Source organism: Citrobacter sp. Cpo109 (assembly GCF_030332565.1).
Lineage (GTDB): Bacteria > Pseudomonadota > Gammaproteobacteria > Enterobacterales > Enterobacteriaceae > Citrobacter > Citrobacter portucalensis.
In genome coordinates this window covers 115343-171849 of the sequence record NZ_JAOWHQ010000051.1, presented here as the reverse complement: position 1 = coordinate 171849, position 56507 = coordinate 115343, and the positions used below count along the sequence as shown (strand labels likewise).

Genomic DNA, 56507 nt, shown 5'->3' with positions numbered 1-56507 from the left:
TAAGCACAGCGCCACCGGATGATAACTATACGAATTAACCTATCAGGCGCTTTGCGCCAGGGCAAGTTCCTCTTCCCGCGTTTCAATACGCTGGTCGCCGTTATACAGACGCGCATTTTGCAGCCCGACAAACAAACGTTCGCCGCGGCTTGGGGAATCATCGCCCTGCATGATGACCGTCAGCGGCTCGTTGTACCACCCCAGGGGTTGCACAACTAATTGGGTGTAGTGTCCTTTCGGGCTGGCTTCCAGCACCTGTACCGGCAACGGCGAATCCAGGCTGGTACGACGGCTCACGTCCACTTCCCACGGACGCAGGAACAAATCCACCGGTCCCTGATAGCCTGGCGTATAACCCAGCGGCCAGCGGTGTGCGCCCACGTGGAATTGCCCACCGCGAATCGTCCCCTGCAGGCGGTTAACCTCACCCATAAATTCCAGAACAAAACGGGTAGCCGGTTCGCGCCATACCTGATCTGGCGCATCAGCCTGTTCGATATGCCCCTGGCTCATCACCACCACGCGGTCTGCGACTTCCGTTGCTTCTTCCTGGTCGTGGGTCACAAACACGCTGGTAAACTTCAGCTCTTCATGCAGCTGGCGCAGCCAGCGACGCAGTTCTTTACGCACCTGCGCATCAAGCGCGCCAAACGGCTCGTCGAGCAGCAGGATCTGCGGCTCTACCGCCAGCGCACGCGCCAACGCCACGCGCTGTTTTTGGCCGCCGGAGAGCTGTGCCGGAAAACGGTCCGCCAGATGAGCCAGTTGAACCATTTCCAGCAGTTTGGTCACTTTTGCTTTGATGGCCGCCGCATTCGGGCGCTCACGCCGTGGCAGGACCGTCAGACCAAACGCGATATTGTCGAAAACGGTCATATGACGAAACAGCGCATAGTGCTGGAACACGAACCCCACCTTACGGTCGCGGGCGTGCAATCGGCTAACGTCGGTACCGTGAAAACGGATATGCCCGCTGGACTGATGCTCCAGCCCGGCAATAATGCGCAGCAGCGTGGTTTTGCCCGAGCCAGACGGCCCCAGCAGCGCAACCATCTGACCTGAAGGAATATCCAGCGAGATATCGTTCAGCACCTGGGTGCGACCAAAAGACTTCTTAATATTGGCAATCTCAATGCTCATGATTTTCCTCCTGCTGCGCGCGTTTCTCCTGGTTCTCCAGACGCCATTGCAACATGCTCTTCAAAAACAGGGTAATAATCGCCATCAGCGTTAATAGCGCCGCGGCGGTAAAGGAGCCGACCGTGTTGTAGTCCTGCTCCAGTAATTCAATCTGTAGCGGCAGCGATAAGGTTTCGCCGCGAATCGAGCCGGAAACCACTGACACCGCGCCAAACTCACCAATCGCACGGGCGTTGGTCAACACCACACCGTACAGCAATGCCCAACGGATATTCGGCAGCGTCACGCGGCGGAACATCTGCCAGCCGGACGCGCCAAGCAGCACAGCCGCTTCATCTTCATTGCTACCCTGGCTTAACATCACCGGCACCAGCTCACGCACCACAAACGGACAGGTCACGAACACTGTCACCAGCACCATCCCCGGCCAGGCAAACATAATTTGCAGGTTATGCTCATCCAGCCATCCGCCAAGCGGGCCGTTAGAGCCGTAAAACAGCAGATAGACCAGGCCGGCAACCACCGGCGAGACAGCAAATGGAATATCCAGCAACGTCAGCAATAGTTGGCGTCCGGGGAAGTTAAAGCGGGTCACCAGCCAGGCCAGCAACACGCCAAACACCAGGTTCACCGGCACCGCAATCAGCGCAATCAGCACCGTCAGCCAGATGGCATGCAGCATGTCCGGGTCCGCCAGATTCTGTAATACCGGCATTAATCCCTTGCTGAACGCCTGCACGAAGATGTAAATCATCGGCACCAGCAAAATAAACGCGGAGACCAGCATGCCCGTGCCGATCAGGAACCATTTCCCCCAGTTGATGCGGGGTGCGCCATAGCGTTTCAATTGGGTAATGTCTGCCATCAGTGACCTACCACACGTCGACCAAAGCGACTTTGCAGAGTGTTAATTGAAAACAGCAGCAACAACGAAGCCCCGAGGATCACAGAAGCAATCGCGCTGGCGGCCGGGTAGTCAAACTCCTGCAAGCGAACAAAAATCATCAGCGAGGTCACTTCCGTCTTCCATGCGATGTTTCCGGCGATAAAAATAACCGCGCCAAACTCACCGAGGCTGCGGGTAAACGACAGCGCAACGCCCGCCACCAGCGCGGGAGACAGCTCCGGCAGCACTACTTTACGGAAACTTTGCCAGCGCGTAGCACCGAGTGTTTCAGCTGCTTCTTCATATTCCGGGCCTAACTCTTCCAGTACTGGTTGCACAGTACGCACCACAAACGGAATGCTGGTAAAGGCCATCGCTACCGCGATACCGAGCCAGGTGTAGGTCACCTTGATATCCAGCTTCGCCAGCCACTCGCCGTAGAAGCCATTAACCGAAAACAGTGACGCCAGCGTCAGACCTGCCACCGCCGTAGGCAGTGCAAACGGCAGGTCCATCAGCGCATCCAACAGCGTACGGCCCGGAAAGCGATAGCGGGTTAATATCCACGCCATCAGCAAACCGAACACGCCGTTAAAAATCGACGCCACAAACGCCGACAGCAGCGTCACTTTATAAGCCGCCACCACCTGCGGATTGGTAATCACATCCCAGTATTGCGCCCAGCTCATTTGCGCCAGTTGCATCACCAGCGCGCTCAGCGGCAGCAGCAATATCAGGCAGACAAACAGTAAGCTGGTGCCCAGGCTCAAAGTGAAGCCGGGCAGCACGCGTCGGGAAGAAACAGCAAACATTTACTTACGCCCCGCCGCCAGCAGTTTGTCCAGCTCACCGCCGCTGACAAAGTGTGTTTTCATCACTTCAGGCCACGAGCCAAACTTATCTTCCACACGGAACAATTCGGTCTGCGGGAATTTATCTTTCAGCTTGTCCATTACCTGTGGGTTATTCACGCGGTAGTAGAAATCGGTAATGATGGTTTGCGCCTGCGGGCTGTACAGCCAATTCAGGTAAGCTTTCGCCGCTTTTTCAGTACCGTTGGCCTGCACATTTTTATCTACCCAGGCCACCGGGAACTCCGCCAGAATGTTGACCTTCGGCACCACCACTTCGAAGCCCTGGTCTTCATACTGTTTACGGATATTGTTCACTTCCGATTCAAAGGTAATCAGTACGTCGCCCAGACCGCGCTCCACGAAGGTGGTAGTTGCACCACGACCGCCGGTATCAAATACTTCCACGTTTTTCAGAAACTGGGTCATGAACTGTTCGGTTTTAGCTTTATCCCCACCGTCCGCTTTATCTGCCGCGCCCCACGCTGCCAGATAGGTATAGCGTGCGTTACCGGAGGTTTTCGGGTTCGGGAAAATCAGCTTCACGTCCGGGCGAACCAGATCGTTCCATTCATGGATATTCTTCGGGTTGCCCTTACGCACCAAAAACGCCATGGTGGAATAGAATGGCGAACTGTTATTCGGCAGGCGGCTTTGCCAGTCGGCAGGGATCAGCTTGCCTTTGTCATGCAGGATCTGCACGTCGGTCACCTGGTTATAGGTCACGACGTCAGCTTTCAGCCCCTGCAAAATCGCCAACGCCTGTTTTGATGACCCGGCATGAGATTGTTTAATCGTCAGTTTGTCGCCGCCGTTATCCTTCGCCCATTGCTGTTCAAACGGCGGATTAAGGGCGGCAAACAGCTCGCGGGAAACATCGTATGAACTGTTCAACAGTTCTGTTGCCTGCGCCTGCCCCACCAGCAACAGCATGGCTGCCAGCGTCAGTGTTCTTTTTTTCAGTAAGTTAACGGCCATTGCGCACCCTTATAAATTAAATGACTTTCTTATGGTCATCATATTTATAACCAGTGCTAAAGGAGTAACGGTTTTATATACCGTTTGATGATTTGAAAGTTGAAAAGAGAATAAGGAAGACCTCCCCAGATTTACCGGGGAGGAGATAGGCGTCGATCAGACGCCAACGCTTACGCTTTCAGGCAAAGTGCTGCCGCCATCAATCACGTTTTGCGTGCCAGTTAAATAACTGGACTCATCCGATGCCAGGAACGCCGCCAGTTCACCGACCTCAAGCGGGCAGGCCAGACGACGCATCGGGATCGCTTTAGCCATTTCGACTAAAACGGATTCAGGATCTTCCGGGTTAGACTGACGCGCAATGCTTTCCGCCATCGGCGTACGAACGTAGCCAGGGCAAATGGCATTCACGCGAATGCCGGACTGCGCATATTCTACCGCCAGGGATTTGGTCAAACCGATGATCGCGGCTTTCGACAGCGCGTAGGCCGTTTCGCCCGGGTCAGCAACCATATCGCCGGTCACCGATGACATCATCACGATGCGCCCATCTTTGCGCGCAATCATCTCCGGCAGAACGGCTTTCGTCACGTTCCAGACGCCTTTAATGTTGATATCAATGTGAAAATCGCGATCTTCATCGCTCATATCAAGGAAGTTGCCGAGGCGGCATACGCCGGCATTGTTCACCAGAATATCGATTTTGCCTTCAATCTGCTTCGCGCGCGTCACCGCTTCCTTGACCGACGCAAAATCTCTGACGTCAGCGTGAACGGCTGTGCAACGGTGCCCACGTCCAGCCAACTCATCCGCCAGTTTTTCAATCTCATCGGAGATATCCAGCAGGATTAAGTTCGCACCATGGCGGGCAAACGTTCTGGCGATACCCTCGCCAATACCCTGAGATGCGCCCGTAATCAATGCTGTTTTGCCCGTGAGTTTTCCCATTTCAATATTCTCCTTTTGAATATGAAGCCTTCGCTTCATTCACGCAGAAGATACAGCAATAACAAATTAGTGCTGAGGAATAGCTCACTAAATCAGGTTAATCTCAGGTAAAAAAAATCCCCGACGATGCGGGGATGTCTATTTCGTGGCCGATAACAGGATCAGCTCACCATTACAGCGCCATTAAACGGTCCAGCGACGGTGCAAAGTAATAGCCGCCGGTTACCGGTTTGGTGAAGCGCAGCATCGCATCACGCTTACCGTCAGTGTCACCAAACATGCTCAGCAATTGTTGTTCAATGTTGTGCAGACGAGCGCAGTAGGCGCAGAAATAGAGACCATGCGTGCCGCTGGCAGTACCGTATGGCAGGCTCTGGCGCACAATTTTCAGCCCTTTACCGTCTTCTTTGAGGTCAACACGGCTCAGGTGAGAGGTGACCGGACGGTCATCACCGTCGATCTCTTCGTTGGCTTCCTTGGTGCGACCAATCATCATTTCCTGGTCATGGATGCTCATGCGATTAAGCTGCTTCAGGTTATGTTCCCAACGCTGTACAAACACATAGCTGCCACCGGCATCCACGCCATCTTTGATAACGGCAACTTCACGGCGCGTTTCTTCGCCTGCCGGATTTTCCGTACCGTCAACAAAGCCGCTGAGATCGCGCTCTTCGACCCAACGGAAACCGTGGATTTCTTCTTTGACTTCAATACAGTCGCCAAATGCTTCCATTGCCGCCTGCGCAACGGAGAAATTCACGTCATGACGCAAAGAGAGAATATGGATCAACACGTCATATTGGGTTGCTGGTGCCAGACCTTTACCGTAAGGGATAAAGTCTTTTAACTCTTCAGCACCGACGCCGCCGCTCAATGCACGCCAGGTGTTGTTGCCAAAAGCGACAACCGCGCCCAGATGCGCATCCGGGAACTTAGCTTCAAAGGTCGCCAGCTTATCGGCGAAGGTTTTGCTGGCCGCACGCAGGGCATCAACGTCGCCTTTAACATTGGCTTCAATCCAAATCGCCGCACGGCAATGTTCTGGCAAAATGCCACTCTGAACCTGAGACATTGTTCCTCCTGAAAAAAAGATGCCACGACATCGTGGCATTGATGGGCGCTATTCTACCTGTTTTTTTAACAAGCCGATTTGTTCAGACGCAAATTAACGCCGCCAGATAATTTTGCTTACTTTCCACGCTTTCAGCGTGTCGTCAGACGGCATTATATCCTCAGGCCCGCTCCATTCACCGGAAAAAATATAGCTAATATGTTGACTTCCCTCAGCTTTACACTCAACGCCCGCGCTGTCATCGCCGGTTGCTTTTTGGCAATTACCGAAAGCTTTAGTGTAAAGGTCGCTAAACGGTGTACCGATTTCGACACCCGCGGCTGACGAAATATCGTGATCTAATATATCAATACGACTGATGGTTCCCTGGCTGCCGTTGATGACTATCGCCAGCTTGTCGTCTTTCATCGCTTCATAGAAGCGCACCACATTACCGTTATCGGTCTTCATTCCGCTACGCAGGCGGTAATCACCGTCCAGCGCATCAGCAATGGCTTTTTCATCCAGCGGCGTAGCGCCCGTTAACGCTCCGACGCCCTGCTCTGTGACCTGCGTTGAAGAACCAAACCAGTTCCACGGATTGGCGGCAGACCAGTTCACCGAGGACAACGTTGAACACCCGGCCAGTAGCAGCGGCATCGCGCATAAAGTCAAACGCAGTGATTTCATTTCACTTCCTTCCTTATTTATCAACGTTGCTTGGAGTCCGGTTTCCCCAAAAAGTGCCGTTATTCTTTCTCAAGGGAAAAACAGGCGCGCAGACGTTGATTGGTTAACAGCCAGATCAGCGCGACAATATCCGCCACCAGCAGCGCCAGTCCGACGCCATTGAGCGGATCGCCTGCCAGCCACATCACCGGCTGCCAGCACAGCAGCACTAGTTGAGCGAGAATCAATAATCCGCGCAGCCAGCGCCAGATCACCGGAAACGCAAAGCGTCGCCCGCTGAGTAAAAACGCCAACACGGCGGGAACGCCGGGAAGCAACCCCAGCCAGAATGCGTCATGATCGGGATAAAACAGATTCAGCAAGGTGTTGCCCTGCTCACGGGAAGAACCGGCAATCACAAACAAAACCCAGGTGCGTGCCTGCAACAGCAGTACGCACCAGAAGAGAAAAGGCAGGCGCAGACGCCCATGACCATCATAGTCGGCCGGATGAAACTCAGTACTCTTCATCTTCGATCAAACGCTTGCCCAGATTGAGTACATCCGCATGTTCATAGCCCAGACGTTCATACATGCCCTGTACGACGTCGTTATCGTCACGCACCATGATTTGAATCTTCGGACAACCGCGGGCAATGAGCTTTTTCTCCAGCCGGTTGAGCAGCGCATTGGCAATACCGCGTCCGCGAAACTCAGGATGCACGCCCAGGTAATAGGCGGAACCGCGATGCCCGTCGTATCCGCCCATCACCGTGCCGACCACCTCGCCGTTCACTTCAGCAACGAGGAACAAGCTGACGTCATGATTGACTTTACGTTCGATGTCCATTTCGGGGTCGTTCCATGGACGCAGCAAATCACAACGCTCCCAGAGGGTAATCACCTCTTCGAAATCTTCCTGGCGAAAAACGCGTATTTCCATGGTATTGGGTACCTTTTCAGGACGTTAAAAAGCGATTATGGCGCGAACGGCTGATTTAGCCAATATCTGACGCGAAGCGGCGGAAAAAATGGCATAATACGGAATTGTCACGTATTGAAATGAAAAGTAAAACAATTCTTATCTCGATCCGTCGCAACGGACTACGCGATACGATATAACGTTTAGAACCTTTTTTTTACAACTCAGGCCGTATGAGCACTTTTAAACCACTAAAAACACTCACATCGCGCCGCCAGGTGCTGAAAGCCGGGCTGGCCGCCCTGACGCTGTCAGGCATGTCACAAGCCATCGCTAAAGAAGAAGCGCTAAAGACCAGCAATGGACACAGCAAACCGAAAGCGAAAAAATCCGGTGCTAAGCGCGTTGTTGTCCTTGATCCGGGGCACGGAGGGATTGATACCGGCGCAATTGGTCGCAACGGCTCGAAAGAAAAGCACGTTGTGTTAGCTATTGCCAAAAACGTGCGCTCGATCCTACGCAACCAGGGGATTGATGCTCGCCTGACCCGCTCCGGCGATACGTTTATTCCGCTCTACGATCGCGTCGAGATCGCCCACAAGCATGGTGCCGATCTGTTCATGTCGATCCACGCCGACGGTTTTACCAATCCGAGCGCTGCAGGTGCTTCGGTCTTTGCCTTATCCAATCGCGGCGCCAGTAGCGCCATGGCGAAATATCTGTCCGATCGTGAAAACCGGGCCGATGAAGTCGCCGGAAAGAAGGCCACTGACAAAGATCATTTGTTGCAGCAGGTGCTGTTCGATCTGGTGCAAACTGACACCATAAAAAACAGCCTGACGTTAGGCTCGCATATTCTTAAGAAGATCAAGCCGGTACACCGTCTGCACAGTCGCAGCACGGAACAGGCCGCCTTCGTGGTGCTAAAATCACCTTCGATTCCGTCGGTCCTGGTCGAAACCTCGTTCATCACCAACCCGGAAGAAGAACGATTGCTGGGTACGGCGGCGTTTCGTCAGAAAATCGCCACCGCTATCGCCAATGGCATCATCAGCTATTTCCACTGGTTTGATAACCAGAAAGCCCACTCGAAGAAACGTTAACCATGAAGCCCGATGCACAGCGCGTAAAACAGTTCCTGCTCAGCCTGCAGGAGGAGATTTGTCAGCAGTTATCCACCGTAGACGGCAGCGAATTTGTTGAGGATAACTGGCAACGCGAAGCGGGCGGCGGTGGGCGCAGTCGGGTGTTGCGTAACGGCGGTATTTTCGAGCAAGCAGGCGTTAATTTCTCTCACGTCCACGGCGATGCTATGCCGGCCTCAGCTACCGCGCATCGCCCGGAGCTTGCCGGGCGCAGCTTTGAAGCGATGGGCGTCTCGCTGGTGGTGCACCCGCAGAATCCCTACATTCCAACCAGCCATGCCAACGTACGGTTTTTTATCGCGGAAAAACCGGGGGCCGATCCCGTGTGGTGGTTTGGCGGCGGCTTTGACTTAACGCCCTACTACGGCTTTGATGAGGATGCGGTTCACTGGCATCGCACGGCGCGGGATCTGTGCCAGCCGTTTGGCGATGACGTTTATCCACGTTACAAAAAGTGGTGCGATGACTACTTCTTCCTCAAGCACCGCAACGAGCAGCGCGGCATTGGCGGGCTGTTTTTCGATGATTTGAATACCCCTGATTTCGACCACTGCTTCGCTTTTATGCAGGCAGTAGGTCAAGGTTACACCGAGGCGTATCTGCCCATCGTCGAACGCCGCAAAATGATGAGCTGGGGCGAGCGCGAGCGTAATTTCCAGCTTTATCGTCGTGGGCGCTATGTGGAATTTAATCTGGTGTGGGATCGCGGCACGTTGTTCGGTTTGCAAACCGGCGGACGCACGGAATCGATTCTGATGTCGATGCCGCCGCTGGTACGCTGGGAGTATGACTGGCAGCCGGAAGCAAACAGCCCGGAAGCTGCCCTTAGCGAGTTTATTCAGGTCCGCGACTGGGTGTAATTGCCTGATGGCGCTACGCTTATCAGGCCTACAACAACGGCAAACCCGTAGGCCGGATAAGACGCGTTAGCGTCGCATCCGGCATAATAGTCTCATCATGCCCACTGGCGCATACGCTGATGCAGCGTCAACGATGGTTTCTCCGCAAACAGCTGCTGGTAGTCGGTGGCAAATTGCCCTAAATGCCAGAATCCCCACTGCATGGCGGCGTCTTTCACCGTCGCACTCTGCGACCATGGGCTTATTAACTCACGGCGCACGGCGTTCAGGCGAATACGTTTCAACCATGCATTCGGGCCAATACCGAGGATCGCGTGAAAGGCGTTTTGCAATGTCCGGCGGCTAACGTGCAGTTGATTGCATAAGTCGAGCACGGTCAGCGGCTCTGACATATTTTCCAGCACATATTCGCGCGCACGCGACAGCAAGCGACGATAACTCTGATGGCTGATGCTCTCCGCAGTCATAATCGGCTGCGCTTCTTCCAGCATGGTGCCCATCGCCAGCAGCAGGTTATCCCCCAACACTTTACGCACCGCGGGTTGGTGAAGGTTTTCAGGATTCTCACTAAACGTCGCCAGCGCCTGCTGTACAAAGCCCCATAGCGCGGCTTTGTGTTGTTCTTTAACTTCCAGCGCCGACTGATTGCGCAGCATATGCAACACCCTTTCCGGGTTATGCAGGAAGTTGGCCTGACGAGCAATGGCCTCTTCCGAAATGACGACACCCAAAATGGTGTAATCATCCGGCGTACTCAGTTCAAACTCCGTCCCGCCTGGGCGGGTGGCAATTTCAGCGCTACCCAAACACTGGGTACCAATAAATCCCTGCTCGCCGCGCGTGGCCGGAATGCCAAACCAAAATGAGTTTGGCCAGACAAGGCACGACTGACGCAGCGCCAGTCCGGTGTATTCACGGAACACCTGAATATCATCGAGCAGGATTTCCGTGAACTCGCCATGAAATTTTCCCGGATGCAACTGGTCGTAGATCTGCTGCCAGGCGGTAATCGTCAGCGCATGCTCATACACATCCGTTGTTCGCCGTTGGTGAACGTTGTCCACTTCCACTTTCGGCGTCAGTTTAACGTCTTCGGGTAATACTTCATGATAAAGATGGTGCAAGTTTGCAGTACGGTTCTTTTTCATGATCTTTTAAGCCGGAAGCTTCAACGAAGCCCCCGGCCCTCCGACAAGTTAATTTTTTAAGCGGTAGCGACTACTGCGTTTACGCAACGCTCCATCAGAAAAGAGCTGTTCCAGCGCATTTCTGGCTTCATCAAGTGACCAGCCAAAGTGGGCAGCCACTTCCCCTGCCGTCATTCCTTGACGGACCGATGCTAACAGCGTCAGAAGTTGGGCAGAGGATTCAGACGTCACTGGGGCGTCCTGTGTCTTCTCTGGTTTCACTTCTGTTTTCGCTTCTGGCTTCTGTTCAGGTTTCTTCGGCTGGCGTTTAAAACCGCCGATCAGCCACTGGGTGTCATCGTCCGGCCGGCCTATTTCCTTACGGCTGATAACACGGCCCGTACGCGCTGCGGCTGCACTGCCAGCATCCAGCGCTGCGCGGCATGCCGCCAGATCGCCTTCCACCACCAGCGTCAGCCGACCAGGATCGAGCACTTCGTGGCTAAGCAGACGCACGTTCGCGGCTTTCAGCATGGCATCGGCCGCGTCCACGGCAGCCACCATGCCATCCACTTCCAGTAATCCCAGTGCATTGATCATCACTACCTCTCTTACGCGCGCTGGATTGGATTACGGGCAATATCCAGAACGGCATCGGTAAAGGCGTTACATGCGGCTTTACAAGCGGCCTGGCTACCGGTCAAAAACGCGGCTGAATAGTTAGTTTCTGACGGCGGTGGTACATAGGTCACCAGTTGTACATCGGCAGATTTCAGCGCAGCATCAATACCAAATGTCGCTTCCAGCGGCGGAGCTACCAGATACGCCATCGGATCACCCAGTCGGCATCCCGCGGTTGCGGAGAGATACGAACCGGTACGCGAAACCACATGCGCCAGGAAGGCGGTATCTTCTGCGTCATTCGCCCACTGGAATGCCGCCCCGCTTTCAATATTGGCCACCATCGCGTCCAGACCCGCGCGAACTTCGGCCGGGTTTGGTCCACCGAGCATAATCAGCACTTCGCCCGATGTTGGAGAAGGACTGTGCGCCGCACCGGCATACAGCGAGCGGCCATAAACCACTTCGACCATCGCCTGTTTTGTCGCTTCGTCTGCGGCAATATACGCCACGTCATCAGAATCTGCTGTGATGAGTCCGAGGCTACGTATATGTGGCGGCAACTTAAGTTCGCGGGCAAAACCGTCATTAACCGAGGCAATCACGCGCATCGCGGTGACTGAAGGTCTAATCAAATCTAATGCTGGCATGATGCCTCCTTAACGGGTCATATTGATGCCGGATGCTTTTTGCTCCAGCATGCGCTTGGCCAAATCCACAATTACTGCTGCCGCTTCAACCGGAGGCGTACCGCCCTGGTGAATGTTCGAGATGCAGGTACGGTCAGCCTCAACGGTGGTTGCCACACGCGGCGAATAGACGGCGTAGCAAGAAAGACTTTCCGACTGACCGAGGCCCGGACGTTCACCAACCAGCAGGATTACCGCTTTTGCACCCAGCAGTTCGCCGATCTGATCTTCGATTTTCACGCGCCCATAGCGAACAAAGAACGGCGTCCCGACTTTCAATCCAGCCTGTTTTAAGCCCGACAACAGCGGCGGCAGGATCTCTTCGTAGTTGGCGGTAATCGCGTCGGTAGACAGGCCATCAGAAATAATCACCTGCACATCCGGATTCATTACACACTGTGATTTCAGTGCTTCAATGGCTTCCGCACTCAGACGACGCCCCATGTCCGGACGCGTCAGATACAGGTTTTTGTCGCTGATTTCCGAGCGCACTTCCAGCAGCCCCTGGGCTTTTACCCACTCTTCCGGCACTTCTTTCAATACCGTATCTTTCGAACGTGAGTGGTCAGCCAGGAAACGCAGCAGCGCCTGGGTACGCGGACGAGGACCGGCACGACCGGTACATACACGCGCAGCGGTGCTACGGCGAAGTTCAGTCAACACCTCTGCACGGTGCGGATTCTCTACGCCAATCCATGCTTTGGCTTCGGCTGAGCCTAAGTCCATCGCGCAGCTTTCACCGGTCGGCGCGGCGCACTGCGTGGTGCTGCATTTTGCTGGTGCTGACGGTTCTTGAGCCTGCGGTTGAGACTCACCCATTGACGCCATTACGCTGCGTACAATTTCTTCAATCTGTTTTTGATCCATCGTGTGTCATCCCCGCGTCATCAGAAGAACAGTGACGGATCGCCCGCCCGTTTGGTCAGGCGACCGTTTGCCATAATGCCCATGGTTTCCAGCCAACGTTCAAACTCCGGCGACGGACGCAGGTTCAGCAGCTGACGCACGGTCGCGGTGTCGTGGAAGGCGGTGGTCTGATAGTTGAGCATGATGTCGTCACCGAGCGGCATGCCCATGATGTAGTTGCAGCCAGCGGTGGCGAGCAGAATCATCAGGTTTTCGTTAAGGTTCTGGTCAGCATCAGCATGGTTGGTGTAGCAGCAGTCGCAGCCCATCGAGATGCCGCTCAGCTTGCCCATAAAGTGATCTTCCAGACCCGCGCGAATAATCTGACGGTCGTTGTAGAGATACTCCGGCCCGATAAAGCCCACCACGGTGTTCACCAGGAACGGATCGTAGTGGCGTGCCAGCCCGTAGTTACGCGCTTCCATCGTCACCTGATCGGCGCCGAAGTTCGCGCCCGCGGAAAGCGCAGACCCTTGCCCGGTTTCGAAGTACAGGCAGTTTTCCCCGGCGATACGGTTGAACTCAGCGCCCACTGCACGAGCTTCATCCAGCATGGCCAGCTCAACGCCAAACTCTTTTAAGCCTTTTTCGCTACCGCAGATACTCTGGAAAATCAGCCCGCCCGGCGCACCGCGACGAATCGCTTCGATCTGGGTAGTCACGTGTGCCAGTACGCAGCCCTGGGTCGGGATGTTGAATTTGTCGATAACGCCGTACACGGTATCCAGTACGCGGCTTAAGTTTTCCACGTCATCCGTTACCGGGTTAACACCAATCACCGCATCGCCCGCCCCGAAGGACAGCCCTTCGTAGATTTGTGCCGCAATACTCTGCACGTCATCACGGGTGTCGTTCGGCTGTAAACGGCAGCTGAAGGTGCCCGGCAGACCGATGGTGGTATTGGCCTTTTTGATCACCGGCATTTTCTTACCGCCGTAGATCAGGTCCGCGTTGGAGCAAATTTTTGCTACCGCGGCGACAACCTCCGACGTTAACCCTTTACGCGTAAACGCAATGTCATCAACGGAGGTTTCATCGCTCAACACGTACTCGCGCAGCTCGCTGATGCTCCAGTTTTTGATGCGGTTATAGGCCGTTTCGTTGACGTCATCCTGAATCAGACGCGTTACACAGTCCTCTTCATAGGAAATCACCGGGTTATTGCGGATATCCGCCACCGTCATTTCCGACAGTACCTGCTTGGCCGCCACGCGTTCCTGCGAACTGGTTGCAGCCACTCCTGCCAGCACATCCCCCGAACGCAGTTCGTTGGCTTTTGCCAGCACCTCTTTAACATCCTTAAACTGATAAACATTGCCGAACAATGTGGTCTTTAGTTTCATAAGTCGTTCCCTCAGGAAGGAAATGCGAGTGATTTCACCGTCACCGGCACAACCGATCCGCCAAAAAGAGGCGTACCAATGTCGATATAGTCCCCCGCCCGGACAACCACCTCATCGATGACTGCCAGCGGGTGTTGCTGTAACTGTGGGCGTAACAGCATGCCCAGGGCCTTACCAAAATCCTGCTCGGCTACCACCAGCAGGGGATGCGGATTCGGATAGCGCGCGACGAAGGCCAGCAGCGCATCAATCACCGTTAACAGCGCGGCGTAGCGCACCGGCAGTGAACCGGGCAGCGCCAGCACGTAGGCGTCCGTTTGCGGGTCCAGATCGAGCTGCATTAGCGCCTGTTGCCAGGCGGCCACCAAATCAGCCTCATCAACCGGAATCGCCACCGGCAGATTCCGCAGCGGAAGCGCCACACCTTCCAGCCAGATGGTGCTGCCCGAAAGCGACAGCGTATGCGCACCAGCGCCAATCACCGTGGCGCGCACGGTTTGCGCCGGGAACTGCACGTTCATCTCACGCAGGCGCGGATGTTCATGCAGCGCCGTCGCTAACAGCGGGCCAATGTCGGAAAAACAGAACGGGTCGGCGGGTTGGTTGCGGTAGCACTCGCCCACCCCGCCGGACAACGTAATCACTTCCGGCCTCACGCCCGCCGGTAACAGGCCGGTTTGCATCAGCGCCTGCGCCAGCGGTGATAACGTGCCGTCAATCACCTCCACAATCAGCGCCGCCATCCGTCGGGCTACCTGGACAAGCTGCACCGCATTGAGGGTTCGGGCATCAGTGCCCGGACCAAATACGTCATCAACAATCATCTGCCCCGGCTGATGCGCATGCACTACTCGCCCCTGGCCGTCCGTTTCCAGCAGTCGTCCGCCGACGTTGAGGCAAGCCGAACCGCTGACCTTTCCGGCATCGAACAGAACGTAGTTCGACGTACCGCCACCGATGTCGATATTCAGTACGCGGCACAACTTCTGCTCGGACAGGGTTTGTACCCCCGCGCCGTGACCGGCAATCACCGATTCCAGATGCGGACCGGCGCTGGCAACCACGAAGTCCCCCAGAGACTGAGAGAGCGCCATCACCGCCGGACGCGCATTTCGGGTTTTGGCACTTTCTCCGGTGATGATGATCGCGCCGGAATCGACAGTCTCAGGCGCAATACCCGCCGCCTGATACTGGGCGAGGATCAGCGCCTTAAGTTCGGCCTCTTTCAACCCGCCCTGCTTATCAACGGGGGTAAAGAACACCGGGCTTTGCCAGCTAATTTCGCGTTTGATGAATTCGTAGCGCGGCACCTGCGACACTGCCGCACGGTTAACCAGTTCAAGGCGCGAGAAAATCACCTGAGTGGTAGTGGTGCCGATATCGATACCGACGCTCAGTAGCTGGCGAGTATTCACGATTGCGCCTCCGGGTTGGTTTCTACTTCTGCTGGCACATCTTCATCTTTCGGTACTAACAGCATAGCCACACCAATCGCCGTCACGCCGCCAATCAACTTGCCGACAATCATCGGGAAGATCATCGCGTTCATATTGGCAGCGGCGAAGCCTAAGTGGTCACCCAGTGCAAAGGCCGCGGAGACCGCAAAGGCGCAGTTGATCACTTTGCCGCGGGTATCCATATTCTTCATCATGCCGAACATTGGAATGTTGTTCGCCAGCGTCGCGACCATACCAGCAGCCGCAATATTATTGATTTTTAACAGGTTACCGACACTCATCAGCGGTTTTTCAAACCAGCGAGTCAGCAGCAGTACCATTGGATACGCACCGAGCAGTACGCAGGAAATAGAACCGATAACTTCGATGGCGCGCATCACTTCACCCGGCTTGTCGCCCGGAGCCATGAAGATAGGATCAAGACCTGGGATCAGCTCCCAGCCGAGCAGGAATTTAACCACCGCTGCTGCCAGGCCGATGGTGATCAGCGCCACCAGGAATTTCGCGAAAATCTGGAAGCCGTTGATCATTTTTTCCGGGATGAATTTCAGTCCCAGCGCCACCAGCACAGCCACGATCAACACCGGGATCATATTCATCAGGATCAGCGCGAAGGTGAACTCCACCGGCTGCCCGTTGATTTCGACGCCGGAGTACATCGCAATCAAACCGCCCGCAATACAACCAATCGGAATGGTGACAATACCCGCCAGCACGCCCAGCGCCAGATAACGACGGTCAGACGGTTCAATAATCCCCAGCGCAACCGGAATGGAGAAGACCAGCGTCGGCCCCATCATCGCCCCGAGGATCAGGCCAGAGTACAGCCACGCCGCAACGTCGCCGCCCGCCAGTTCTTTCGCCAGGAAGAAGCCGCCCATATCGCACGCCAGCAGCGTTCCGGCAAACATCGACGGGTTCGCGCCCAACATTTCATACAGCGGAATAATCACCGGCCCGAGCACATGCGCCAGAACCGGCGCCAGCGCGGTCATACCAACCATCGCCAGACCCAGTGCGCCCATCGCCATAAAACCTTCTTCAAACTGGCCGCCCGATCCCTCAATACTCTTACCGAATTTACCGAGGAAGCGTGCCGAACCGCCGAACTGCGACAGGATCCTGTCCACGGCGGCAATCAGCATAAAGAACATCATGATGTACATGATGATTTCGTTAATTCCCATAGCCCCTACTCCCTGTCATTTGTGATTTGTAGGCCGGATAAGACGTTTACGTCGCCTCCGGCATTAACGCCGTGTTATTGCCGGATGACGGTGCGAGCACCTTATCCGGCCTACAGGCATTACCCAGCAGCCGCGTACAGGTCGATGATCTGTGCCTGCGTGGCGGTGCGTGGGTTACTGCGAATACAAATATCCTCCAGCGCAGCGTGAGCCCATGCGCTGTACTGCTCGGGCTTTGCCCCAACGTCAGAGAGTCGTTTGGTCTGGCCCACTTCGCTAATCAACTCGCTGACCGCGTTGATAGCATCACGATCGTCCGATTTCTTGTTGGTTAACGCGCGTCCGATATGGCTGAAGCGCTCACGACACACCATGCGGTTGAACCCCATTACCGTAGGAAGCAGCATGGCGTTAGCCTGTCCGTGTGGAATGTGCAACGTCGCCCCCGGCTGGTGCGCCATCGCATGGCACAGGCCAAGCCCAGCGCTGGAAAACGCCATCCCGGCCATACAGGAAGCCAGCAGCATGCTTTCGCGCGCCGCCAGATCCTGACCGTAGCCGACGGCCTTCGGCAGCGATTTACCGATCATCGCTATCGCGCCAATCGCCAGGCTGTCGGTAAACGGCGTCGCGTTCAGCGCGCTATACGCTTCAACGGCGTGCGTCAGTGCATCAATCCCAGTCATCGCCGTTACGTGTGCAGGCACGCCTTCCGTCAATGCGGCGTCAAGGATCGCCACATCCGGCATCAGGGTTGCGTGGGCCAGCACTTTTTTGAGTCCGGTCACGGCGTCGATAATCACCGTGACGTTCGTGGTTTCTGAACCCGTTCCGGCGGTAGTCGGTACGGCAATCAGCGGCAGACGCGGGCGTAACACGCTACGCTCGTCCATGTCAGCCAGCGTCTGGGTAGGATTGGTCACCAGCAACGCCACTGCCTTGGCGGCATCCAGCACGGAACCGCCGCCGAAAGCCACGACACCGTCGCACTTTGATTCACGCAGTTGCGCGACTGCCGCGCAGACGTCCGTAATGCACGGTTCACCTACCGGACAAGGCCACAGCGTCATTGCCACACCTTTCATCGCCAGGCTGCGCTCCAGTGCGGCGGTCATCCCCGCCTGATGCAGAAAGCTGTCAACCATGACGAACATATGCGTCAGTCCGCGCGTTTGTGCTTCCTGTCCGCAGGTACTGAGCGCTCCCAGTCCACATAACGTAACCGGGGGAACGCTAAACGTTTTTACGCGTTGCAGATTCAGGGTATCGAATGCCTGAAAGAGCGCGGTCTGCAATTCAGCTTGCATAGATTCCTTCCGCTTTTTCTTTTCCGCTGTTTGCAATCGCCAGCGGAGTCATAAACAGGCTGTGCTGGGGTAAATGCACCTGCAGTTCCGGGAAACGCTTACGGAACAGTTCATCAACGCCCGGCTGCATACAGGAGCCACCCGCCAGCCACAAATCAGCGACACTCTGTCCGGCAATATGGTGCGCCACGATTTCTGCCATCTTTTCGTAGACAGGCTTCACCACCGGCCAGATTTCTTTGCCATTGCTGCGCTTGTACTGCTCGGCTTCCTCCAACTGGATACGACGGTTCCCGGCCAGCGTCAGAGAGATATGGTGCCCGCCGGTCGCTTCATCAGCGGAGTAAGTCACTTTTCCCTGTTTAACAATTGCAATCCCGGTAGTGCCACCACCAATATCCACCACTCCGGCGTTATCAAGCTGCAACAGATCCGCCACCGCGGTTGGTTCGTCGAGGACATGGCTCACTTCAAGCCCGGCAGACTCCAGCACGTTAATAGAGATGCGTGGGTCAGTTCCCGGTGGAAACGAGGTTGCCGCATGGGTAAAACGGCAACCCAGCTGTTGTTCGAGCGTATCGAGATGGCGACGAACGATGGTCACCGCACCAAAGAAATCCCAGACGATGCCATCGCGCACGACATCGGCCCAGTCCAGGCAAACCGCGACCGGCTGTCCGTCACTGTCCACAACCATCGACACCACATCACACGTTCCCAAATCAATGCCCAACCACAGCGGTGAATCGCTCTTTGCGGGCGTCTGGTTACATAGCGTTGCCGCTTTTAGCAGTCTGGGTGTCAACCAACGTTGTTCGTCGTGCGCCATCTCATTTACTCCTTATACAATTCTGAAGGCGTCTACCAACACACAGCGACGCAGACGCACAAACGTACGCGCACTGGTCACCCCTTCCCCGGTTGGTGTGGTAATGGTCATCGTGGTCCAGCCTTCACCGCCCAGTCCAAGACCGGCAATGCACGGTCCGTTCTTAACGAAGATGCTGGTATCAATAGCGTTTGCCATACGGTTCATATTTTCGATATTGCGTGAGTGCATCGCCGCCGTATGGTGGCAGCCGCCTTCCAGCTTGACCGCCAGTTCAATGGCTTCATCGACGTTGGCAACCCGTACGACCGGCAGCACCGGCATCATCAGTTCGGTAACGGCAAACGGATGCGTCGCGGAGGTTTCGACGAATAACAGACGGGTTTGCTCCGGTACGTTCAGACCAATCGCCGCAGCGATTTTTCCGGCATCGCGCCCGACCCAGTCACGACTGACTGTGCCTTTACCGCGCTCATCGATATTTTTCAGCAGCACCGGCTGCAGCTGTTCGGCCTGAGCCGCGGTCAGTTTCACCGCATGCTGGCTTTCCATCAGACGCATCAGTTCATCAGCGACGCTATCGACCACGATCAGCACTTTTTCGTCGGCGCAGATGATGTTGTTGTCAAACGATGCACCTTTGACTATCGACTGCGCCGCGCGTGCCAGGTCAGCCGTTTCATCAACCACCACTGGCGGATTACCCGCACCAGCGGCAATCAGACGTTTGTTGGTGTGCTTACGCGCGGCGTCCACTACGGCTTCACCACCGGTCACCACCAGCAGGCCGATACCTGGGTACTTGAACAGACGCTGGGCAGTCTCGATATCCGGGTTGGCAACCGTCACCAACAGGTTTGCCGGACCGCCTGCGGCAACCACCGCCTGGTTAAGCAGAGTGATAGCGCGCTGAGAGACTTTTTTCGCCGCCGGATGCGGTGCGAAAACCACGCTGTTACCAGCGGCAATCAGGCTGATGGCGTTGTTAATGACGGTCGCGGCCGGGTTGGTGGATGGGGTTACCGAGGCCACCACGCCCCACGGCGCGTTTTCAATCAGCGTCAGACCGTTATCGCCGGTCAGAACCTGTGGAGACAGGCATTCCACACCCGGCGTGCCGCGCGCCTGCGCCACGTTTTTGGCAAATTTATCTTCGACACGTCCCATGCCGGTTTCAGTGACGGCAAGTTCCGCTAATTCTCTGGCGTGCTTTTCGCCCGCCTCACGTAGAGCCGTGATAGCCAGTTGGCGCATGGCGACGCTTTTCAGCCCCTGCTGGGCCAGTTTTGCTGCCGCCACTGCGTCATCCAGGGAGGCAAAAACGCCCATTTCTTGAACGGCACTGACGGGTTGGCTGCTGTCTTTCATTTTCAGCAGTACCGCTTTCACGACCTGTTCAATATCCTGTTGATTCATGATTTTCTGCCTTATTTATGGAAGATCACCTGACCACCTGCCACCACTTCATCGACAATGCCAATCACGCACAGATCGACAGGCGATGATTCATTCCGGTGCGCCTGACGGGCGGAGCTTCCGCTGACCAGCAGCACCCACTCTCCGGTTCCCGCCCCGATGCTGTCGATAGCAACAGCACATTGCCCATCGGGATTTCCCTGGGCGTCAATCATTTCCACCATCAGCAACTTGTCGTGCGCGAGCCCCTGATGGCGTACGGTACAAACAATTTGTCCTGTAACGATTGCCAGTTTCATACGCGCCTCCGTGGCATATTTCAGGTAAAACCTCCCCCTACCCTCCGCAGAAGGTAATGTGAAAAGGAGAGAGGGTGACGCCAGCAATGAAGTCTGTGGCGTCACATGGACGACTTACATGTCGTTGCTGTCGCCTTTAAAGCTGATCGGGAACACTTCTTCCAGATCGCCGTGCGGACGTGGGATCACGTGTACTGAAACCAGCTCGCCAATACGCTGTGCTGCCGCAGCACCTGCGTCCGTTGCAGCTTTACATGCCGCTACGTCGCCACGGACCATGGCAGTGACCAGACCGCCACCGATCTGCTTCACGCCAACCAGTTTCACGCGTGCCGCTTTAACCATTGCGTCAGAAGCCTCAATCAGTGCAACCAGGCCCCGGGTTTCAATCATTCCTAATGCTTCCATTGTGTTTTCCTCTCATTAAGGGGTCCAGAACGGGACCTAAACAACCAGTGTTTGTGAGGCGTTTTCACGACTCACGTCAGTCTGGCGCGGCACTGCTGCCACCAACGCCAGTTCGATAATTTCCTGTACGCTACAGCCACGAGAGAGATCATGAAGCGGTGCGGCAAGCCCTTGAATCAACGGACCTACTGCGCGATACCCTCCCAGACGCTGAGCGATTTTGTAGCCAATATTGCCTGCCTCGAGCGATGGGAAGACCATCACATTGGCATTGCCCTTTAACGGACTGGCGGGCGCTTTTTGCGCAGCGACATCCGGAACAAAGGCGGCATCAAATTGCAGTTCTCCGTCCACGGTAAGCTGCGGGGCACGCTCACGAACGATCTCGGTCGCCTGCTGCACGTTAGCGACGTTAGGATGGCGAGCACTGCCATTGCTTGAAAACGACAGCATGGCGACGCGCGGCTCTTCACCAGTGATCGCCTGCCATGTCTGTGCGCTGGCAATCGCAATATCCGCCAACTGTGCGGCGGTGGGCTGCGGTACGACGCTGCAATCGGCAAAGCCTAATGACGGCCCAAGGTACTGCGGCAGCATCAGGAAAATTGACGACAGCGTTTTACAGCCAGGCTGTAGCCCGATAATGCGTAATCCGGCACGCAGCACGTTCGCTGTTGATGAGAGATTGCCGGCAATACAGACGTCAGCTTTACCCGCGCTGACCATTGCAGCGGCGAACATCAGCGGATCGTTGAGTTTTTCCAGCGCATCCGCAGGCGTTTTATCTCCCGCGCGGGCCAGCCAGCGCAGCGCAAACTCTTCGCGCATTGGCTGATTGCTTTGCGGATCGATAACCTGAATACCATCCATTGCCACCCGGTGGCTGAGGGCAAACTGGCGCAGCGCAAACGGACTGGCGACGAGAATGGGATGTGCCAGACCGTGCTGATGCAGGTAATTCGCCGCCTTCAGCACCCGGACATCCAGCGCATCCGGGAACACCACCCGTGCAGGTGAGCGTTGGGCGAGTTGACGAGCACGTTCAATGATCATTGCTTCTCCCCCAGTCGCTGTTGAATTTGGTTAACCGTCAGCGGATGCTTCGCAACGCTCAGAATCATCATCACGTAGACCGTACTGGAAAGGCGATTGAGCGCCTGCATAATGTCCGGTCGCATAACCTCAAAACTGCGAGTGATGAACACCTGGGCCGCCACCGTCTCCGTTTCACGGACTTTGGTACGCAGCAAATTAAGCAGCGCGCAATCACGTCCGTGGCTGGCCTCCGGCACCAGATGGTCGTGGTCCAGATAGCGCAGCGGTTGATGCGAAAGACGGTGTAAATCTTCGTCACTTAAACCCACGACAGCTTGTGCTGCCAGCGGCTCATCCATGGCATCAGCGCGCATAATATTGCCCAGGCGCGAGCGGATATCCGCCAGCCACGGCTGCCACGGTTCTGCCATCTCAATCTGCAACCACACGGCCAGGGCGATGGTGCTGTCCAGCGCGGCGCGAAATCCCAGACGCGGATCGCTTTTGGCGACCATCTTGTCCGCCGTCAGATGCGTCAGGGTGTCCGGTTTCTTCACCACCGGTTGATGACACAGTTCGCAGCTGGCCTGTGGATGTGTATCGCTGCTGGTTAATCCATGCACCGGCTGCGGCTGCTGTTCTTCGTCATCAATAAACAGGCTGCCCTGCTCGTCGATAAACTTAATACGCAGATGTCGGCTTTCCAGTAATTCCCGGGCAGACGGCGTCAGGCGAGCGTCAGCGGGGAGATGAATTTCAGCCCCTTCGCTGAGCGTATGATTCGCTCTGAGCCATGCTTCGGTAATGAAATCCTTCATACATCCGCCTTAGCAGGACTGCCAGTTCGCAGGCCAGGCCACATACAGAAACTTCACCGTCGATGGCGTACCAAATTCGATGCTGGAACCTTTCGGGATAAACATTACGTCCCCGGCTTTTGCAATCATGGTTTCGCCTTCGTGGCGAACGTGCAGCTCGCCTTCCAGAATCATGTCGATTTCGTCGTAGTTCAGCGTCCATGGGAAAAAGGCGTTATCCCACTGCATAAACCCGGCGGCCATACTGCTACCGTCCTGGTCGGTCACCAGATCGGTTAAGCCCACGCAGTGCGGCTGCGCGCCGTCAAAACGACCAAACTTCACGCTGCTGCCGTCGATGACTTTGACGCCGCCTTTGCCGGTTACCGAGTTAAAACTCGGCTGCATTCCGCCCTGTTCCAGCGACTGCTTCTCCTTCATAACTTTGTCCATCAGCTGGGCGACCAGGCTTTCGGTAAACTGCCCTTCCGGTAACTGCGCAATGATGGTTTCGCGAATGCGCTGGCTTTCCGTTTTGCCATCATCAACCGCCGCCGGTACAGCAGCAGTTGGCGCGGATTCATCGCATTCACTGATGGTAACGCCCAGCAGCTCCGCAACTTCGCGCGCCTCCGGGGTGATGATGCTGGCGCGCAGAACAACCGACATTTCCTGTTCGCCGCGTGCGTGGGCCGCACGAATATCATTAGCTGTGATGAGTTTTTTCACCTGCCCTTTCCTCCTTTTGGCTGAGCTCAGTCAGATAATCCACCAGGTGCTGCACGCTGCGCGGGTCATGGCTATTGAGCTCAAAAATCGGCTCCTGAAACCCCATCCCGCGAAGTAGTTGTCGCGTTGCGGCGACGTCGGCATCCGGCATGTCCGTTTTACTGATAACGGCGATTTGTCGTTTACTGGCGCCGATATCCAACAGCCCGGCAGGTAAGCGACTTTCTTTATCATTTGCCGCGTGTATATAAATCAACGTATCGACATCCTGCAGCGTGGTAATTAAGGCGTGATACCAGCGTGGATGGCTGAAATATTCCCCTGGCGTGTCGATATCGCCATTTTCATTAAACTCCACGGCCTGAGTTTTTCGGGCGAGGGAATAATTCCCCTGTAGCGCATTAAAGAGCGTTGTTTTCCCCGCCCCCACCGTACCGACAAACGCAATACGTTTCATCGCCGCCTCTGATTAACTTTTTGTCAGATTGCACAAAGTGAAATTTAATAACCGACCCAGACCGCTTACCGTCTGTAATAACGCTTCCTCTACCGCGCCTACTGAGCCGTAGATAACCAGCGCACCGCTGAATCTATCGAGAAAGCCGATATGTACATCTGCCGCCTTCATGGCTAAATCACCGGCAATCATCGCGGTTTCACCTGGCGTCAGCGTCATGATGCCGATGGCACCCGCTTCGGGAACGCCGATCTTTTTCGCTAATTCCTCGCCGGGGTGCGCAATGAGATGCGCCAGCGTGACCTGTTTCCCCGGCACAAATTCCTGAATAATGCGTTCTTTTTCCATTGCTCACCGCCTCCGCTAAAACTGCCCTCATCGTGGCAATTTTTTGTCAGAGTAAATAACAAAATTCGGCAACCAGGTTTAAAAGGTGAAGTAGATCACTAAGAAAGGGAAAATAAAAAGGCGCGGGAGAAACCCGCGCCGGAAATAAATTAAAGTGAAATTACAGCGGCTGCGTTTGGGCTTCTACAACCGCCAGCGCCACCATATTAACGATACGACGAACAGAGGCGATCGGCGTTAATACGTGAACCGGTTTCGCAACCCCCATCAGCACCGGGCCAACCGTTACGCCTTCAGAACTGGAAACGCGTAGTAAGTTGTAACTAATACGGGCCGCTTCCATATTTGGCATCACCAGAATATTCGCTGAGCCTTTCAACGGACTGTCCGGCATGCGGTCATTACGGATGCTTTCCACCAGCGCGGCGTCGCCGTGCATTTCGCCGTCAATCATCAACTCTGGCGCGCGCGCCTTAATCAGCTCCAGCGCGTCGCGCATTTTGCTGGCCGACGGACAGTTAGAGGAACCAAAGTTGGAGTGCGACAGCAACGCCACCTTCGGTTCGATACCAAAGCGACGCACGGTCTCTGCCGCCATCACGGCGATTTCCGCCAGTTGCTCAGGCGTAGGATCGTCGTTGACGTAGGTATCGGCGATAAAGGTGTTACCGCTTGGCAGCAGCAAGGCGTTCATCGCCCCGGCAGTATGCACGCCGTCGCGATGACCAAATACCTCTTTCACCACGCTGAAGTGCTCATGGTAGTCGCCAATCGTACCGCAGATCATCGCATCCGCTTCGCCGCGCTGTACCATGATTGCGCCGATCACCGTGGTGTTGGCGATCACCGCACGCTGCGCCTGCTCTTGGGTAATCCCACGACGCTTCATAATCTGGTAGTACTCGCTCCAGTACTCTTTAAAGCGCGGATCGGACTCATTGTTGACGATTTCAAAATCGACGCCCGCTTTGATCTGCAGACCCAGTTTCTGGATGCGCATTTCAATAACGCTTGGACGACCGATCAGGATCGGCTTCGCCAGCCCTAACGTGATCAGCTCCTGGGTAGCGTGCAGTACGCGCGCTTCTTCCCCTTCGGTCAGCACCACGCGCTTCGGCGCTTTGCGTGCCAGGGAGAAAATCGGCTTCATGAACAGGTTGGTTTTGTAGACGAACTCGGTCAGCTTATCGATGTAAGCGTCAAAGTCGGCAATCGGACGCGTTGCCACGCCGGAGTCCATCGCCGCTTTCGCTACAGCAGGGGCGATTTTGACGATCAGACGCGGGTCGAACGGTTTCGGAATGATGTATTCCGGGCCGAAGCTCAGGTCCTGATCGCCATAAGCAGAGGCCACCACTTCACTCTGCTCGGCATGCGCCAGCTCAGCAATGGCGTGCACCGCCGCCAGTTTCATCTCTTCGTTGATGGCCGTCGCACCAACGTCCAGCGCACCGCGGAAGATGAACGGGAAGCACAGGACGTTGTTAACCTGGTTCGGGTAGTCTGAACGACCGGTACAGATGATGGCGTCGGAACGCACCTCTTTTGCCAGCGGCGGCAGGATTTCCGGCTCCGGGTTGGCGAGTGCCAGAATCATTGGCGCACGCGCCATCTTCTTAACCATTTCCTGCGTCAGCACTTTCGGGCCCGAGCAGCCGAGGAAAATATCTGCGCCATCAATGACATCATCCAGCGTGCGCTTACCATCATCCACCACCGCGTAAGCCGCTTTGGTTTCCGCCATGTTCGGTTCGCGGTCTTTGTAAATCACGCCTTTGGAGTCACAGACCACAATATTGTGTTTCTGCATACCCAGCGCTACCAGCAGGTTCATACAGGCAATCGCCGCCGCACCTGCACCAGACACCACCATGCGCACGTCAGAGATATTTTTCTCAACCACCCGCAGACCGTTCAGAATTGCGGCAGTACTGATGATTGCCGTACCGTGCTGGTCATCGTGGAAGACCGGAATATTCATGCGTTCGCGCAGTTTTTGCTCAATGTAGAAGCACTCTGGCGCTTTAATATCTTCGAGGTTGATACCGCCAAACGTGGGCTCCAGGGCCGCAACCACATTGATAAACTTATCCGGATCGAGTTCATCGACTTCAATGTCGAACACGTCGATCCCGGCGAATTTCTTAAACAGAACGCCTTTACCTTCCATCACCGGTTTGCCGGCCAACGCGCCAATGTTGCCGAGACCCAGCACCGCTGTGCCGTTGGAAATAACCGCAACCAGGTTGCCGCGCGCGGTGTATTTGTAGGCTGCCAGCGGGTCCTTTTCAATTTCAAGACACGGTGCAGCCACGCCCGGCGAGTAGGCCAGCGCCAGGTCGCGCTGCGTTGCCAGAGGCTTGGTCGGAGAAACCTGGATTTTACCGGGTACCGGAAATTCGTGGAAATCGAGGGCGCTTTGTTTTAACTGGTCATCCATCTTGTTGTTCCTTTCACGTATCTATCAAAAAAGTGGCGCGGGTAACCATTCTACTGAGCCGCACATTATCACCTCAGTCAACGGTACAAACTTTGAAGGTCCCCAAACTCTCACCATTCAAAGAAAGAATTTGTTATCAATTTATAACAACCATGTTACCTGCTTAATCCAGCAATACCATGCTTGTCTGCTATGCTTTTTGCTGACAACGGCCGCAATTTTCCCAAAAGTGTGAATCACAACACGCATCTAACACTTTACTTTTCAAGGAGTATTTCCTATGACCCGTAAAGAGCTTGCCAATGCCATTCGTGCGCTAAGTATGGATGCCGTCCAAAAAGCAAACTCCGGCCACCCTGGAGCACCAATGGGGATGGCCGATATCGCCGAAGTGCTGTGGAACGATTTTCTACGCCATAACCCGGCCGATCCCACCTGGTACGATCGTGACCGGTTTATTCTGTCCAACGGCCACGCCTCAATGCTGCTTTACAGCCTGTTGCATCTTTCCGGTTACGACCTGCCGATCGAAGAATTAAAGAACTTCCGTCAGCTCCATTCGAAAACGCCAGGTCACCCGGAAATTGGCTACACACCGGGCGTGGAAACCACCACCGGACCGCTGGGCCAGGGGTTAGCCAACGCCGTCGGCATGGCCATTGCCGAGCGAACGCTGGCAGCGCAGTTTAACCAGCCAGACCATGAGATTGTTGACCACTTTACCTGGGTCTTTATGGGCGACGGCTGTCTGATGGAGGGTATTTCACACGAGGCTTGTTCGCTGGCGGGCACGTTGGGGCTTGGCAAACTCATCGGCTTCTACGATCACAACGGCATCTCGATTGATGGCGAAACCGACGGCTGGTTTACCGACGATACTGCAAAACGCTTTGAGGCTTATCACTGGCATGTGGTGCACGAGATTGACGGTCATGACCCTGAGGCGGTGAAAAAAGCCATTCAGGAAGCGCAGGCTGTTACCGATAAACCGTCGCTGATTATCTGCCGCACGGTGATTGGTTTTGGCTCACCAAATAAAGCCGGAAAAGAGGAAGCGCACGGCGCTGCGCTGGGCGAAGAAGAGGTGGCGCTGACCCGGCAGAAACTGGGGTGGCATCATCCTGCTTTTGAGATCCCCAAAGAGATTTACCGGGCGTGGGACGCACGCGAGAAAGGCGAAAAAGTGCAACAGGGCTGGAAGGAGAAATTCGCAGCTTACCAACAAGCCTACCCGGAACTGGCGGCAGAGTTTACTCGCCGGATGAGCGGTGGACTGCCGAAGGAGTGGGAGGCAACAACCCAGAAATATATTACCGAGCTGCAGGCTAATCCGGCCAAAATCGCCACCCGTAAGGCCTCGCAAAATACCCTTAACGCCTACGGGCCTATACTGCCTGAGCTGCTTGGCGGATCGGCGGATCTGGCCCCCAGCAACCTGACCATCTGGAAAGGCTCCTCCTCTCTTAAAGAGGATCATGCAGGAAACTACATCCACTACGGCGTGCGTGAATTTGGCATGACCGCGATTGCCAACGGTATCGCGCACCACGGGGGCTTCGTACCGTACACCGCTACGTTCCTGATGTTTGTCGAATATGCCCGTAATGCTGCGCGCATGGCGGCGCTGATGAAAGCCCGACAAATCATGGTTTATACCCACGACTCAATTGGTCTGGGGGAAGATGGTCCTACGCACCAGGCCGTTGAACAGCTCGCCAGCCTGCGTCTGACGCCTAATTTCAGCACCTGGCGACCATGCGATCAGGTTGAGGCGGCGGTAGGCTGGAAGCTGGCAGTCGAACGTCACGACGGGCCAACCGCGCTGATCCTCTCGCGGCAGAATCTGGCGCAAGTTGAGCGCACGCCTGAGCAGGTACAGCAAATTGCCCGCGGCGGCTATGTGCTGAAGGATGGCGGCGGTAAGCCGGATGTTATTTTGATTGCTACCGGTTCAGAAATGGAAATCACGCTACTGGCAGCGGAAAAACTGACCGGCGAAGGTCGTAACGTGCGGGTGGTTTCTCTGCCCTCAACCGATATCTTCGACGCCCAGGATGAGGCGTACCGGGAATCGGTCCTGCCAGCAAACGTCAGCGCGCGTGTGGCGGTAGAAGCAGGGATTGCCGACTACTGGTACAAATATGTCGGGCTGAAAGGGGCAATTGTTGGGATGACGGGTTATGGGGAGTCGGCTCCGGCGGACAAGCTGTTCCCGTTCTTCGGCTTTACGGTAGATAACATCGTCGACAAAGCGCACAAGGTGCTTAACGCGTGATCCACAATGTGGGCCAGGCATCTGGCCCATGCCAGTTATCGCAGCTTGGCTCCTGGGCATAGCGCACCAGGCGAAAACGTTGCCCGTCGTAGCGCCAGCGGGTCTGGATACCGCAATCTGCCAACCCTCGCCCTTTAGCGAGGGTGACCAGCTCCCGCGACTTCTCGTCAAACGTCGCGTTGGTCAGCTCCATATCGCGACTTTCTGCATCCGTTTTAAACGGCAGGTTTAACCGTACCGCGCGTGAAGTCAACGGAGTCGTACGTGAAACCACCCACGCCAGATCGATGGTGTTATACGCCCCGGCCTCACAGCCAATCATCAGCAGCGCTTTATCATCCGTTAGGGCCGTGACGCGCATCTCGCGACGCAGCGGATCGATAGAGCAGCGAATACCGTTGATCCGCCAGTTACCATAGTCCAGCAGTTCACTGCGCTCCTGCTGTGTGAGAGGCGTTGGCGTTGGATTAATGACCGCTACACCTTTCAGCGCGGGGGCCGGAGGTACGCTGAGCGGAGGCTCGTCACCTTTTTCAATCCATGCGGTTTCGCTCCCCACCCGTTTTTGCTGGGCGTCGATAAACAACAACGCGGCTTTTAGCCCGACCAGCGAAAGGTTTTGCGCACCTTTTTGCAGGCTAATCACCTTCGCGTCCTGTACGGTTTGTAAAAATGCGCTGATGGTGGCGGGATCATCGGTCGTCACCTGCCAGGGAGTTATGCGCCAGTGCTCGCCGCTCAGCGAGAGTGGCGCACCATCCAACAGCAGACGCGGCGCAATATCGCCCTCTTTGACGCTGGACGATTCCAGGCCGCCCAGCTCAATACGCAACACGGCATCGGTATGTGCCCCGGCGCTGCGGCTCAAGGTCATGACCAGGCCGTGGTGCTCCCCGGTATTGCGCGCCACGCAAAAATTTTGGTTATTACACGTCACCTGCCAGTCAGAAAACGCCTGTTGCGCGGGCGCAGCCCACAGCAAACGGGCGGGTAGCAACCCGAGCAGGAAAAGGAGAATAACGCGATAGCGCATGGACGGTACAACCCCGAAGTCAAAACACACAGCCTAAGCGGTATCTTCCTTGCGCGACTGATGTGGCTCAATAAGAATCGTCGGATTGGCCGTAATTTTGTAAAGAAATATAAATCCCGCGCATCAGTCCATGAGATGCGATGACTGCAAATAGTTCAGTAATAGCACCGTTTTACCGTCACGGATCTCACCTGTTTTGATCATTTCCAGCGCCTGTGTGAACGGCAGTTCCAGAACTTCAATATCTTCATCTTCCACGCCGCCACCCGCGTTTGCACGCTGGCTGTCACTGTATTGTGCGATGAAGAAGTGGATTATTTCCGTCACACCGCCCGGCGACATGTATAGCTCAAACAGTTTACGTACTTCACCCACTTCAAAGCCGGTCTCTTCAATCGCCTCTTTGCGAATGCACGCTTCCGGTTCGTCGTTATCCAGCAGCCCGGCGCAGGTTTCAATCAGTTGACCGTCTTCGTTACCGTTGACCCATGTCGCAACGCGAAACTGGCGGATGAGCACCACCGTTTTCTTCTCCGGGTTATACAGCAGGATTGTGGCGCCGTTGCCACGATCGTAAACCTCACGTTTGTGACGGATCACCTCTCCATTCTTACGGGTCAGGTCATAAGTGATATTGCGCAGGACGAAGTAGTTATCGGAAAGGACTTTATCTTTGATGAGGGTAATTTTTTGCGACATACCGGCTCCACAGCAAGAAGTGAGAAATAATACTACGCCGTGAAACCGGGTTTGTCTTGGAACAATGTAGGCCTGATAAGCAAAGCGCCATCAGGCATTCATGCGGCACATTGCCGGATGGCAACGCTAACGCGTTTTATCCGGCCTGCTCGCCGATTAATGAGATTTGACTGATTTTACGCCCAGCCAGTCGACGATCCCCTGGGCAGCATGCCGCCCTTCCGCCATAGCCGTCACCACCAGGTCTGCACCGCGTACAGCGTCACCACCGGCAAAGATTTTCGGGTTACTGGTTTGATAACGGTATGCACTTTCAACATCGGCGGCAATGCGCCCCCAGTTATCGACCTTAACGCCATGCGACTCCAGCCACGGCATGCCGTGTGGGTGAAAGCCAAACGCCATGATCACCGCATCTGCGGGCATAACAAACTCACTCCCGGCGATGGGAACCGGGCGACGACGGCCCTGCGCATCAGGTTCGCCAAGTTGGGTTCGTAAGAAACGCACGCCGCTGACTCGCCCATCGGCATGCAGCACCAGCTCAACCGGCTGGACGTTAAACTCGAAGCTTGCCCCCTCTTCCCGGGCGTTCTTCACCTCTTTTTTTGAGCCGGGCATGTTGGCTTCATCACGACGATAGGCGCAGGTCACCTGGCTTGCGCCATGACGCAGGGCGGTTCGCACACAGTCCATTGCCGTATCGCCTCCGCCCAGCACAACCACGTTTAGTCCGGCGGTATCGATAAACGGTTCTTCAGGCAGTTCCTCCAGCCCCATCACCTGCTTGGTGTTGGCAATCAGGAACGGCAGCGCATCATACACGCCAGGCGCATCTTCATTTGGCAGGTCCGCCTTCATGGAACGATAGGTTCCTACGCCCACGAACACGGCATCGTAATCCTCCAGCAGCTTTTCAAGCGCGACATCCTTACCCACTTCACAGTTAAGTTCAAAATGAATGCCCATGGCGCTGAAGATTTCACGGCGACGCGCCAGCAGCGATTTGTCCAGCTTGAAGGCCGGAATACCGAACGTCAGCAAACCGCCAATTTCAGGATGGCGATCGTAAACGGTGGCGCTGACGCCGCTGCGCGCCAGCACATCCGCACAGGCCAGACCCGCCGGACCCGCACCGATGATGGCAACACGCTTGTCCACTTTCTGCACATGGCTTAAGTCCGGTCGCCATCCTTTACTCAGCGCCCGATCGGAGATGTAACGCTCAATATTACCGATGGTGACTGCGCCATGCTCGCTACGCACCGTGCATGCCCCTTCGCAGAGTCGATCCTGCGGGCAAACGCGTCCGGTCACCTCCGGCAGGCAGTTGGTCTGGTGAGAAAGCTCAACCGCCGCGTCGATATTCCCGGCTTTGACCAGTTCAATCCACTGCGGAATGTGGTTATGCAGTGGACAGGTCCATTCGCAGATACTGTGGTCGCCGCATTTCAGGCAGCGAGAGGCTTCGCGCTCCGCCTGTGCCGTACGAAACGGCAGATAGATCTCTTCAAAGCTGGTTTTCCGGGCTTCAATCGCCAGTTTATCCGGTTCACCACGCGCAGGCGTCGCCTGCATTTGCTCACGTTTAGTGATGACATGTGGAACAAAATCGGTAGTGCTGGCATGCCATGGCTGGCTTTCCAGACTTGCGGTACGCAGCCTGCGCGCTTTTGACAGACCGGTAAGCGAATTTTCCGTCACCAGCTGTAACGCCTGCGCCGGACAGTTCTCTACGCAGGCGGGTCCCTGTTCACGCCCCTGGCACAGATCGCATTTGTGCGCGGTAGCTTTCACCTTCCCTTTGGCGACGGGAGTGAGTACGATCTGCATCGTGCCGAAAGGACAGGCAACGACGCACGATTTGCAGCCAATGCACTTTTGTGAGTTCACCTGAACGCTGTCGTTATCATGGCTAATTGCCCCGTTTGGGCAACTTCTGGCGCAGGGTGCATCTTCGCAGTGGTGACAGGTCACCGCGCTGCGCTGCTGCTGATGCTTAATGACGGTAATTCGGGGCTGAAAATGCCGTTGGTCCAGGACATGCTGTTCGCCATTGTGAGCCATGACGCAGGCGACCTCACAGGCATGGCATCCCAGGCACTGCTGGCTATTGACCATAATAAAACGATTCATGGCTTCCTTCTTTTTTGGTTGCAAAAACCTTATTCTTTATAAGAGTGTTATTAACCGACACGGAAGGAAGCGGCAATGTTCATTTGCCCAGGAAGCACAACTATTTATCCAGAACCTGTGGCAGATCAATTTATTTCATCGCATATGAAATTGTGTTTCAGTTACCATCCAGTTTCATGGCGTTTTATTAACATTTATCAAATACACCGCATCGTTCACGCTGTTTTCAGGCGCGACGTGTATTGTGTGAGGATGCACAAGTGACGGTAAAGCGTCCGGTCTCGGCCAGTCTGGCTAAAGCTTTTTTCTACATAGTGCTGCTGTCAATTCTCTCAACGGGTATTGCGCTGCTCACGCTGACCAGCAGCTTGCGAGATGCCGAAGCCATCAACGTTGCTGGCTCGTTGCGCATGCAAAGCTACCGTCTGGGTTACGATCTACAAAGCCAGAGCCCGCAGCTTAACGCCCACCGCCAGCTTTTCCAGCAGGCGCTAAACTCGCCAGCACTACAGAATCTGAACGCGTGGTATGTGCCACAAGCGGTAAAAAGCCGCTATGGACGTCTGCATGCTAACTGGCTGGAAATGAACGCACGCCTGGTCGACGGCGATTTGAAATGGTACCAGGCCAACATCAACAACTACGTCGATCAGATCGATCTCTTCGTGCTGGCGTTGCAGCATTATGCCGAACGCAAAGTGATGCTGGTATTTGGCATCTCGCTGGCGGGCGGGATAGGCATATTCACCCTCGTCTTCTTTACCCTGCGGCGCATTCGCCAGCAGGTGGTGCGTCCGCTGAATAAACTGGTGATGGCCAGTCAGCAAATTGAACACGGTCAGTTTGATATCCCACCGCTGGATACCGGTTTGCCCAATGAACTGGGATTGCTGGGCAAAACGTTTAGCCAGATGTCGAGTGAATTACACAAGCTGTATCGTTCGCTGGAAGCGTCTGTGGCCGAGAAAACTCACGATCTCCACGAAGCCAATCGCCGTCTGGAGGTGTTGTATCAGTGCTCCCAGGCGTTAAATACCAGCCAGATTGACGTGCACTGCTTCCGCCATATTTTACAGATCGTCCGCGAACATGACGCCGCGTATTTCCTTGAACTCACCGTCGGTGATAACTGGCGGATTAGCGAAGGGACTAAAAGCCTCGAGCTGCCGATGCAGATCCTGCCTGTCACCATGCAGGAAACCGTCTACGGCGAACTGCACTGGCAAAGTCCAAACGTCAGTGCTTCTACTCCGCTGCTCAACAGCGTCTCCTCGATGCTGGGACGTGGGTTGTACTTCAACCAGGCGCAAAAACATTTTCAGCAGCTGTTGTTAATGGAGGAGCGAGCGACAATTGCACGCGAGCTGCACGACTCGCTGGCGCAGGTGCTCTCTTATTTACGCATTCAGCTCACGCTGCTGAAGCGTTCAATTCCGGAAGATAACGCCCCGGCGCAAAGCATTATGGCGGATTTCTCTCAGGCGCTGAACGATGCCTACCGTCAGCTACGCGAACTGCTCACCACCTTCCGTCTGACCTTACAGCAGGCAGACTTACCCTCCGCCCTGCATGAAATGTTGGAAACGCTGCAAAATCAAACCTCAGCTAAACTCACACTCGACTGTCGGTTACCCACGCTAGCGTTGGATGCGCAAATGCAGGTGCATCTGTTGCAGATCATCCGTGAAGCGGTGCTGAACGCCATTAAGCATGCGAGTGCGAGCGAAATTGCCGTCAGCTGCGTAACGGCTCCGGACGGCAACCACACGGTTTATATCCGCGATAACGGCATCGGCATTGGCGAGCCGCATGAGCCTACAGGGCACTATGGACTCAATATTATGCGTGAGCGGGCGGAAAGACTAAGCGGCACGTTGACCTTCTCTCAACCTTCCGGAGGGGGAACGTTGGTGAGCATCAGTTTCCGTTCGGCTGAATCAGACAGTGAGCTAACGTAAAGAACCGCAAAGCGCCGTCGAGTCTGGATCCAGGCCTGACGGCGTTGGCACGAAAGGTATGCTGTAAACGGGCATGATAATTTACATTATCTTCTTTTTTTCTCCACGTTTGACCCGTACCTTGCCGCTAAAGTGAAGCAAGCCATACCCATAACGATACGCAGAAACACGAGGTCCTCTTTTAATGGCGAATTTTTTCATCGATCGCCCCATTTTTGCCTGGGTGTTAGCTATCCTGTTGTGCCTGACAGGAGCCCTGGCTATTTTTTCACTGCCCGTTGAGCAATATCCCGATCTGGCACCGCCAAACGTGCGGGTCACCGCCAACTATCCCGGCGCTTCGGCTCAGACTCTGGAAAACACCGTCACCCAGGTTATCGAGCAGAACATGACCGGTCTCGATAACCTGATGTACATGTCATCGCAGAGCAGCGGGACAGGTCAGGCGACGGTTACGTTGAGCTTTGTTGCCGGAACCGATCCTGACGAGGCCGTCCAGCAGGTGCAAAACCAACTGCAATCGGCAATGCGTAAACTGCCGCAGGCGGTACAGGATCAGGGGGTCACGGTGCGTAAGACCGGGGACACCAATATTCTGACTATCGCCTTTGTCTCCACCGATGGCTCAATGGATAAGCAGGACATCGCCGACTATGTCGCCAGTAACATTCAGGATCCGCTTAGCCGTATTAACGGCGTGGGAGATATTGACGCTTACGGCTCACAGTACTCCATGCGTATCTGGCTTGACCCGGCCAAACTGAACAGTTTCCAGATGACCGCTAAAGATGTGACCGACGCTATCGAGTCACAGAATGCGCAGATTGCCGTCGGACAACTTGGCGGTACGCCTTCGGTGGACAAGCAGGCGCTGAACGCGACGATCAACGCCCAGTCGCTACTACAGACTCCGGATGAATTCCGCGCCATTACGCTACGCGTCAACCAGGATGGCTCAGAAGTTAAACTGGGCGATGTGGCGACGGTCGAAATGGGTGCTGAAAAGTATGATTACCTCAGCCGCTTTAATGGAAATCCTGCCTCCGGCCTGGGCGTGAAGCTGGCCTCCGGCGCCAATGAAATGGCGACGGCGGAGCTGGTTATCAACCGTCTGAACGAGCTGTCGCAATATTTTCCGCACGGGCTGGAATATAAGGTGGCATATGAAACCACCTCCTTTGTCAAAGCCTCAATCATTGACGTGGTAAAAACCCTGCTGGAAGCGATCGCGCTGGTATTCCTCGTGATGTACCTATTCCTGCAAAACTTCCGCGCCACGCTGATTCCCACCATCGCCGTTCCCGTCGTCCTGATGGGTACCTTCTCCGTGCTTTACGCCTTTGGCTATAGCGTTAATACCTTGACGATGTTTGCGATGGTGCTGGCGATCGGCCTGCTGGTCGATGACGCCATTGTGGTAGTGGAAAACGTCGAGCGTATTATGAGTGAGGAAGGACTCTCTCCGCGGGAAGCGACACGGAAATCGATGGGGCAAATCCAGGGTGCGCTGGTCGGTATCGCCATGGTGCTGTCAGCGGTGTTTATCCCGATGGCCTTCTTCGGCGGCACTACCGGGGCTATTTACCGTCAGTTCTCGATTACTATCGTCTCCGCTATGGTGCTGTCTGTTCTGGTGGCGATGATCCTGACCCCCGCTCTGTGCGCCACCCTGCTCAAACCGCTGCATAAGGGCGAGCATCACGGACAAACCGGTTTCTTCGGCTGGTTTAACCGGATGTTTAATCGCAACGCCGAGCGCTACGAAAAAGGCGTTGCCAGAATTCTGCACCGCAGTCTGCGCTGGATACTGATCTACGGCCTGCTGCTCGGCGGGATGGTTTTCCTGTTCCTGCGCCTGCCAACCTCCTTCCTGCCGCTGGAAGACCGCGGCATGTTTACCACCTCGGTACAGTTGCCCAGCGGCTCCACGCAGCAGCAAACATTGAAAGTGGTTGAGGAAGTGGAGAAGTATTACTTCACCCATGAGAAAGACAACATTATGTCAGTCTTTTCCACGGTCGGTTCTGGCCCTGGCGGGAACGGTCAAAACGTGGCGCGTATGTTTGTCCGCTTAAAAGACTGGGATGAGCGCGACACCACTACCGGAACCTCTTTCGCCATCATCGAACGTGCGACCAAAGCCTTTAATAAGATTAAAGAAGCCCGCGTCTTCGCCAGCAGCCCTCCGGCTATCAGCGGTCTCGGAAGCTCTGCCGGTTTCGATATGGAGCTGCAGGATCACGCCGGTGCGGGCCATGATGCGTTAATGGCCGCGCGCGACAAACTCATTGAGTTGGCCGGGAAAGACACCTCCCTGACCCGCGTTCGTCATAACGGTCTGGACGACAGCCCGCAGTTGCAAATTGATATCGATCAGCGCAAAGCCCAGGCGCTGGGCGTTTCCATCGACGACATCAACGACACATTGCAAACGGCCTGGGGTTCCAGCTACGTCAATGACTTTATGGACCGGGGCCGTGTGAAGAAGGTTTACGTGCAGGCGGCAGCAAAATATCGCATGCTCCCGGACGACATCAACCTGTGGTACGTACGCAATAACAACGGTGGCATGGTGCCTTTCTCGGCCTTTGCGACTTCACGCTGGGAAACCGGTTCACCACGTCTGGAGCGCTATAACGGCTACTCCGCGGTCGAGATTGTCGGCGAAGCCGCGCCGGGCGTCAGTACCGGTACGGCAATGGACATAATGGAATCGTTGGTGCGCCAGCTGCCGACCGGGTTCGGCCTCGAATGGACGGCGATGTCCTATCAGGAACGGCTGTCGGGTTCTCAGGCCCCCGCCCTGTACGCCATTTCTCTGCTGGTCGTGTTCCTGTGTCTGGCGGCCCTGTATGAAAGCTGGTCGGTACCCTTCTCCGTCATGCTGGTCGTGCCATTGGGGGTTATTGGCGCGCTACTGGCGACCTGGATGCGCGGCCTGGAAAACGACGTTTATTTCCAGGTCGGGTTACTTACCGTTATCGGGCTATCGGCGAAGAACGCAATATTGATTGTTGAATTCGCCAATGAGATGAACGAGAAAGGACACGATCTCCTCGACGCCACGCTCCATGCTTGTCGCCAACGTTTACGCCCAATCCTGATGACCTCACTGGCGTTTATCTTCGGGGTGCTGCCGATGACCATCAGCAGTGGCGCTGGTTCTGGCGGTCAACATGCGGTGGGGACTGGCGTAATGGGCGGGATGATTTCAGCCACAATTCTGGCGATTTACTTCGTTCCCCTGTTCTTTGTGCTGGTGCGCAGACGCTTCCCATTGAAGCCACGCCCAGAATAATCGGACGCAAAAAAGGCGACTTACGTTGAGTCGCCTTTTTTTATCCTTTACAGGATATGAATTTCTTCCAGAAAATTATTTACGAAGCATCACTTCGATAAAGTCTTTCCAGTTCCCCAGTTCACGTTCAATCATAACAACCTCTCTTATTATTATGGGCATTCTACGAAATCATCATCATTAAAAGAAGGCAATTTAACCGATGGTTGCGATTGATTCCTCCAGTGTTTGGGGTTTATGTGATCACTATGCGCTATACCCATAAATTTTATGTGACTTACTGCAATATTTTGAAATATTCATACATCATCTACTACTTTCGCAATTCTGATGGAAAAACAGGCTGATGCAAACAGGCAGATTCTGATTTCTAGTTATACGGTATTTTTTGGAGCTTTCAGGAATCATTATTCACTGTTGTTCAACAATGTTATATTTTTCTATAACGATTGAATGACAATATGTATTATTCATTGCCACAGAATAAAAGAATAAATATTCAAGTTACGTCAATAAGGATTCAAATGATCACCCTTTACGGCATTAAGAATTGCGACACGATTAAAAAAGCCAGACGCTGGTTGGAGGCTCAAGGTATTGACTACCGCTTTCATGATTATCGCGTCGACGGTCTGGACAACACGCTCTTACAGTCCTTTATCAGCGAATTAGGTTGGGAGGCGCTGCTCAATACGCGTGGAACCACCTGGCGTAAACTCGATGAATCCACGCGCAGTCAAATCACCGATGCGGCTTCCGCCGCCGCGTTGATGATTGAAATGCCAGCAATTATCAAACGCCCATTGCTCTGCGCGCCGGGTAAGCCTATGCTGCTTGGTTTCAGTGAATCCAGTTATACTCTGTTTTTTAATGAGGTGTAGTCTATGTCGTGCCCGGTCATTGAGCTGACACAGCAGCTTATTCGCCGTCCTTCCCTGAGCCCGGATGATGCCGGGTGCCAGGCGTTAATGATTGAACGCCTGCGCGCGGTAGGTTTTACCGTTGAGCGAATGGACTTTGGTGACACACAGAATTTTTGGGCATGGCGCGGTAAAGGTGAGACCCTGGCATTTGCCGGTCACACCGACGTAGTGCCTGCCGGCGATGTCGATCGCTGGATCAATCCACCGTTCGAACCGACCATTCGCGATGGCATGTTGTTCGGGCGTGGCGCTGCCGATATGAAGGGTTCACTGGCGGCGATGGTCGTGGCCGCAGAACGTTTTGTCGCCCAGCATCCAAACCATCAGGGTCGTCTGGCCTTTTTGATAACGTCTGACGAAGAAGCCAGCGCCAAAAACGGCACCGTGAAGGTGGTTGAAGCGCTGATGGCGCGTAATGAACGACTGGATTATTGCCTGGTGGGTGAGCCATCCAGCACGGAAATCGTTGGCGACGTGGTGAAAAATGGACGTCGTGGTTCACTGACCTGCAACCTGACCATTCACGGCGTGCAGGGCCACGTAGCCTATCCGCATCTGGCCGATAACCCGGTACACCGCGCGGCCCCCATGCTCAACGAACTGGTGGCGATCGAGTGGGATCAGGGTAACGAATTCTTCCCGGCGACCAGCATGCAGATTGCCAATATCCAGGCTGGAACCGGCAGCAACAACGTTATCCCTGGAGAACTGTTTATCCAGTTCAACTTCCGTTTCAGCACTGAGCTGACCGATGAGATGATTAAAGCACGGGTTCACGCGCTGCTGGAGAAACATCAGCTGCGTTATACCGTCGACTGGTGGCTTTCCGGTCAGCCGTTCCTGACCGAACGCGGTAAACTGGTGGATGCAGTGGTGAACGCCATTGAGCACTATAATGAGATTAAACCGCAGTTACTGACTACAGGCGGGACGTCCGACGGGCGTTTTATTGCCCGCATGGGGGCGCAGGTAGTAGAACTTGGGCCGGTCAACGCCACTATTCATAAAATTAATGAATGTGTTAATGCCGCCGACCTGCAGCTGCTTGCCCGTATGTATCAACGTATCATGGAGCAACTCGTCGCCTGATGAGTGTTCCTGTAAGAGGAAATGAGCATGGACTGGCTGGCAAAATATTGGTGGATTCTGGTGTTGGTGTTTCTGGTAGGCGTGCTGCTGAACGTGATTAAAGATCTCAAGCGCGTCGATCACAAGAAATTTCTTGCCAACAAGCCGGAGCTTCCCCCGCATCGTGACTTTAACGATAAATGGGATGACGACGACGATTGGCCGAATAAGGACCAACCGAAGAAATAATTAATAGGCAGATAAGTCCCGTAGGCCCGGTAAGCGTTAGCGCCACCGGGCATTACGTGCCGGATGGCAACGCTTCGCGTTTTATCCGGCCTACGGTGATCAATCAGATCATGGCAATCACATCATCATCGTGAGGCTTACCGCCGCTCAGCGCTTCATCAAAGTAGTGCTTCGGTACGGTAAAACGCAGATGATCGAGCGCAAACTGCATGCTGCGTTCATCAATGGCGTGCCCCAGATTTTCGACGATATCCAGCGTCACGTCTCCACCAGCGCGCATTAACGCTTCCTGCGCGGCAACGGCATGAGATAACTCAATTACCCGGTCTTCACCACCGTGAATCAAATGCACCGTCGTCGCGGTGGTTGCAGCCTCTGGCAAGGTGGCATAGCGGCCATTGAAGGCGATGACCCGCGATGCCAGCCCCGGCTCAGCTTTGATGCTCTCAAGTGACATAATCGCCCCCTGAGAAAAGCCAATCAGCGCGGTTGCCTGCGGCGAAACGCCGCTGTGCTTCTGCCAGTAACGCACGGTTTCGATAAACACCGGCATTATGGCGTCAACGCGTGCCTGACGACTCTCTTCTGTTACGCCCTGCACCGAAAACCACTGACGTCCGGACGTCGTCCCGTAAGGCTCTGCCCCGCCAATGCTAACGATTAGCGCATCCGGAAACAGCGGCGCAAACCAGGTGCCAATTTCACCCATGGCAACCGGATTATCGCCGACGCCATGAAACAGCAGCAGTAGCTGTTGAGCGGGTTTTTCGGGACTTTGAACAACAAAATGGTCATGTTTCATGGCGGTCTCCTTAGCTGATGAGAATCATTCTACGCCGCTTAACCGCAATGACCATGCCAGGAAATTGAAGAAGTTAGTGAAAAAATTGCCATTGCATAATGCGATTATGTAGCCGCTGTTCACGCTCTGCATCCAGCTGATTTAATGCCTGCGCCGCTTCGGCGCGCTGAATGACCAGCAACGCTTTACGACCAGAAATCTTGAGCTGTTGGCACAATTCGGCGTCGCTACGTTTAGCCTGGATGCGTCCGCGCAAGGCCGGAAGAGGTAACTCACTGTGCTCAAGCAGACGACTCAGACAGCCTAGAGACGTCAATAATGGCCGATGCGCGAAGGCAAACCCAGCCAGCTCAGCCCAGTCATCCTCATTAAGCGTAGCCTCTTTCAGAGGGACCAGCGGAATGTTCTCACCGTTCCATCGCGCAAGGATTTCCGCATCACGACGCAAATGCTGGTGCTCCCGCTCAGCAAGGCGTTTCCCCGCTTCGCTAATGGGAAGTAACGCCATGGCGGTATAACAGCCGCTGCTGGCTTCCCGATGATTTCCCATTCGCACCAGCACAAAACCGCAGCGCTCCCAGAAACGCCATAGTTCAGCCGTATACCCAAAACTGACCGACAGATAGTCACACGATGTGGAATAGCGGTGGGCCAGCATAATCAGCTGTTGCCCAATACTTTCTCTTTGGCGCGCAGGATGAACCGCAATTCGACTGACCCGTCTCCCGACGAGCGTCGCCGCCAACGGGTCACCACCGTGCGCCGCCAGCGACTGCGCAACCAGATTCCCTCTCGGTCGGCGATATCCGGCCCAGACGGCTTGGCTTAATTCTGCGGATAGTCCCCCTTCATCGACCAACCAGACGGCTCCCGCCACTGAGTCAGCGGTTGATGCCTGAAGAAAATGCTGTCCAGGCGCGTCCATCATTCGTCGCAGGTCCAATGGCGAGGTGCGATAATGCGCTCCGGAAAGCAGTTGGTATACCGCTAACGGCAGCGCCGGGTTAGCATGCCAGGACTGTTGCTCAAATGCCGAGAAGTGAAGCTCCCCCAATGGGGCATGCGTGAACGTTTCATCATCAAACACCAGCGCATCGCTGACGATTTGCTCCAGCGGACATCCCTGCGCCCAGCGTACCGGTTGCTGCAATTCATAGCGTTGAAGATTGGGGAAGCGGGCACAGAATTTCAGCAAGAAGCCTCTCCCCGTTCCCTCGTAGCCTTGTACTGTAGTGGTTAACAGCGTACGAGGAAAACGCGCCACCAGTTGATGCAACAGCGGCGCGGGGATCGCGGCGGCTTCATCCACAATTAGCCAGTCTGCGATTGCAGAACTGCTTAACAGCGCATCCGGGGCCATAAAACGGTAACGCTCCCCGGCAAATTGCGCCAGCACATCGGTTGCCGCTTTGGCAGGCGCTGTCACAATCGCAGTGCCGTTAATCCGCGCTATGAGTTGCCCTGCCAGAGCGGATTTACCCCGACCCCGTGCCGCCGTCACCGCAACCACACCGGGAGGCATAGCCAGCAAATGATTTAATATCATCGCCTGTTCTGGCTGGGGTTCGCCGGTTGCCGCGTGCCAGGCTGCGCGAGCAGGAAAGTGCGGACAGGAAACCGGCTGATGCTGTTGCCAGTGCAGAGCCTGTCTATCGCGGGAAATCACCCGTTTGACGTGTTCAATAAAGTGCGGTGTAGGGATAGGTTCAGCACAATCGCTCCAGCGTAGTGAATCCGCGTCCGGATGCGTGTGCCAGGAATGCCAGGGTGGGGTCAGCAATACCAGCCAACTGCCAGAAAGCAGTGTGCCGCTTAAGGCGGCAAACGCCGCAGCGTCAAAACCTTGCCTGGCGTCAAAAACCGCATGACGAAACTCGCGCCCTAATAATGTTTTTAGCGCCTGCGGCGTACAGCACGGCTCGGTAGGGGCTTGCTCCCCTACCCACAGCCAGTCGCCGGGTAACATGCTGCGTAGCGCTAATGCCTGTTCCTGACACCAGTTATCCTCGCCGCTGATAATCAGCAGACGACGGATCCCTTCGAGGGTCATTTGTTCGGTTAACGTGCTCAGCGCCGTGTTATCGGACATCCCTGCCTCAGTATCTTAAATACCTTTACCAAAGGTATTACATTGCCCCGGATCGCCGCTATCAAAACCGCGTTTGAACCAGGTAAAACGCTGTTCAGAGGTTCCGTGAGTAAAGCTGTCCGGCACGACGCGTCCTTGTCCCTGCTGTTGCAGACGATCGTCACCAATGGCCTGTGCGGCGTTCAGTGCCTCTTCCAGGTCACCAGACTCCAGTACGCCCTGCTGCTGCATGCTGTGGCCCCAGACACCGGCAAAGCAGTCTGCCTGCAGTTCCATTCGAACGGAAAGACGGTTCACTTCTGCCTGTGAGGCATTCTGCTGCATCTGACGAACTTTAGGTTCAATGCCCAGCAGTTTCTGCACGTGGTGACCCACTTCATGGGCGATAACATAGCCCTGAGCAAAATCACCATCAGCGCCCAGCTTGTTTTTCATGTCGTCATAGAATGAAAGGTCGATGTAAACCGTACCATCTGCCGGGCAATAAAATGGCCCCAGCACGGACTGACCCGCGCCGCAGCCGGTACGCGTCGCGCCCCGGTACATCACCAGCTTCGGCTGTTGGTAGGTGCGGCCCATTTTTTCAAACTGCTGTCCCCAGGTATCTTCTGTGGTAGCCAGAATCACCGAGGTAAATTTTGCCGCTTCATCATCGTTTGGGCTGATGGAGCGTGATGATTGCTGTTGGGAGACCGGCTGGCCAGTCATTAGCCCGGTGAGATCCACGCCATAATAACCCGCCACCAGCACCACAATCAGCAGAATGATGCCGCCTTTACCACTGGGCAGACGAAAACCAGGCCCACCCATAGAGGGGCCGCCGCCAGAGCTGTTTCGTCTGTCTTCCACGTTGTCACTTTCACGACGCCCTTGCCAGCGCATAATCACCTCAACTTTTTATTCATTATGATGATGATCGTAGGCGGTTCGGAACAGGATTACCATAAGAAATAGTAATCAAATCAGGTGGGGTTAATGAGCCGGAGAGCGATCGCCGGCTCAGGGGATGATTAGTCTAACTTCACACCCAGGCGATGCGCGACGGCTTCATAGGCTTCGATCAGGCCGCCCAGACTCTGGCGGAAGCGATCTTTGTCCATTTTATCCAGCGTTTCTTTGTCCCACAGGCGGCTACCGTCCGGTGAGAATTCATCACCCAGGACCACTTCACCTTTATACAAACCAAACTCAAGTTTGAAGTCGACCAGAATCAGACCAGCATCATCAAACATCTTTTTCAGCACGTCGTTAGCTTTGTAGGTCAGCTCTTTCATACGTGCCAGATTCTCTTTGCTCACCCAACCAAAAGTTTCGCAATAGGAATCGTTAATCATTGGATCGTGCATAGCATCGTTTTTCAGGAACAGATCAAACAGCGGCGGATTCAGTTCAATACCTTCCTCAACGCCTAAACGCTTAACCAGAGAGCCTGCCGCGCGGTTACGTACCACACATTCAACCGGTACCATCTCCAGTTTTTTCACCAGACATTCGGTATCAGAAAGCAGTCGCTCCATCTGGGTAGGAATACCCGCTTCTTGCAGTTTAGTCATAATGAAATGGTTGAATTTGTTGTTCACCATGCCTTTACGGTCAAACTGTTCAATGCGCGCGCCATCCCCTGCTGACGTATCATTGCGGAATTCGAGCACCAACAGGTCCGGGTTTTCCGTGCTGTATACGGTCTTCGCTTTACCACGATACAACTCAGCTTGCTTTTGCATCTTTATTACTCCTGGGTGTGAATTAACGATAAATATTGCGTTTTTCTGCCGACGCACACGTTTGCGTATCATATCAGAAAAAAAGGGCTGGAGTTATCCAGCCCTTTATTTTTACTTACTGAACGCTGCCTGGAAGACGGCGACCAGCGCGTCGTTCTGGCTTTGCGTCAGGGTATGCCCCTTCGGATCGATAAACTGCAAGCTACTGCGGTTGTCTAAATCACCGACCTGCAGTTTATAGTCGCCGGATACCAGACCCGGGTCGCTTGCACCCAACTCCTGCCAGTTGCTATCGGACAGTGGTTTGTAGGTCACCGCGATGCTGCCCTGAGAACGGGTGCTGTCGGTTACCTTCATCCCCACTTTCTCAAGCGCTGCCGGCAGACGCTGCCACACCACGTTGAACGGCCCGCGTACCACCAGCATTGGTAAACCGGTGTCATCGGCGGCGCTCTGAACATCCATGGTGGCTGCAGAGCGGTTCTGCGCGGCATTCGCGGCGTCTGTGGCGTTCTTATCCAGACCAGCAGAGATAACGTTCATCATTTCAGCGCTGTAGCGCTGCATTGATGCCGCATCGGCTACGGGTTTACCCGCCTGCTCGAGGTTAACCAGTTTCACCGTTACCGCTTGCTGATAGCCCTGCGGTTTAACCGAGATTTGATAACGTCCACGGTACTGCTCGTCTTCATCCAGACGGTTCCAGTCAACCCAGTCGGTGGTCAACGTCTGGCTGGCATCATCACGTTTGGTGATCGTGTAGTTTTTAGACTGAATGACGCTAACGACCTGCGGCCACAGTGTGTTGCCACGACCGTTTTCCACCAGTAATGTCGACGTATCACCCGCGATCTGTGTGCGAGCACCGGTGACTAATGCTAACGGCTGAGCCGGTGGACGAATATCCAGCGCTTTACCCACGGCACCACTGCCGTTGGTTACCGGGATATTATAGTCGCCCGACATAACCGGCAAAATCATCCCAGCTGGAGCATGAAGCTCAGCAAGCGGTGCGGCCTCCAGATAGGATTCATCACCGCTCACCTGGCGCTTATAGCGCGAGTCAGAGCTACAGGCCGCGAGCAACATAACAAGCGAAACACCCGCAACCTTGGCCAGGCGCGACTTTTGTACTGAGTAAGCCATCAAATCTCCCTAAACTTTACAGCAAACCGGCATGCTTAAGCGCCGCTTTGACGATTTCACGAGCATTGTCCGTGATTGGCGTCATCGGCAGACGTAGCGTATCGGTCGCCACAAGTCCCAACTCCTTACACGCCCATTTCACGGGAATAGGGTTGGGTTCGACAAATAGTTTGTTGTGTAACGGCATCAGACGTTGGTTAATCACCCGCGCCTCGGCAAATTGCCCGGCTGCCGCCAGTTTGCACATTTCAGCCATATCACGTGCCGCAACGTTAGACGTTACGGAAATCACGCCATGACCACCGAGCTGCATAAAATCCAGTCCGGTCGCGTCATCACCGCTGAGCAGAATAAAGTCGTCCGAAACCAGCTCTTTGATCTGGTGAACGCGACTTAAGTTCCCCGTGGCCTCTTTAATAGCGATAATATTTTTAACTTTCGCCAGACGACCAACGGTTTCCGGCAGCATATCGCAGCCAGTACGGGACGGCACATTATACAGAATTTGCGGCAGGTCAGTATGCTCAGCAATGGCTTTGAAATGCTGGAACAAACCTTCCTGGGTTGGGCGGTTGTAGTAAGGCGTCACCGTCAGGCAGCCGACAACACCGCTGTCGTTGAAACGCTGCGTCAGACTAATGGCTTCCGCGGTCGCATTGGCGCCGGTTCCGGCAATCACCGGAATACGCCCGTCAGCCAGTTCCAGCGTCATCATCACCACATCGCCATGTTCATCATGACTCAGGGTGGCGGACTCACCGGTGGTGCCAACAGAAACGATCGCCGAGGTGCCGCTGGCGACATGATAATCAATCAGTTTTTTCAGGCTCGACCGGCAGACTTTACCTTTCTCATCCATCGGCGTAACAAGCGCGACAATACTTCCCGTGAACATGGGCCATCCTCTGTGCAAACAAGTGTCTCAATGGTACGTTTGGTACGACAATAAAAGCAAGCGACCAGAGCCGTTCTGATTGTTGTATGCATGTTTTTTTTATGCTTTCCTTATGATTACCTCACCGCTCAAAGGAAGAACAGGTTTGACATCGTCATCGCAACACTATCTGGTCATTACTGCGCTGGGTGCCGATCGCCCAGGAATTGTGAACACCATCACGCGTCATGTCAGCAGTTGCGGCTGTAATATCGAAGACAGCCGACTGGCCATGCTGGGTGATGAGTTCACGTTTATCATGTTGCTGTCGGGAACCTGGAATGCCATCACCCTGATTGAATCAACCCTGCCATTAAAAGGCGCAGAGCTGGATTTACTCATTGTGATGAAGCGCACGACCGCGCGCCCCCGTCCGGCAATGCCTGCTACGGTATGGGTGCAGGTCGATGTCCCTGATTCTCCCCATTTGATTGAACGCTTCACCGCTCTGTTTGACAGCCACCAAATGAATATTGCGGAACTGGTTTCACGCACGCAACCGGCTGAGAATGGAAAGGCGGCGCAGTTGTTTATCCAAATTACCGCACATAGTCCTGCGTCACATGATTCGGCAAATATTGAAGATGCGTTTAAAGCACTCTGTACAGAACTCAATGCGCAAGGCAGTATTAACGTCGTCAATTACTCACAGCATGATGAACAGGATGGAGTTAAGTAATGAACCCACTGAAAGCCGGTGATATCGCACCGAAATTTAGCTTGCCGGATCAAGACGGAGAACAAGTAAATTTAACCGACTTCCAGGGACAGCGTGTTCTGGTTTATTTTTACCCGAAAGCCATGACACCCGGCTGTACCGTACAGGCCTGCGGCCTGCGCGATAACATGGATGAGTTAAAAAAAGCGGGTGTTGAAGTGCTGGGGATCAGCACTGACAAACCAGAGAAGCTTTCCCGATTCGCGGAGAAAGAAGTCCTGAATTTCACGCTCCTGTCCGATGAAGATCATCAGGTTTGCGAGCAGTTCGGCGTCTGGGGTGAGAAGTCATTTATGGGCAAAACCTACGATGGCATCCACCGCATCAGCTTCCTGATTGATGCCGAAGGGAAAATTGAGCATGTGTTTGATGACTTCAAAACCAGCAACCACCACGACGTGGTAATGAACTGGCTGAAAGAGAACGCCTGACCGTGAAATGCCGGATGGCGGTGTGAACGCCTTATCCGGCATACGTGCGTGCATTTGTAGGCCGGATAAGGCGTTAGCGTCGCCATCCGGCAGATGACCGCCCGGTTACTCAAACGTCCCTTTCACGCACGCTTTCTGCTCTTTCACCACGGCTTTTCCCTTCGCCCACAGGTGATGAACTTCCAGCGCGTCGTTGAGCACCAGAATGTCCGCATCGCATCCCACCGCCAGACGCCCTTTATGCTCCAGTGCCAAAAATTCTGCGACCGTACGCGTCAGCGGACACAGCGCCTGTTCCAGCGGTATGGCATGAATCTTCACCAACTGGCGCACCGTCTCGGCCAGTGATTCAAACCCCGCGACACCGATGCCGGTGAGATTGCCAAGCTCATCAAATTCCGGCTGGCTGCCGTTGCCATCCGAGCTAAGGGTAATGCGCGACAGCGGCACGTTCTGGCGTAGCGCCGTGGCGATAGCCGTGGCCGGGTCGACGGGCTCATCAATGCTGCTGGTAATGTCGATATAACCGCCTTTACGGGCATACTCCAGCGCCGCCTGGAACAACGGTTCCGCACGGTTAACGTGTGTCGGCAACAGTTTAGTAATCGGCACATCGCAACAGTCAAGGATCTGGTACAACGGTTCCAGCAAGCGCGGGCTGTCGCCCATATGGAAAACGCTGATCCCCGGTTTGCGCCCTAACAATCCGCCGACACGCGACTGCGCCGCCATATTTGCCAGCGCCGAGGTATCCGGGGCTGAAGAACGATGGTCCGAAACCGCACATTTCACACCAATAACTTTATCAATCAGCGCCACATCGCGATCGATACTGCCGGTGATCGTCGGGGAAGGCAGAGAATACGCCCCGGTCAGCATCCATGCGCTGATGCCTTCAAACTCCAGCGCGCGGGTTTTTGCCAGCAGCGATTCCGGGTGACGGGTAATGCCATCGGTACCCAGCAAACCCACCACCGACGTGACGCCAGCTTCAACCAGCCGTGACAAGCGCACTTCCGGGGTGCGGGTATGCGGCCCCGCCTCCCCACCACCGCCAATAAGATGGACGTGTTGATCGATAAATCCCGGGCATACAATCGCGCCGTCAAGATTGATACACTCGCAACCGGGAAAGTCTTCAGGAGAAATTGACGGGGCGATGGCAACAATTTTGCTGCCGGAGACCAGTATATCCTGTCGCCCTAAATCTTCCGGCGCATACACGTGTCCCTGCTGGAACAACGTCAAATCAAGAATTGAACAGTTCATAACCTTCCTTGTCAGGCAATAACCTGCATAACCCAAATAGAGAGCAGCGCATTAATGACGCATACCGCAATAATTAGCGGGTAATAACGAGGATGAACCCCCGCGGTCCCCAGACAACGGCCCACATTTTGCACCGGATTTCCCATCAGGTAGATAGCCGGTAACAACACCGTGGCATCATGTCCCGAAAGCGTACCGGCGACAACCAGGCTGGCGCACACGCCGACGCCGCCTCCCATACTCATCACCGCTGCCAGCAGCACAGTGGCAGATTCCCCCGGCAGCCCCCACAGCGCCATTACCGGCTCGCATACCCGCCCGACAACCTCGAGCAGCCCTGTCACCTTCAGCGCCTGAATAATCACAAACGCCATCACCACGTTAGGCAACAGACTGGTTGTTGCAATGGTAAACCCGCGCCGTGCGCCATCGATAAACATATCCATGACGTTTTTACGTACCTGTGTTGTCATCTCACGCCTCCTGCTGCATACAGCGATTTTCCAGCTGCGCGATCCATACACGCAACAGGTTCGCGCCCACAAATTTGAAGACAAGGATCACCGCCAGCGGCGTAATCACCGGAACGGTCATCATCGTAAACAGCGCTGCGCCAGAAGAAAAATAGTTGGTAATGCACGCGCTGCCGCTGGTTTGCCAGCAGGCAAAAATAGCGCGTTCCTGCTCTGTGATAATGCCCTCTTCCGCCATTTCTTTGGTCATCCCGGCCGCGGCATCGGTATTTTGCAAATTCGCAATCAACGCCAGCGAACAAAAACCCGGAATGCCCAGTAACGGACGCAGGACCGGCGTCATCAGCTGTTGTGCCGCGCGTAACCCACCCAACCCTTCGGTGACAGAAATAATCCCAAGCGAAAGAATGACGGAAGGCGCCAGCTCAAGCGCGAATAAGAAACCGTCTTTGGCCCCCATCCCTCCAGAGCCACGAAAAGAGACCGCCGTGCCGCCCGCAGCATTAATCTGCCCAAACGCACCGTTGAGGACGGTGAAGTCAAAGACCCGCCACCATTCGGTACTTTTCGCAAACATGCCGGAAAAAAGAATAATCGTAATAAAAAAAGCGAGATAACCGCCCCATCCCACCTTTTGCTGCGTGTGTGTGCTGTGATCCATTTTGTTCTCCTGTTGGCCTTAATCCTTGTGTGACTAAAAGACATCACGATGGTCAAGTTAAAGACAAACGCGGAGAAAAACGACACCAGAGGAGATTATTCAGAAAGAGTGGATAGAGGTCAGACAAGTTCAGATCCGGCGACATGATATCGCCGGATCTTGCAGATTAGGGTTCGTCAACGACCTGACCATCCGGCCAGGCATGCATTACCGCTTTGATTAACGTCGCCAGAGGAATCGCAAAGAATACGCCCCAGAATCCCCACAAACCGCCGAAAATCACCACGGAGAGAATAATGACCAGTGGATGCAGATTGACCGCCTCGGAGAACAGCACGGGAACCAGCAAATTGCCGTCCAGCGCCTGGATTATCAGGTACACGGCAAAACAGCTCCAGAACTCAGTGCCAAGGCCAAACTGGAACAGCGCCACGCCAACCACCGGAATCGTCACCACAAAAGCGCCGATATACGGGATCAGCACAGAGAACCCGACCAGCACCGCCAGCAGCAGCGAATAGTTGAGACCAAACAGCAGGAAGCCGAGCCAGGTCGCTACGCCGACCACCACCATTTCCAGCACCTTTCCGCGGATATAGTTGGTGATTTGCTGATTCATCTCTTTCCATACCTGCCCCGCCAGCCCGCGGTTACGCGGCAGCACCCGGCGCACGGCGTTCAGCATCTGTCCTTTATCTTTGATCAGGAAGAACACCATCAATGGGACAAGAACAAGATAGACCGCCAGGGTCAGCAATCCAACCAGTGAGGCTAACGAATATTTCACCACCGAATCGCCCATGGTGAGCATTCGCGAGCGCATATTTTCCGCCATCGCATCAATGATGCCTGCATCCATCAGCGCCGGGTAACGTCGTGGCAAGGTGGCGGCAAAATCAGACAATTTATTGAGCATGCCGGGCATGTCGCGGATCAGGTAAATTCCCTGCTGCCACGCAACGGGCATCACCACAAAGGCCATCAGTAGTAAAATACCGACAAACACCACCAGCACAATCGATGTCGCCCAACGTCGTGAACAACCAATATGTTCCAGCCGCACTGTCGGCCATTCAAGCAGGTACGCCAGCACAATGGCGACCAGCAGCGGCGCCAAAAGGCCGCTAAAGAAAAACAGGATGCCAAAACCGGCAACAAGAATAATCAGCAGGGCGATGGCTTCGGGGTCGCTAAAGCGGCGACGATACCATTGCATCAACATTTCGAGCATAAAACCCTTCCATGAACCCAATAGCGGGATTGCGATCCCGAATTGTATCGAAATGTCACAAAAAAGACTTCGCTTTTTATGGCTGATTACGCAAAGTGAAAAGACATTTTTCCTGGGTGTTCATCGTCAGGTTTCGCAGTTACACTCCGTAAGCTTGCGGAGTGTGAACGATACTTCACAGCATCGGTCAAATGGCTATCTCAAAAAAGAATACAGGACAGAGGTTATGTTCAGGCAGTTGAAAAAAAACCTGGTTGCTACCCTCATTGCCGCACTGACTATCGGTCAGGTTGCGCCCGCATTTTCTGATACTGCGGACACCCTGCCTGATATGGGAACGTCGGCAGGCAGTACGCTTTCCATAGGACAGGAAATGCAGATGGGCGATTATTACGTACGCCAACTGCGCGGCAGTGCGCCATTAATTAACGATCCATTGCTCACCCAATACATTAATGCGCTGGGGATGCGTCTGGTCTCGCACGCCGACTCGGTTAAAACGCCCTTCACCTTCTTTTTGATTAACAACGATGAAATCAACGCCTTTGCTTTCTTTGGCGGCAACGTTGTCCTGCACTCTGCATTATTTCGCTATTCCGACAACGAAAGCCAGCTGGCATCGGTTATGGCGCACGAAATTTCCCACGTTACGCAGCGTCACCTGGCGCGTGCCATGGAAGATCAGAAACGCAGCGCGCCACTAACGTGGGTTGGCGCATTAGGTTCAATTTTATTAGCAATGGCCAGCCCGCAGGCGGGTATGGCGGCGCTGACCGGTACGCTGGCGGGTACACGTCAGGGAATGATCAGCTTTACGCAGCAAAACGAACAGGAAGCAGACCGCATCGGTATTCAGGTACTGCAACGCTCGGGATTCGATCCCCAGGCCATGCCAACGTTCCTGGAAAAACTGCTCGACCAGGCTCGTTACTCTTCGCGTCCGCCGGAAATTTTGCTGACTCACCCCCTGCCGGAAAGCCGTCTGTCTGATGCCCGTAACCGCGCCAACCAGATGCGCCCGGTGGTCGTCCAGTCGTCAGAAGATTTTTATCTGGCTAAGGCACGAACCTTGGGCATGTACAACTCTGGTCGTAACCAGTTGACCGATGACCTGCTGAGTAACTGGTCGAAAGGCAACGTACGTGAGCAACGTGCGGCGCAGTATGGCCGGGCATTGCAGGCGATGGAAGCCAGTAAATATGACGAGGCGCGTAAAGCGCTGCAACCGCTGCTGGCGGCAGATCCTAACAATGCCTGGTATCTCGACCTGGCAACGGATATCGATCTCGGCCAGAAGAAAACCAGTGATGCCATTAACCGCCTGAAAAACGCCCGCGACCTGCGCACTAACCCGGTTCTGCAGCTCAACCTGGCGAATGCCTATTTACAGGGTGGACAAGCCAAAGAGGCGGCGACCATCCTGAATCGCTATACGTTTAACCATAAAGATGACCCTAACGGCTGGGATCTGTTAGCGCAAGCGGAAGCCAACCTGGGCAACCGCGATCAGGAGCTGGCGGCGCGCGCGGAGGGGTATGCCCTCGCGGGACGTCTGGATCAGGCTATTTCGATGCTCAGCAGCGCAAGTTCTCAGGTGAAACTGGGTAGCCAGCAGCAGGCCAGATACGATGCCCGTATTGACCAGCTACGCCAGCTGCAAGAACGCTTTAAACCGTACACGAAGATGTAATTATCGAACCTTTGCCGGATGGCGACGCTGTAGCGTCTTATCCGGCCTACGTCAGACGCAATATGTAGGCCGGATAAGGTCTTTTGGCCGCCATCCGGCAGTATTGTTATGCAAGGAGAAGTCATGTCAGACGCGATTAAAATCTACCATAACCCACGTTGCTCCAAGAGCCGTGAAACGCTGGAATTACTGAAGTCCAACGGCGTGGACCCGGAAGTGGTGTTGTATCTGGAAGCGCCGGCTGATGCAGCAACCCTGCGTGAACTGCTGCAAATGCTCGGTATGTCCAGCGCGCGTGAACTGATGCGCCAGAAAGAGGATCTTTATAAATCACTTAACCTGGCGGACAAAAATCTGAGTGAAGACACGCTGATTCAGGCAATGGTGGAAAACCCGAAACTGATGGAGCGCCCGATTGTGGTTGCCAAAGGTCAGGCTCGAATTGGACGCCCGCCTGAGCAGGTACTGGAAATCGTCGGTTAACCTGCAACCTGCCGCAGTCTTCCCGGCTGCGGCGCTTACAGCTTCAGAATTTCTTTTACGAACGGAATGGTCAGCTTACGTTGGGCGGTGATCGAAGCATGATCAAGCTGATCCAGCGTCATAAACAGCGTACGCATTTCTCGATCCAGACGCTTTAGCAGAAAACGTCCCACATCTTCCGGCAGTTCAAATCCACGAAGTCTGGCGCGTAATTGCAACGCCTGCAGCTTATCTTCATCGGAAAGCGGTTGTAGCTTGTAGATTTGCCCCCAGTCCAGGCGTGAGGCGAGATCCGGCAACCCCAGATTCAACTGTCTTGGCGGACGATCGCCGGTGATCAGCAGGCGCGTTTTCCCCGACTCCAGGATACGGTTGTAGAGATCAAAGATCGCCATTTCCCACAGCGAATCACCAGCCACACATTCGATGTTATCGATGCATACCAGCGATAAATGCTCCATCCCGTCGAGCACCTCGGGGACGAACCAGGTGCGTTTGTCGAGCGGCACGTAGCCTACCGCATCGCCGCGCGCGGAGAGTTCCGCACAGGCTGCATGCAGCAAATGACTACGGCCAGCGCCTTCACGCGACCAGAGATAAATATACCCGCTATGTTCCTGACGCAGCACGTTTTGCAGTGCAGCCAGTAAAGAGGAGTTATCCCCCGGCCAGAAACTTGCGAAAGTTTCGTCGTCAGGAAGATAAAGTGGCAAAGAGAGCTGTGCCGGTGTGTTCAGAGATACCTCAACCCAGGATTTCATAAAATCGCGTTGAGTTTAACACAGAAATACGTCGCGATAGAACCGGGCAGCGTTGCCGCCCGGTCAGAGATTTACTGTTGCGGACTGTCTGCATCTTTCGCGTCAAGCACGACTTCTTCCGGACGCAGCAGGCTGATAACTTTGAAAATCAGGCTCAGACAGACACCAACGATGGTCGCCAGCGCCATGCCTTTCAGCTCTGCGGCACCGATGTGAACTTTCGCGCCACTTACGCCGATGATCAAAATAACCGAGGTCAGGATCAGGTTCTGCGCCTTGTTATAGTCAACCTTCGACTCGATCAGTACGCGAATACCAGAAGCACCAATCACACCGTACAGCAGCAGCGATACGCCGCCCATAACCGGCAGTGGAATAATTTGGATCGCTGCAGCCAGTTTACCCACGCAGGAGAGCAGAATGGCGAAAATTGCCGCACCGCCGATAACCCAGGTACTGTAAACGCGGGTGATCGCCATTACGCCGATGTTTTCGCCGTACGTGGTGTTCGGCGTAGAGCCGAAGAAACCAGAGATTACCGTAGACAGACCGTTGGCAAACATAGAACGATGCAGGCCAGGATCGCGAATCAAATCTTTTTTCACGATATTTGCCGTTACCACCAGGTGCCCGACGTGTTCAGCGATGACCACCAGCGCTGCTGGCAGGATGGTCAGAATGGCAACCCATTCAAAACGCGGCGTGTAAAACGTCGGCAGCGCGAACCAGTGGGCCTGCGCAATCGGCGTAGTGTCCACAACGCCCATCACGAAGGAGAGCGCATAACCGGCCAGCACCCCGATCAGAATCGGGATAATCGCCATAAAACCGCGGAACAATACGGAACCAAAGACCGTTACCGCCAGCGTTACCATAGAAATGATGATGGTTTTTGAATCCGGTAATTGCCCCTCAGCAGGCAGTAACCCCGCCATACCCGCAGCAACGCCAGCCAGCTCCAGACCGATGACGGCAACGATTGCGCCCATCGCCGCAGGCGGGAACATGACATCCAGCCAGCCGGTTCCTGCCTTCTTAACAATGAAAGAAACCAGGCAGAACAGGACGCCACACATAATGAAACCGCCCAGCGCCACTTCATACCCTAACGGCAGCAGCAGCAGTACCGGGGAAATAAAGGCAAAGCTGGAACCCAGATATGCGGGAATTTTACCCTTACAAATAAAGAGATACAGCAACGTACCAATGCCGTTAAACAGCAGAACGGTAGCCGGGTTGATGTGGAACAGGACTGGCACCAGTACCGTTGCGCCAAACATGGCGAACAGGTGCTGCAAACTAAGCGGGATTGTCTGTAAAAGCGGCGGTCTTTCACTCACCCCGATAGCACGGCGCGTCATAGTGTTTTCCTCTGAGTGTTGTTTGTTATTAGCCATTGGGTTGTTTTATTCAAAAAAAAGCCGACTCTTAAAGTCGGCTTCTTTTCACTTATTCGTTTACTTAGTACCAAAAATCTTATCGCCGGCATCGCCGAGCCCCGGAATAATGTATCCGTGCTCGTTCAGTCCCTGATCGATGGAGGCGGTGTACAGCTCCACATCCGGGTGCGCTTTTTCCAGTGCCGCGATACCTTCCGGTGCCGCAACCAGGA

General features: G+C 54.7%; 56 protein-coding genes (1 of these 56 cut by a window edge). 12 read left to right on the top strand and 44 right to left on the bottom strand.

What is annotated here, in order from left to right; translation table 11 throughout:
• Nucleotides 1-42 precede the first annotated feature (42 nt).
• From cysA to OGY71_RS07330, 9 genes are all read right to left on the bottom strand, one after another.
• Complete coding sequence (cysA, locus tag OGY71_RS07370; protein WP_003038066.1) at nucleotides 43-1140, bottom strand: sulfate/thiosulfate ABC transporter ATP-binding protein CysA; 1098 nt, start codon at nucleotides 1138-1140, stop codon at nucleotides 43-45.
• Nucleotides 1130-2005, bottom strand: a complete 876-nt coding sequence (gene cysW, locus OGY71_RS07365) for a sulfate/thiosulfate ABC transporter permease CysW (protein WP_003038064.1) — start codon at nucleotides 2003-2005, stop codon at nucleotides 1130-1132. Before cysW ends, cysA begins: the two co-directional genes overlap by 11 nt.
• Nucleotides 2005-2838: a sulfate/thiosulfate ABC transporter permease CysT gene (gene cysT / locus OGY71_RS07360; protein WP_003038061.1), complete on the bottom strand. Its 834-nt coding sequence runs from the start codon at nucleotides 2836-2838 to the stop codon at nucleotides 2005-2007. Before cysT ends, cysW begins: the two co-directional genes overlap by 1 nt.
• Entirely contained in the window at nucleotides 2839-3855 is a 1017-nt protein-coding gene (cysP, locus tag OGY71_RS07355; protein ID WP_003835019.1) for a thiosulfate/sulfate ABC transporter substrate-binding protein CysP, read from the bottom strand.
• Between the two features lie 156 nt (nucleotides 3856-4011).
• Nucleotides 4012-4803, bottom strand: a complete 792-nt coding sequence (ucpA, locus tag OGY71_RS07350; protein WP_003835020.1) for an SDR family oxidoreductase UcpA — start codon at nucleotides 4801-4803, stop codon at nucleotides 4012-4014.
• A gap of 172 nt (nucleotides 4804-4975) precedes the next feature.
• Nucleotides 4976-5875, bottom strand: a complete 900-nt coding sequence (gene yfeX, locus OGY71_RS07345) for a porphyrinogen peroxidase (RefSeq protein WP_003835022.1) — start codon at nucleotides 5873-5875, stop codon at nucleotides 4976-4978.
• Between the two features lie 93 nt (nucleotides 5876-5968).
• A complete protein-coding gene (locus OGY71_RS07340; protein WP_003835025.1) occupies nucleotides 5969-6544 on the bottom strand; it encodes an RpoE-regulated lipoprotein in 576 nt (191 codons plus the stop codon).
• A 59-nt stretch (nucleotides 6545-6603) separates the two neighbouring features.
• Nucleotides 6604-7053 (bottom strand): DUF2919 domain-containing protein, encoded by a 450-nt coding sequence (locus OGY71_RS07335; RefSeq protein WP_003835027.1) that lies wholly within the window; start codon nucleotides 7051-7053, stop codon nucleotides 6604-6606.
• Nucleotides 7040-7465 carry a GNAT family acetyltransferase gene (locus OGY71_RS07330; RefSeq protein WP_003038048.1) on the bottom strand — a complete coding sequence of 142 codons (426 nt, stop codon included), beginning with the start codon at nucleotides 7463-7465 and terminating at the stop codon, nucleotides 7040-7042. The genes OGY71_RS07335 and OGY71_RS07330 overlap by 14 nt, the downstream gene beginning before the upstream one ends.
• 212 nt (nucleotides 7466-7677) lie before the next feature.
• Between OGY71_RS07330 and amiA the strand changes: the two genes are divergently transcribed.
• Nucleotides 7678-8547: an N-acetylmuramoyl-L-alanine amidase AmiA gene (gene amiA / locus OGY71_RS07325; RefSeq protein WP_003038046.1), complete on the top strand. Its 870-nt coding sequence runs from the start codon at nucleotides 7678-7680 to the stop codon at nucleotides 8545-8547.
• 2 nt (nucleotides 8548-8549) lie between these two features.
• The gene (hemF, locus tag OGY71_RS07320; RefSeq protein ID WP_003835030.1) at nucleotides 8550-9449 is read left to right on the top strand and encodes an oxygen-dependent coproporphyrinogen oxidase; all 900 of its coding nucleotides are present in this window, start codon (nucleotides 8550-8552) and stop codon (nucleotides 9447-9449) included.
• 95 nt (nucleotides 9450-9544) lie between these two features.
• On the opposite strand, the gene eutR is transcribed toward hemF, so the two are convergent.
• From eutR to maeB, 18 genes are all read right to left on the bottom strand, one after another.
• Nucleotides 9545-10597 (bottom strand): HTH-type transcriptional regulator EutR, encoded by a 1053-nt coding sequence (eutR, locus tag OGY71_RS07315; RefSeq protein ID WP_003835032.1) that lies wholly within the window; start codon nucleotides 10595-10597, stop codon nucleotides 9545-9547.
• 48 nt (nucleotides 10598-10645) lie between these two features.
• Nucleotides 10646-11176: an ethanolamine utilization microcompartment protein EutK gene (gene eutK / locus OGY71_RS07310; protein ID WP_003835033.1), complete on the bottom strand. Its 531-nt coding sequence runs from the start codon at nucleotides 11174-11176 to the stop codon at nucleotides 10646-10648.
• Between the two features lie 11 nt (nucleotides 11177-11187).
• A complete protein-coding gene (gene eutL, locus OGY71_RS07305) occupies nucleotides 11188-11847 on the bottom strand; it encodes an ethanolamine utilization microcompartment protein EutL (RefSeq protein WP_063941688.1) in 660 nt (219 codons plus the stop codon).
• Between the two features lie 9 nt (nucleotides 11848-11856).
• Nucleotides 11857-12753, bottom strand: a complete 897-nt coding sequence (eutC, locus tag OGY71_RS07300) for an ethanolamine ammonia-lyase subunit EutC (RefSeq protein WP_008785418.1) — start codon at nucleotides 12751-12753, stop codon at nucleotides 11857-11859.
• Between the two features lie 20 nt (nucleotides 12754-12773).
• A complete protein-coding gene (gene eutB, locus OGY71_RS07295) occupies nucleotides 12774-14135 on the bottom strand; it encodes an ethanolamine ammonia-lyase subunit alpha (protein WP_003038029.1) in 1362 nt (453 codons plus the stop codon).
• A gap of 11 nt (nucleotides 14136-14146) precedes the next feature.
• Nucleotides 14147-15550: an ethanolamine ammonia-lyase reactivating factor EutA gene (gene eutA, locus OGY71_RS07290; protein ID WP_286613042.1), complete on the bottom strand. Its 1404-nt coding sequence runs from the start codon at nucleotides 15548-15550 to the stop codon at nucleotides 14147-14149.
• Nucleotides 15547-16779, bottom strand: a complete 1233-nt coding sequence (eutH, locus tag OGY71_RS07285) for an ethanolamine utilization protein EutH (protein WP_003835043.1) — start codon at nucleotides 16777-16779, stop codon at nucleotides 15547-15549. The genes eutA and eutH overlap by 4 nt, the downstream gene beginning before the upstream one ends.
• Nucleotides 16780-16898: 119 nt before the next feature.
• Nucleotides 16899-18086, bottom strand: coding sequence for an ethanolamine utilization ethanol dehydrogenase EutG (gene eutG / locus OGY71_RS07280; protein WP_125112669.1), 1188 nt, complete (start codon nucleotides 18084-18086; stop codon nucleotides 16899-16901).
• Nucleotides 18076-18915 (bottom strand): ethanolamine utilization protein EutJ, encoded by an 840-nt coding sequence (gene eutJ / locus OGY71_RS07275; RefSeq protein WP_063941690.1) that lies wholly within the window; start codon nucleotides 18913-18915, stop codon nucleotides 18076-18078. Before eutJ ends, eutG begins: the two co-directional genes overlap by 11 nt.
• A gap of 12 nt (nucleotides 18916-18927) precedes the next feature.
• The gene (locus OGY71_RS07270; protein ID WP_003835050.1) at nucleotides 18928-20331 is read right to left on the bottom strand and encodes an aldehyde dehydrogenase family protein; all 1404 of its coding nucleotides are present in this window, start codon (nucleotides 20329-20331) and stop codon (nucleotides 18928-18930) included.
• Between the two features lie 11 nt (nucleotides 20332-20342).
• Complete coding sequence (eutN, locus tag OGY71_RS07265; protein ID WP_003038011.1) at nucleotides 20343-20630, bottom strand: ethanolamine utilization microcompartment protein EutN; 288 nt, start codon at nucleotides 20628-20630, stop codon at nucleotides 20343-20345.
• Nucleotides 20631-20744: 114 nt separating this feature from the next.
• Nucleotides 20745-21038, bottom strand: coding sequence for an ethanolamine utilization microcompartment protein EutM (gene eutM, locus OGY71_RS07260; protein WP_003835054.1), 294 nt, complete (start codon nucleotides 21036-21038; stop codon nucleotides 20745-20747).
• 36 nt (nucleotides 21039-21074) lie between these two features.
• Complete coding sequence (gene pta, locus OGY71_RS07255; RefSeq protein WP_032944169.1) at nucleotides 21075-22091, bottom strand: phosphate acetyltransferase; 1017 nt, start codon at nucleotides 22089-22091, stop codon at nucleotides 21075-21077.
• Nucleotides 22088-22891, bottom strand: a complete 804-nt coding sequence (gene eutT / locus OGY71_RS07250) for an ethanolamine utilization cob(I)yrinic acid a,c-diamide adenosyltransferase EutT (protein ID WP_063941691.1) — start codon at nucleotides 22889-22891, stop codon at nucleotides 22088-22090. Before eutT ends, pta begins: the two co-directional genes overlap by 4 nt.
• A gap of 9 nt (nucleotides 22892-22900) precedes the next feature.
• A complete protein-coding gene (gene eutQ / locus OGY71_RS07245) occupies nucleotides 22901-23599 on the bottom strand; it encodes an ethanolamine utilization acetate kinase EutQ (RefSeq protein WP_032944171.1) in 699 nt (232 codons plus the stop codon).
• Nucleotides 23577-24056, bottom strand: coding sequence for an ethanolamine utilization acetate kinase EutP (gene eutP, locus OGY71_RS07240; RefSeq protein ID WP_003037998.1), 480 nt, complete (start codon nucleotides 24054-24056; stop codon nucleotides 23577-23579). The genes eutQ and eutP overlap by 23 nt, the downstream gene beginning before the upstream one ends.
• A 12-nt stretch (nucleotides 24057-24068) precedes the next feature.
• Nucleotides 24069-24404 carry an ethanolamine utilization microcompartment protein EutS gene (gene eutS, locus OGY71_RS07235; RefSeq protein WP_003037995.1) on the bottom strand — a complete coding sequence of 112 codons (336 nt, stop codon included), beginning with the start codon at nucleotides 24402-24404 and terminating at the stop codon, nucleotides 24069-24071.
• Between the two features lie 160 nt (nucleotides 24405-24564).
• Nucleotides 24565-26844 carry an NADP-dependent oxaloacetate-decarboxylating malate dehydrogenase gene (gene maeB, locus OGY71_RS07230; RefSeq protein WP_003835063.1) on the bottom strand — a complete coding sequence of 760 codons (2280 nt, stop codon included), beginning with the start codon at nucleotides 26842-26844 and terminating at the stop codon, nucleotides 24565-24567.
• 280 nt (nucleotides 26845-27124) lie between these two features.
• Here maeB and tkt point away from each other — a divergent pair, with 280 nt between their 5' ends.
• Nucleotides 27125-29119, top strand: a complete 1995-nt coding sequence (gene tkt, locus OGY71_RS07225; protein WP_193134289.1) for a transketolase — start codon at nucleotides 27125-27127, stop codon at nucleotides 29117-29119.
• Here tkt and OGY71_RS07220 read toward each other — a convergent pair.
• From OGY71_RS07220 to aegA, 3 genes are all read right to left on the bottom strand, one after another.
• Complete coding sequence (locus tag OGY71_RS07220; protein WP_286613040.1) at nucleotides 29109-30152, bottom strand: DUF1176 domain-containing protein; 1044 nt, start codon at nucleotides 30150-30152, stop codon at nucleotides 29109-29111. The genes tkt and OGY71_RS07220 overlap by 11 nt on opposite strands.
• Before the next feature lie 123 nt (nucleotides 30153-30275).
• Nucleotides 30276-30851 carry a GDP-mannose pyrophosphatase NudK gene (nudK, locus tag OGY71_RS07215; RefSeq protein WP_003835070.1) on the bottom strand — a complete coding sequence of 192 codons (576 nt, stop codon included), beginning with the start codon at nucleotides 30849-30851 and terminating at the stop codon, nucleotides 30276-30278.
• Nucleotides 30852-31007: 156 nt separating this feature from the next.
• Nucleotides 31008-32987 carry a formate-dependent uric acid utilization protein AegA gene (aegA, locus tag OGY71_RS07210; RefSeq protein ID WP_197385630.1) on the bottom strand — a complete coding sequence of 660 codons (1980 nt, stop codon included), beginning with the start codon at nucleotides 32985-32987 and terminating at the stop codon, nucleotides 31008-31010.
• Between the two features lie 260 nt (nucleotides 32988-33247).
• On the opposite strand from aegA, the gene narQ reads away from it, so the two are divergent.
• Nucleotides 33248-34945 carry a nitrate/nitrite two-component system sensor histidine kinase NarQ gene (gene narQ, locus OGY71_RS07205; protein WP_003835075.1) on the top strand — a complete coding sequence of 566 codons (1698 nt, stop codon included), beginning with the start codon at nucleotides 33248-33250 and terminating at the stop codon, nucleotides 34943-34945.
• 184 nt (nucleotides 34946-35129) lie between these two features.
• Entirely contained in the window at nucleotides 35130-38243 is a 3114-nt protein-coding gene (gene acrD / locus OGY71_RS07200; RefSeq protein WP_003835076.1) for a multidrug efflux RND transporter permease AcrD, read from the top strand.
• 75 nt (nucleotides 38244-38318) lie between these two features.
• Here acrD and ypfM read toward each other — a convergent pair whose 3' ends face one another.
• Nucleotides 38319-38378 carry a protein YpfM gene (gene ypfM / locus OGY71_RS07195; protein ID WP_001386977.1) on the bottom strand — a complete coding sequence of 20 codons (60 nt, stop codon included), beginning with the start codon at nucleotides 38376-38378 and terminating at the stop codon, nucleotides 38319-38321.
• Between the two features lie 389 nt (nucleotides 38379-38767).
• Here ypfM and OGY71_RS07190 point away from each other — a divergent pair, with 389 nt between their 5' ends.
• Genes OGY71_RS07190 through OGY71_RS07180 form a run of 3 tightly spaced genes read left to right on the top strand, consistent with a single transcriptional unit; the run spans nucleotide 38768 to nucleotide 40483 of the window.
• The gene (locus OGY71_RS07190; protein ID WP_003835078.1) at nucleotides 38768-39124 is read left to right on the top strand and encodes an ArsC family reductase; all 357 of its coding nucleotides are present in this window, start codon (nucleotides 38768-38770) and stop codon (nucleotides 39122-39124) included.
• A 3-nt stretch (nucleotides 39125-39127) separates the two neighbouring features.
• Nucleotides 39128-40255, top strand: a complete 1128-nt coding sequence (gene dapE, locus OGY71_RS07185; protein WP_003037976.1) for a succinyl-diaminopimelate desuccinylase — start codon at nucleotides 39128-39130, stop codon at nucleotides 40253-40255.
• Between the two features lie 27 nt (nucleotides 40256-40282).
• Nucleotides 40283-40483 carry a YpfN family protein gene (locus OGY71_RS07180; protein ID WP_003835080.1) on the top strand — a complete coding sequence of 67 codons (201 nt, stop codon included), beginning with the start codon at nucleotides 40283-40285 and terminating at the stop codon, nucleotides 40481-40483.
• A gap of 103 nt (nucleotides 40484-40586) precedes the next feature.
• Here OGY71_RS07180 and ypfH read toward each other — a convergent pair whose 3' ends face one another.
• From ypfH to dapA, 6 genes are all read right to left on the bottom strand, one after another.
• The gene (gene ypfH, locus OGY71_RS07175) at nucleotides 40587-41285 is read right to left on the bottom strand and encodes an esterase (RefSeq protein ID WP_063941697.1); all 699 of its coding nucleotides are present in this window, start codon (nucleotides 41283-41285) and stop codon (nucleotides 40587-40589) included.
• Nucleotides 41286-41358: 73 nt separating this feature from the next.
• Nucleotides 41359-43374 (bottom strand): tRNA(Met) cytidine acetyltransferase TmcA, encoded by a 2016-nt coding sequence (locus tag OGY71_RS07170; RefSeq protein WP_197385628.1) that lies wholly within the window; start codon nucleotides 43372-43374, stop codon nucleotides 41359-41361.
• A gap of 15 nt (nucleotides 43375-43389) precedes the next feature.
• Entirely contained in the window at nucleotides 43390-44256 is an 867-nt protein-coding gene (gene ypfJ / locus OGY71_RS07165) for a KPN_02809 family neutral zinc metallopeptidase (protein ID WP_286613039.1), read from the bottom strand.
• Between the two features lie 128 nt (nucleotides 44257-44384).
• Nucleotides 44385-45098 (bottom strand): phosphoribosylaminoimidazolesuccinocarboxamide synthase, encoded by a 714-nt coding sequence (purC, locus tag OGY71_RS07160; protein WP_003835086.1) that lies wholly within the window; start codon nucleotides 45096-45098, stop codon nucleotides 44385-44387.
• Nucleotides 45099-45209: 111 nt separating this feature from the next.
• Complete coding sequence (gene bamC, locus OGY71_RS07155; RefSeq protein ID WP_003835088.1) at nucleotides 45210-46244, bottom strand: outer membrane protein assembly factor BamC; 1035 nt, start codon at nucleotides 46242-46244, stop codon at nucleotides 45210-45212.
• A gap of 16 nt (nucleotides 46245-46260) precedes the next feature.
• Nucleotides 46261-47139 (bottom strand): 4-hydroxy-tetrahydrodipicolinate synthase, encoded by an 879-nt coding sequence (gene dapA, locus OGY71_RS07150; protein ID WP_003037957.1) that lies wholly within the window; start codon nucleotides 47137-47139, stop codon nucleotides 46261-46263.
• Nucleotides 47140-47284: 145 nt separating this feature from the next.
• Between dapA and OGY71_RS07145 the strand changes: the two genes are divergently transcribed.
• Both OGY71_RS07145 and bcp read left to right on the top strand, forming a co-directional pair.
• Nucleotides 47285-47857 (top strand): glycine cleavage system transcriptional repressor, encoded by a 573-nt coding sequence (locus OGY71_RS07145; protein ID WP_003037954.1) that lies wholly within the window; start codon nucleotides 47285-47287, stop codon nucleotides 47855-47857.
• Nucleotides 47857-48327 (top strand): thioredoxin-dependent thiol peroxidase, encoded by a 471-nt coding sequence (bcp, locus tag OGY71_RS07140; RefSeq protein WP_003835095.1) that lies wholly within the window; start codon nucleotides 47857-47859, stop codon nucleotides 48325-48327. Before OGY71_RS07145 ends, bcp begins: the two co-directional genes overlap by 1 nt.
• A gap of 105 nt (nucleotides 48328-48432) precedes the next feature.
• Here the strand turns inward: bcp and iadA are convergent, their stop codons facing one another.
• The 4 genes from iadA to OGY71_RS07120 form a co-directional block, all read right to left on the bottom strand.
• On the bottom strand, nucleotides 48433-49596 hold the full coding sequence (gene iadA, locus OGY71_RS07135) for a beta-aspartyl-peptidase (protein ID WP_193134302.1): 1164 nt from the start codon (nucleotides 49594-49596) through the stop codon (nucleotides 48433-48435).
• Nucleotides 49597-49607: 11 nt separating this feature from the next.
• The gene (locus tag OGY71_RS07130; protein WP_003835099.1) at nucleotides 49608-50069 is read right to left on the bottom strand and encodes a YjiG family protein; all 462 of its coding nucleotides are present in this window, start codon (nucleotides 50067-50069) and stop codon (nucleotides 49608-49610) included.
• A gap of 1 nt (nucleotide 50070) precedes the next feature.
• Entirely contained in the window at nucleotides 50071-50730 is a 660-nt protein-coding gene (locus OGY71_RS07125; protein ID WP_286613037.1) for a nucleoside recognition domain-containing protein, read from the bottom strand.
• A gap of 166 nt (nucleotides 50731-50896) precedes the next feature.
• Nucleotides 50897-51961 (bottom strand): AI-2E family transporter, encoded by a 1065-nt coding sequence (locus tag OGY71_RS07120; RefSeq protein WP_003037941.1) that lies wholly within the window; start codon nucleotides 51959-51961, stop codon nucleotides 50897-50899.
• A 226-nt stretch (nucleotides 51962-52187) separates the two neighbouring features.
• Here OGY71_RS07120 and bepA point away from each other — a divergent pair, with 226 nt between their 5' ends.
• On the top strand, nucleotides 52188-53651 hold the full coding sequence (gene bepA, locus OGY71_RS07115; protein WP_003835103.1) for a beta-barrel assembly-enhancing protease: 1464 nt from the start codon (nucleotides 52188-52190) through the stop codon (nucleotides 53649-53651).
• A 123-nt stretch (nucleotides 53652-53774) separates the two neighbouring features.
• Nucleotides 53775-54134 carry an arsenate reductase (glutaredoxin) gene (gene arsC, locus OGY71_RS07110; protein WP_003835105.1) on the top strand — a complete coding sequence of 120 codons (360 nt, stop codon included), beginning with the start codon at nucleotides 53775-53777 and terminating at the stop codon, nucleotides 54132-54134.
• A 35-nt stretch (nucleotides 54135-54169) separates the two neighbouring features.
• On the opposite strand, the gene OGY71_RS07105 is transcribed toward arsC, so the two are convergent.
• The 3 genes from OGY71_RS07105 to upp form a co-directional block, all read right to left on the bottom strand.
• Nucleotides 54170-54871 carry a DnaA inactivator Hda gene (locus tag OGY71_RS07105; RefSeq protein WP_211924219.1) on the bottom strand — a complete coding sequence of 234 codons (702 nt, stop codon included), beginning with the start codon at nucleotides 54869-54871 and terminating at the stop codon, nucleotides 54170-54172.
• 95 nt (nucleotides 54872-54966) lie between these two features.
• Nucleotides 54967-56256, bottom strand: coding sequence for a uracil permease (uraA, locus tag OGY71_RS07100; protein ID WP_003835107.1), 1290 nt, complete (start codon nucleotides 56254-56256; stop codon nucleotides 54967-54969).
• Between the two features lie 96 nt (nucleotides 56257-56352).
• Nucleotides 56353-56507, bottom strand: the final stretch of a protein-coding gene (upp, locus tag OGY71_RS07095) for a uracil phosphoribosyltransferase (RefSeq protein ID WP_003835110.1). It continues 472 nt past the right edge of the window; the window shows 155 of its 627 coding nt (coding positions 473-627); its start codon lies off the right edge, out of view; the stop codon is at nucleotides 56353-56355.

Excerpts from the sequence above, each read along its gene's own strand:
- bamC (WP_003835088.1), bottom strand. The coding sequence starts at position 46,244 with ATGGCTTACTCAGTACAAAAGTCGCGCCTGGCCAAGGTTGCGGGTGTT.
- eutP (WP_003037998.1), bottom strand. The coding sequence starts at position 24,056 with ATGAAACGTATTGCGTTTGTCGGTACGGTGGGGGCGGGGAAAACAACG.
- iadA (WP_193134302.1), bottom strand. The coding sequence starts at position 49,596 with ATGAACTGTTCAATTCTTGATTTGACGTTGTTCCAGCAGGGACACGTG.
- eutT (WP_063941691.1), bottom strand. The coding sequence starts at position 22,891 with ATGAAGGATTTCATTACCGAAGCATGGCTCAGAGCGAATCATACGCTC.
- eutR (WP_003835032.1), bottom strand. The coding sequence starts at position 10,597 with ATGAAAAAGAACCGTACTGCAAACTTGCACCATCTTTATCATGAAGTA.
- eutS (WP_003037995.1), bottom strand. The coding sequence starts at position 24,404 with ATGGAAAAAGAACGCATTATTCAGGAATTTGTGCCGGGGAAACAGGTC.
- OGY71_RS07120 (WP_003037941.1), bottom strand. The coding sequence starts at position 51,961 with ATGCTCGAAATGTTGATGCAATGGTATCGTCGCCGCTTTAGCGACCCC.
- ypfJ (WP_286613039.1), bottom strand. The coding sequence starts at position 44,256 with ATGCGCTGGCAAGGGCGTCGTGAAAGTGACAACGTGGAAGACAGACGA.
- OGY71_RS07190 (WP_003835078.1), top strand. The coding sequence starts at position 38,768 with ATGATCACCCTTTACGGCATTAAGAATTGCGACACGATTAAAAAAGCC.
- cysT (WP_003038061.1), bottom strand. The coding sequence starts at position 2,838 with ATGTTTGCTGTTTCTTCCCGACGCGTGCTGCCCGGCTTCACTTTGAGC.
- eutL (WP_063941688.1), bottom strand. The coding sequence starts at position 11,847 with ATGCCAGCATTAGATTTGATTAGACCTTCAGTCACCGCGATGCGCGTG.
- cysW (WP_003038064.1), bottom strand. The coding sequence starts at position 2,005 with ATGGCAGACATTACCCAATTGAAACGCTATGGCGCACCCCGCATCAAC.
- OGY71_RS07335 (WP_003835027.1), bottom strand. The coding sequence starts at position 7,053 with ATGAAGAGTACTGAGTTTCATCCGGCCGACTATGATGGTCATGGGCGT.
- tkt (WP_193134289.1), top strand. The coding sequence starts at position 27,125 with ATGACCCGTAAAGAGCTTGCCAATGCCATTCGTGCGCTAAGTATGGAT.
- acrD (WP_003835076.1), top strand. The coding sequence starts at position 35,130 with ATGGCGAATTTTTTCATCGATCGCCCCATTTTTGCCTGGGTGTTAGCT.
- bcp (WP_003835095.1), top strand. The coding sequence starts at position 47,857 with ATGAACCCACTGAAAGCCGGTGATATCGCACCGAAATTTAGCTTGCCG.
- OGY71_RS07270 (WP_003835050.1), bottom strand. The coding sequence starts at position 20,331 with ATGAATCAACAGGATATTGAACAGGTCGTGAAAGCGGTACTGCTGAAA.
- purC (WP_003835086.1), bottom strand. The coding sequence starts at position 45,098 with ATGCAAAAGCAAGCTGAGTTGTATCGTGGTAAAGCGAAGACCGTATAC.
- dapE (WP_003037976.1), top strand. The coding sequence starts at position 39,128 with ATGTCGTGCCCGGTCATTGAGCTGACACAGCAGCTTATTCGCCGTCCT.
- pta (WP_032944169.1), bottom strand. The coding sequence starts at position 22,091 with ATGATCATTGAACGTGCTCGTCAACTCGCCCAACGCTCACCTGCACGG.
- eutM (WP_003835054.1), bottom strand. The coding sequence starts at position 21,038 with ATGGAAGCATTAGGAATGATTGAAACCCGGGGCCTGGTTGCACTGATT.
- ucpA (WP_003835020.1), bottom strand. The coding sequence starts at position 4,803 with ATGGGAAAACTCACGGGCAAAACAGCATTGATTACGGGCGCATCTCAG.
- OGY71_RS07130 (WP_003835099.1), bottom strand. The coding sequence starts at position 50,069 with ATGACAACACAGGTACGTAAAAACGTCATGGATATGTTTATCGATGGC.
- nudK (WP_003835070.1), bottom strand. The coding sequence starts at position 30,851 with ATGTCGCAAAAAATTACCCTCATCAAAGATAAAGTCCTTTCCGATAAC.
- amiA (WP_003038046.1), top strand. The coding sequence starts at position 7,678 with ATGAGCACTTTTAAACCACTAAAAACACTCACATCGCGCCGCCAGGTG.
- eutN (WP_003038011.1), bottom strand. The coding sequence starts at position 20,630 with ATGAAACTGGCAATCGTTACAGGACAAATTGTTTGTACCGTACGCCAT.
- ypfH (WP_063941697.1), bottom strand. The coding sequence starts at position 41,285 with ATGAAACATGACCATTTTGTTGTTCAAAGTCCCGAAAAACCCGCTCAA.
- cysA (WP_003038066.1), bottom strand. The coding sequence starts at position 1,140 with ATGAGCATTGAGATTGCCAATATTAAGAAGTCTTTTGGTCGCACCCAG.
- hemF (WP_003835030.1), top strand. The coding sequence starts at position 8,550 with ATGAAGCCCGATGCACAGCGCGTAAAACAGTTCCTGCTCAGCCTGCAG.
- cysP (WP_003835019.1), bottom strand. The coding sequence starts at position 3,855 with ATGGCCGTTAACTTACTGAAAAAAAGAACACTGACGCTGGCAGCCATG.
- maeB (WP_003835063.1), bottom strand. The coding sequence starts at position 26,844 with ATGGATGACCAGTTAAAACAAAGCGCCCTCGATTTCCACGAATTTCCG.
- OGY71_RS07170 (WP_197385628.1), bottom strand. The coding sequence starts at position 43,374 with ATGTCCGATAACACGGCGCTGAGCACGTTAACCGAACAAATGACCCTC.
- eutC (WP_008785418.1), bottom strand. The coding sequence starts at position 12,753 with ATGGATCAAAAACAGATTGAAGAAATTGTACGCAGCGTAATGGCGTCA.
- OGY71_RS07220 (WP_286613040.1), bottom strand. The coding sequence starts at position 30,152 with ATGCGCTATCGCGTTATTCTCCTTTTCCTGCTCGGGTTGCTACCCGCC.
- yfeX (WP_003835022.1), bottom strand. The coding sequence starts at position 5,875 with ATGTCTCAGGTTCAGAGTGGCATTTTGCCAGAACATTGCCGTGCGGCG.
- eutG (WP_125112669.1), bottom strand. The coding sequence starts at position 18,086 with ATGCAAGCTGAATTGCAGACCGCGCTCTTTCAGGCATTCGATACCCTG.
- eutK (WP_003835033.1), bottom strand. The coding sequence starts at position 11,176 with ATGATCAATGCACTGGGATTACTGGAAGTGGATGGCATGGTGGCTGCC.
- eutB (WP_003038029.1), bottom strand. The coding sequence starts at position 14,135 with ATGAAACTAAAGACCACATTGTTCGGCAATGTTTATCAGTTTAAGGAT.
- OGY71_RS07180 (WP_003835080.1), top strand. The coding sequence starts at position 40,283 with ATGGACTGGCTGGCAAAATATTGGTGGATTCTGGTGTTGGTGTTTCTG.
- eutH (WP_003835043.1), bottom strand. The coding sequence starts at position 16,779 with ATGGGAATTAACGAAATCATCATGTACATCATGATGTTCTTTATGCTG.
- OGY71_RS07330 (WP_003038048.1), bottom strand. The coding sequence starts at position 7,465 with ATGGAAATACGCGTTTTTCGCCAGGAAGATTTCGAAGAGGTGATTACC.
- uraA (WP_003835107.1), bottom strand. The coding sequence starts at position 56,256 with ATGACGCGCCGTGCTATCGGGGTGAGTGAAAGACCGCCGCTTTTACAG.
- OGY71_RS07340 (WP_003835025.1), bottom strand. The coding sequence starts at position 6,544 with ATGAAATCACTGCGTTTGACTTTATGCGCGATGCCGCTGCTACTGGCC.
- arsC (WP_003835105.1), top strand. The coding sequence starts at position 53,775 with ATGTCAGACGCGATTAAAATCTACCATAACCCACGTTGCTCCAAGAGC.
- eutJ (WP_063941690.1), bottom strand. The coding sequence starts at position 18,915 with ATGGCGCACGACGAACAACGTTGGTTGACACCCAGACTGCTAAAAGCG.
- dapA (WP_003037957.1), bottom strand. The coding sequence starts at position 47,139 with ATGTTCACGGGAAGTATTGTCGCGCTTGTTACGCCGATGGATGAGAAA.
- bepA (WP_003835103.1), top strand. The coding sequence starts at position 52,188 with ATGTTCAGGCAGTTGAAAAAAAACCTGGTTGCTACCCTCATTGCCGCA.
- OGY71_RS07125 (WP_286613037.1), bottom strand. The coding sequence starts at position 50,730 with ATGGATCACAGCACACACACGCAGCAAAAGGTGGGATGGGGCGGTTAT.
- aegA (WP_197385630.1), bottom strand. The coding sequence starts at position 32,987 with ATGAATCGTTTTATTATGGTCAATAGCCAGCAGTGCCTGGGATGCCAT.